Origin of the sequence: Nonomuraea sp. NPDC059007 (assembly GCF_042740555.1) — a bacterium.
In the GTDB taxonomy this organism is placed as follows: domain Bacteria; phylum Actinomycetota; class Actinomycetes; order Streptosporangiales; family Streptosporangiaceae; genus Nonomuraea.
Map to the genome: position 1 here is coordinate 54,782 of NZ_JBHYJD010000002.1, position 53,732 is coordinate 108,513.

Sequence of the window (53,732 nt, forward strand, 5' to 3'; positions counted from 1 at the left end):
TATGAAGTCGCGCCCGCTCACGCTCATCCAGGACGATCTCGTCGGCTACGACCAGGCGATGGACCGCATGACCGACCTGGTCGGTCAACGGCAGAGAGACGAGCGGCGCGACACGCTGTGGTTGCTGAGCCACCCGATGGTCTTCACCGTCGGGCGGCGCACGCCACTGGAGCACCTGCCCGACCCCGCCCGCGGGGTGCCGGTCGTGGAGACCGGCCGTGGCGGCCAGCTGACCTACCACGGCCCCGGCCAGCTCGTCGGGTACCTCATCGTCAAGCTCGGCGAGGACGAGGGCATCGTCGACTACGTCCGCGAGGTGGAGCTCCGCCTCGTCGAGGCGCTGGGCAAGCTCGGCCTGCCCGCCGAGCGCCGCGACACCCCGCCCGGCCACGAGCTCCTGACCGGCGTCTGGACCAGCGAGACCAGCCGCAAGATCGCGTCGATCGGGATGCGGCAGAGCCGCGGCGTCACCAGCCACGGCTTCGCCCTCAACGTCGACGGCGACCTCGAACCCTGGCACTGGGCGGTGGCGTGCGGCATGCCGGACGTCGACATGACCTCGGTCAAGCGCGAACTGGACGCCGCCACCATGACCGAGGTCCGCGAGACCGTCGCGACCGCCTTCGAGGCCTCCGCTTAGGGAGTGGGGATCTTGTCCACGGTACGGCGGGGCCCGGTGAACCAGCGCTTCGCCGACAACGTCCACCACAGGGCGATGCCCGCCAGCACCACGCCCACCGCGATCGGCGCGTAGTTGACCGCCGTCCAGGTGAACTCGGCGTTGCCCGGAACCCCCTTGGGCGAGACCGGCATGATGAAGTAGATCGAGATGACGATGATCTCGATGACGGCGATCCAGTTCAGGACCTTGTACTTCGAGCCCAGCGTCCACGGACCCGGCACGAACGCGGCGCCCTGCTTCAGCCGCAGCCAGATCGGGATCAGGAAGGCCAGGTAGAGGCCGATGACCGCGATCGACACCACCGCGAGGAAAGCCACCGGCGCGGCCGTACCGGGAGGGGCCCACAGGGCCGGGAGCGTGATCAGCAGGGCCACGCCGCAGCCGGCGAGGATGGCGTTGACCGGGGTGCGGTTGGCGTTCACGCGCGACCACAACCGCCAGCCGGGCACCGCGCCGTCCCGCGAGAACGCGTAGGTCATCCGCGACATCGAGGTCACGCAGCTCATCCCGCAGAAGAACTGGCCGAGCGTCGAGATCGCCAGGATCAGCGTCGCCGGAGCCCAGTCGAGCGCGGTCGTGAAGATCGTCGCCACCGCGCCGCCGCTCTCGTTGATCGCGTTCACGTCCGTGGCCGCGAACAGGAACGCCAGCAGCACGATCCAGCCGCCGATCGCCGAGTAGAAGATCGACTTCCACAGCCCCTTGGCCGCCGACATGGCCGCGCCGTGGGTCTCCTCCGAGACGTGCGCGCACGCGTCGAACCCGGTGATCGTGTACTGCGTCAGCAGGAAGCCCAGCGGCAGCACGTAGAACCAGAACGGCAGGCCGCCCGTCCCGTCGCCGAAGCCGGAGTTGTTGATCGTCTCGGTGAACACGAACGAGACCGACTGGTGCTGCTGAGGCAGGAACACCAGAAGCCCGACGACGACCGCGGCCCCCGCCACGTGCCACCAGACGGAGATGTTCTGCAGCACCGAGATCAGGCGGTGGCTGTAGATGTTGATCAGCGCGTGGAGAATGAGGATCACCGCGAAGAAGCCGAACACCCTGGCCAGGCTGGGTTCCCAGCTGGGAAAGAACTGGGTGAGCGTGAGGTCGAGGAAGGTGGCGCAGCCGTAGTCGACCGAGGCGGTGACCGCGATCAGGCCCACCAGGTTGAGCCAGCCGGTGAACCAGCCGTGGACGGGCTTGCCGAGCTTGGCCGCCCACCAGTAGATGCCGCCCGCCGTCGGATAGGCGGAGACGAGCTCGGACATGCAGAAGCCGATGATCAGGATGAAAATCGAGATCAGGGGCCAGCCCCAGGAGATGGCGACCGGGCCGCCGTTGTTCCAGGCTTGGTAGAAGGTGGTGAAGCAGCCGGCGAGGATGGAGATGATCGAGAAGGAGATGGCGAAATTGGAGAAACCGCTCCAGGTTCGTGCGAGTTCCTGCTTGTAACCCAGCTCGGCGAGTCGTTTGGAATCCTCATCCACAGTCATGTGGTCTCCTCGGGGGTTCTTTGGTCTACCTCTAGACCAATTCGTTCCTCCGATCAAGCGGTTACACGAGAGTTTCAAGGTAGTAAGAGATCCTCTTGGTATTTCGCCCCCATACGAGCCCCTCCTACAGGCGAGGTGCTCCGCTTCGCTCCGCGCGTTCTTCCTGGCCCCACCCGTCGCCCAGCTAAGTGGTCAGCCAGTCGGGGCCCGCCCGGCAGGCTTGGTCTTGCTGTGGTGCGCGCTTCGCGCGGTGGGCAAGGCTGTGTTGCCAGTCGAGCCGGGGGCTCGACCCCGTGTCGGGCCTCGCTTCGCTCGGGCTGTCTTCCGGGAGGCCCGCCCGTTGCCCGGTTGGGTGGCTGGGCAGTTGGGGCCCGCCCGACAGGCGGGGTGCTCCGCTTCGCTCCGCGCGTTCTGCCTGGCCCCGCCCGTCGCCCAGTTAAGCAGGTGTCTCTGATCCTCTAATCACTGGCTGTGACGGCTTCATGCGGTCTGCTTGGCGCGGTCTGGTCATGCATATCAGGGCTGACGAGGCGATCACAGTGGAGGTTGGAGCGGGCGGGCGGGTCATCGTCGGCCCGCGGGGAGGGTCGCCTCTGTTGGCTGGACATCGTTCAGCCGTTCAGCATGCCCAGGAGTGCGACGGCGGCCCGTTCGTAGTATTCGGCGCTCATGTCCTCGGCGTGCAGAACGCGGGCCTGGAAGAGGCCGAGCAGGAGTGCGTGTACGGCTGGGGCCAGGTCGGCTCCCTGTTCCGGAGTGGTGCGCTCGTGGCTGCCTCCGGCCAGACGGCGGCCGGTCAACAGCGTGGCGATGGTGAGGACCAGGTCCTGGGGAGGGTCGAGGACGGATTCGCCTGCCTGGGCGAAGGTCTGCTTGTCGGTGAGGGCGAGGGAGGCCAGCTCCAGTTCCAGGTGCATGTAGCGCTGGGCTTGTGGGGTCGAGGCCAGATGCTGGATCCGGCGGGCGCACGAGCGCAGCACGTCCTCGACGGTGAGGTCCTCGCCGGGGCTTATCGCGGGCATCATCTCCCCGTACAGATCGTGGGCGAGATGGGCCATCGCGGCGACGATCAGGTTGAGCTTGCTGCCGAAGATCGAGTAGATCGATCCGGTGGTCACCTCGGCGCGTGAGGCGATGTCCTCAAGCCGGGCCGCGGCATAGCCCCGGTCGCTGATCTCCTCGGCGGCCGCTTCGATCAGCGCCCGTCTGCTGCGCTCGCGTGCCTCGGCTCGGCTCAGCCGCATCGTTGTGATCTCCCTCTCCCGGGGTTGCGCACTCGCTCAGAAGCCACTGTAGTGTCATTACAACCGTAATGAAATTACAGAACTTCCGAAGGTGCCCCCAGCCGCACCCCAACAAGAAAAGGAGACCGGTGTCCATGGCCATCGGCATGCGCTCCACCGTCCTCACCGCCCTGACCACGATCGGCCTCACCTTGGCCGCCGCGCCCACCGCCACCGCCGCCACGGCTGTGTCCCCTGCTACCGCGGAGGCGGCCATCATCGGCGGTCGCGCGGCAACCGAGGCCTATCCCTTCATGGCCTACCTGCGTAAGAAGGGGCTGCCCGGCCACTGCGGCGGCTCCCTGATCGCGGCGAACTGGATCGTCACCGCCGCCCACTGCGCCGACCTGGTGGTCCCCGGCAAGACCAAGGCCAGGATCGGCTCGCCCCACCGTCTCAAAGGCGGAACGCTCGTCGGATACGAGCGCCTGGTGGTGCATCCCGGATTCAAGCTGCCCGACATGAGCAAGGGCCTGAAGCGGCCGCTCAAGCACGACATCGCCCTGGTTCAGCTGGAGCGGAGGGTTGATCTAGCCCCGATCCGCATCGCCGACGACGCCGGCCCGGCCACAACGCCGACCCGCGTCATCGGCTGGGGCATGACCTGCGACGACCCCAACAAGCCCAGCTGCGAGAAGAACATGCCCCGCCAGCTGAGAGAGCTCAACACCGTCCTGGTGCCGGACAAGCGCTGCACGATGATCGACCACGTCAGCGAGCTCTGCACCGGCCAACGCCACGGCCGCCCGGCCATGTCGTGCAGCGGCGACTCCGGCGGCCCGCAGATCCGCAAGATCGCCGGCAGGTGGGAGCTCATCGGCGCGACCTCCCGCGACGGCGACGACCTGACCGAGCGCAAGGACGGCAGCGGCATCTGCGCCACCAACCCCAAGGGCGACCCCGGCCTGGGCATCTGGACCGACGTGACCCATCACAAGCCCTGGATCATCAAGACCATCACCAAGCACGACCCCGAAGCCGCGGCAGAACTGACGGCGATGTAGCCCCTCCGGGGGGCAGCCGTGCGCGCCTGCAGACGCCTCCACACCCGCCAATGCCGAGCCCGACAAGCGCCCGAACAGTAGAGCGCATCTGCCCGCGCACCACGCCGCAACGGCCGCCCGCACGCCACGCACCGTCTCAGTTCGACCCGCTTGGCCATGGCTGCATCATCAGACCACGTCAAGATTCAAAGAAGAGCCTGCGGAGTTCAGAGGCACTTTCTAAGTGGTCAGCCAGTTGGAGCCCACCCCACAGGCGCGGTCTAGCTGTGGTGCGCGCTTCGCGCGGTGGGGCAAGGTTGTGCGTTCGGTTCAGCCGAGCCTCAACCCCAGGGCCTGGATCGTCCAAAGCGCATGCCCGGGGAACGCACCGGGCTACACGCCCCCGCCGCAGCGCCGACGTACCCCGGGTGGCCTTGTCAGAGTTCAGGGGAGATGGACACCGTCCCCTGGGTCACGAGCTCGCCGTTCCGGAGGAAGGCCGGTTCGAGGGCATCGTCCTCATAGAAACGCATGTGCAAGGAGAGATCGAACGCCGACTCGCGCACCCTCCGGTCAAGCCATCGGATGAATTGCGTCGCCAGGTCGAAGTCGTCCGCGTGGATCTCCTGGCGTGAGGTCAACGCCCACCCAGGCCGCCGCTCATCTGGACCGCGACGCTCTAGCGCCGAGAAGAGCACCCCGCGGATTCTGGCGGCCGCCCCACGCTGGGCCAGCGCCGGGAGCCGTACCGCAGCCCAGTACCCTTCCCCGCTCGCCGCGACCCGGGGATCGTCAGGGTCGTCAACGAACTCCGCGGGAAAGTCGGTCACGATGGTGAACTCCTCCGGCTCCGGCCCAAGCCCGAGGTGCCATCGGAGTTCGGCCGCCTCGGTTTCGGAGAGGTCATCGGGGAGGTCGGCTGTTACCAGCAGTTCGTACAAGTCCGCCATGGCTGGAGATTTTTACATATGCGGTTCGGGCGCGAGGTGGTGATCTAGCATCCGGGCATGCCCGTCGTCCTCGTGAACGGCCTGCCCGGCTCGGGCAAGACCACGCTGGCCCAAGCGCTGGCCGGCGCCCTCGCGCTGCCTCTTCTCAGCAAGGACAGGGTGAAGGAGACGCTGGCCGACGTACTCGGCGCCGCCCCGCCCGGCACGTCCCCGGCCGAGTGGAGCCGCAGGCTCGGCATGGCCGCCGCCGAGACCCTCTGGACTCTGCTGGCCGACGCACGCGGCGGTGCCGTACTGGAGAGTCCTTGGTTGCGGGACCTTCGCCCGGTGGTCGTGGACGGGTTGCGGCGGGCGGGGGTGGCGGTTTCGCAGGAGGTGTGGTGTGACGTTCCCGCGGATCTCGCCCTGCGGCGGTATCGGGCGCGTGCGGGGCGGCACCCGATTCATCTTGACTCCCGGGTGGATGACGAGCTCTGGCGTCACTGGGTACGGCAGGCGGAACCGCTCGCGCTTGGGCCTGTGCATCGGGTGGACACTACCGGCCCGGTGGACATTGCGGCTCTGGTCAGGCTGGTGACGGCGGCCCGCGTCAGGTGATCGTGTCTACCAGGGCGTGGCAGAACGCCTTGAGGTCGTCGGGTTTGCGGCTGGTGATCAGGGTGCTCGGGGCGTCGGTGTCCACCACGATCTCCTTGTCGACCCAGGTGGCTCCGGCGTTGCGCAGGTCTGTTCGCAGGCTGGGCCAGGAGGTCAGGGTGCGGTTCTGGACCACGTCGGCTTCGATGAGGGTCCAGGGCGCGTGGCAGATGGCCGCCACCGGCTTGCCGCTGTCGAAGAAGCCGCGGACGAAGTCGACGGCCTGCGGGACCGTGCGCAGGAGGTCGGGGTTGGCCACGCCGCCGGGGAGTACGAGGGCGTCGAAGTCGGCGGCGCTCACCTCGTCCACGGTGGCGTCCACGGCGAAGACGTCGCCCTTGTCGAGGTGGTTGAAGCCCTGGATGGAGCCGGGGGCGGTGGAGATCAGGCGCGGGGTGCCGCCGGCTTGTTTGACGGCCTTCCAGGGGTCGAGCAGTTCGATCTGCTCCACGCCTTCAGGGGCTGCGAGGAATGCGATCATCTTTCCCTGCATGATGATTTCTCCCTTTCTGGGCCCCCTTTCCGGGTGATGTGGAGATATGCGTGAGGGCGATCAGCGCGTACCCGGCGATGAGGAACACGGCGCTGAATCCCAGCCCCGCCAGCACATAGTCGAACAAGCCGATCTCGGGCAGGTGCAGGTGGCGGCGGGCCATTCTGGCCGGTAGGCCCGGGGCGGTGAGCAACACCAGTACCGCGTATCCCAGGGGGAAGGCCAGCCACTTGAACGGGTCGGCCCAGCCGGGGCGGCGGGTGTGGGTGAAGGCGGTCCAGTCGACCAGGACCATCAACGGCGTGACCCAGTGGAGCAGCAGGTTGCGGGCGGACTGGGGCAGGGGGAGGGCGAAGAAGGCGACTACTCCGGTCACGACCAGATACAGGGTGACGGCGCCGCGGACGGAGGGACCGCCTTCGCGGCGGGCGGCCAGGAGCCACAGGTAGTAGGCGGCCAGCACGGTGTTGCTCTGCACCGTGAACGTCACCCAGGGATTGCGTAGTTCGACGAGTGCGAGTGCGACTCCGGTGAGTGCGGCGCCACCAGCAGGATTCGCCATAAGGTACGCATGAACACCGGCCTTAGCGTCGCGTAATGCGGCGGATTGGTACAACCAATGGCCCGGCACTCACGCGTCGGCCCCGCCCCCTGAAGGCGCGCGGCGGAGGATGACGTGGTGGGCCGCCGCGGACAGGGTGGCGCCGGTGGCGTACCAGAAGAGGTCGGGTGGGTTGAAGGTGCTGCCGAGGAGCGGGCGCAGGACGGTGGGGATGCCGGCGAGCTGGGTGAACTCGATGGCCCAGCTCACGCCGCAGGCCAGCAGGGCGGCGGTCCAGGGGCGCACGTGCGGGCGGATGAAGACGATCACCAGGTAGATCAGTACGGTGTAGAGGGCGTCGCCGGAGTACTTGGCGAAGGGGCCGGAGAACAGTGCGCGTACGCCCAGGCCCGCGGCCACGGTGACGGCGGCGGCTACCGCGGTGGGCAGGCGGGACATTCCCCAGAGCCTAAATGGCTTCGACCGGGGCGCGCGCGGCTGGCTAGCATCAATGCACGTGAGCGCGACGATGGTAGTGAAGAATCTGGCGGCCGGGCACGGGGAGCGGGTGTTGTTCTCCGGGCTCGACCTGGTGGCGGGGCCTGGTGACGTGATCGGGCTGGTCGGCGCCAACGGCGCGGGCAAGTCGACGTTGCTGCGGATGCTCGCCGGGATCGACGCGCCGGAGGAGGGCGAGATACGGCTGAGCCCGGCCACGGCCGTCGTCGGTCACCTGCCGCAGGAGCCGGAGCGCCGGCCGGGGGAGACGGTCAGGGCGTTCCTGGCCAGGCGTACGGGCGTGACGAAGGCGCAGAAGGATCTCGACGCGGCCACTCAGGCCATCGTGGAGCAGGCCCCGGGCGCCGACGACGTCTACAGCGTCGCCCTGGAGCGCTGGTTGTCGCTGGGTGGCGCGGACCTGGACGAGCGGGCCGAGGAAGTGGCCGCTGAGCTGGGGCTGAAGATCGACCTGGATCAGCCCATGACGACGCTGTCCGGCGGGCAGGCGGCTCGGGCCGGGCTGGCGTCTCTGCTGCTCAGCCGGTATGACCTGTTCCTGCTCGACGAGCCCACCAACGACCTCGACCTCGACGGGCTCGACCGGCTGGAGACGTTCGTGCGGGGGCTGCGGGCGGGCACCGTGGTGGTCTCGCACGACCGTGAGTTCCTGGCCAGGACCGTGACGAAGGTGCTGGAGCTGGACCTGGCCCAGCAGCAGGTCAACCTGTACGGAGGCGGTTACCAGGCTTATCTGGACGAGCGCGAGGTGGCCCGCAGGCATGCGCGCGAGCAGTACGAGGAATATGCCGACACCCGCGCCGGGCTGGAGGCCCGCGCGCGCACGCAGCGGGCGTGGATGGAGAAGGGCGTCAAGAACGCCCGCCGCAAGATGCCCGACAACGACAAGATCGGACGCAACGCCCGCATCGAGACCACCGAGAAGCAGGCGGCGAAGGCCAAGCAGACCGAGAAGATGATCGAGCGCCTGGACGTCGTGGAGGAGCCGCGCAAGGAGTGGGAGCTGCGGATGGAGATCGCCGTCGCCCCCCGCGCGGGCGCCGTCGTGGCCACGGTACGCCAGGGCGTGGTCCGGCGGGGCGGCTTCACCCTGGGCCCGGTCGACCTGGAGATCGGCTGGGCGGAGCGCGTGGCGATCACCGGGGCCAACGGCTCCGGCAAGACGACGTTGCTGGGCGCGCTGCTCGGCCGCGTTCCCCTGGACGAGGGCCACGCGGCGCTGGGTCCCGGCGTCGTGGTCGGTGAGGTGGACCAGGCCAGAGGGCTGTTCGTGGGCGAGGAGCCGCTGATCGACGCCTTCACCCGCGAAGCTGGGCTGGTTCCGGGTGAGGCGCGTACGCTGCTGGCCAAGTTCGGGCTGCGGGCGGGGCATGTGCCGCGCGCCGCCGCGACGCTCTCACCCGGCGAGCGGACCCGCGCGGCGCTGGCGCTTCTGCAGGCCAGGGGCGTCAACCTGCTGGTGCTCGACGAACCCACGAACCACCTCGACCTGCCGGCGATCGAGCAGCTGGAGTCGGCGCTGGCGAGCTACCCCGGCACGCTGCTGCTGGTGACCCATGACCGGCGCATGCTGGAGGCCGTGCAGGTGGATCGCCATCTCAAGGTCGACGCCGGGCAGGTCTTTGAAAATTAACACCGCTCCAGGAAACGAGAATGAAACAATTTTCCGCCACTCGTTGACACGCGACTACGGGATGGTGTGCCTTTCTCTACACAGGGAACCCCCCGCCTGAAGGTGAGGCACACATGAAGAGATGGCTCGCGCGCCTGTCGGCGCTGAGCGTGGCACTTGTCATAGCAGGTCAGGGTCAAATGGCCCTTGCTCAGGAACCGGCGGCGGGGAAGAAGATCGTCCGCGTTGGCGCGACCCAGGCCGTCGACTCGATGAATCCCTTTCTCGCGGTCCGGCTGATCTCGACCTCGGTTCACCGCTGGATGTTCGGCTTCCTCACGGTCCCCGACTCCAAGACCTTGAAGCCCAGCCCCGACCTGGCCGAATCGTGGACGTCGTCGCCGGACGGCCTCACCTGGACGTTCAAGATCCGGCAGGCGAAGTGGTCGGACGGCACGCCGATCACCGCCGACGACGCCGCCTGGACCTTCAACAAGATCATGACGGACGAGGCGGCCAAGACCGCCAACGGCCCGGCCGTCGAGAACTTCGAGAGCGTCACCGCCTCGGGCCAGGACCTCACCATCAAGCTCAAGGCCCCGCAGGCCTCGATGCTGGAGAACCCGATCCCGATCATGCCGAAGCATAAGTGGGAGAGCGTCGCCGACATCGCCAAGTTCGAGGCCGACCAGTATCCGGCCGTCAGCAGCGGGCCGTACATCGCGACGGAACACAAGAAGGACCAGTACGTCAAGCTGAAGGCCAACCCCGACTACTGGCGGGGCAAGCCCAAGATCGACGAGCTGCAGGTCATCTTCTATGACAACCCGGCCGCCGCGATCGTCGGGCTGAAGAAGGGCGACATCGACCTCATCGGCCGCCTCGCTCCCTCCGACTTCCAGGCGCTCGCCGGTGACGCGAACATCGAGCAGTGGAACAAGCAGGGCAGGCGCTCGGCGTACCTGCAGATCAACCACGGCGCCACCACCACCGACGACAAGCCCGTCGGTGACGGCCACCCGGCGCTGAAGGACCCGAAGGTCCGCACCGCGCTGCACCACGCGATCGACAAGGCCAAGCTCGTCGCGGACGTGCAGAACGGCCTGGCCAAGCCGGCCGACGGCTCGATCGTGCCGCCGATGTACACGGACTTCTTCTGGGAGGCCGCCGGCGAGGAGAAGATCTCCTACGACCCGGCCGCCGCCAACAAGATCCTCGACGACGCCGGTTACAAGAAGGGCGCCGACGGCGTCCGTACGATGCCCGACGGCAAGAAGAAGCTCGAGTTCCGCTTCAGCATCCACACCGACACCCCCGTCGAGGACAAGCTGGCCGAGTACCTGACCGGGTTCTTCAAGGAGGTCGGCATCACGCTGACCACGAACCGGCTGGACTCCAGCAAGTTCACCGAGGAGACCGGCGTCACCGGCCTGTTCGACATCGCGATCAGCGGCTGGTCGGTCAACCCCGACCCCGAAGAGGTCCTCGCCACGCACCTGTGCAGCCGGCGGCCGAACGCGGCCGGCGAGGGCGGCGGCACCGAGTCCTTCTACTGCAACCCCGACTTCGAGAAGCTCTACCAGGATCAGCTGAAGGAGCTCGACCGCCCCAAGCGCGCCGAGATCATCAAGCAGATGCAGAAGAAGCTCTACACCGACGCCCCGGTGATCGCGATCTACTACCCGAACGACCTTGAGGGCTACCGCAAGAGCACGATCACCAGCGTCACCTCGATCCCCGAGGGCGACGGCATCATCTACGGCGGCAGCAGCTTCTGGCCCTTCTACACGCTGGACGCCAAGGCCACCGCGGCCGGCGCCTCCGGTTCTGGCGCGGGCGGCTCCAGCACCGGCCTGATCATCGGCATCGTGGCCGCGGTCATCGTGGTCGGCGGCGCCGGATTCTTCCTGGTCAGGCGGCGCAAGGGCGTCGCGGACGAACGCGAATGACAGCACCGCTCGAAGCCATCGAGCCCGCCGCCGAGCAGGCGGCGGGCCCCGGTGACGAGCGCCCCGCCTACCGGGGAACGCTGCGCTACGCGGCGGTCAAGGCGGGCGGGGCAGTGCTCAGCATCGGCATGGTGATCATCGGCACGTTCTTCCTGTTCCGGATGCTGCCGGGCGACCCGGTGCGGGCCCTGGCCCAAGGCAGGAACATGACACCGGCCCAGCTCGACCTCGAACGCCGCCGGCTCGGGCTCGACAAGCCGCTGTTCGACCAGTTCATCGACTTCCTGACCGGCACGCTCCGGCTGGATCTGGGCACCTCCTACGAGTACAAGCGCCCGGTCCTCGACCTGATCTGGGACCGTCTGCCGGCCACGATCCTCCTGGCGGGCACGGCTCTGGTGGTCGCCGTCGGCCTCGGCGTCTGGCAGGGCACCAAGGCGGGCTGGCGGCGCGGCAGCCGCTTCGACCGCTTCTCCACCAGCACCTCGCTGATCTTCTGGTCGGTGCCGACGTTCTGGCTCGGGCTACTGCTGATGATGGCGCTGGGCAACGGGATCGGCCCGATCCCGGGCATCTTCCCCACCCGCGGCATCGAGAGCGTGGACGCCCCCGACGGCTTCGCCTACGTCCTGGACGTCGGCATGCACATGGTGCTGCCCGTGCTCACGATGGTCGGCGTCGTCTACGCCCAATACCTGCTGGTCATGCGCTCGTCGCTGCTGGACGAGGTCGGTCAGGACTACATCACCACCGCACGGGCCAAGGGCCTGCGCGACGATCAGGTACGGCGCCGCCACGCCGTGCCCAACGCCCTGCTCCCGACCGTGACGCTGGTCTTCATGCGCATCGGCTTCGTCGTGGGCGGCGCGGTCACGGTGGAGGCCATCTTCACCTGGCCGGGACTCGGGCAGCTGTTCTACCGGGCGATCAAGGTGCCGGACTTCACGCTGATGCAGGGCACGTTCATGCTGCTGTGCGTCTCGGTGATCCTGATGAACACGCTGGCCGACGTGGTCTATCACGTCCTCGACCCGAGGGTGAGGTCGGCATGACCACGGTCGCGTGGACGCGCAGGAAGATGGCGTTCGGCCGGTTCTGGACCATGTTCCGCCGGCAGCCGGCCGGTGTCGTGGGGCTGGGCATCCTGGTGGTCGCGGTGGTGCTGGCGCTGATCGCGCCGCTGTTCATCGACGACAGCGTGACCAGCGTGGTCTCGGGCACCGGGACGAGGTGGGGCGCGCCCGGCACGGACAGCGCGCTGGGCAACGACGAGTCCGGGCGCTCCATCCTGGAGCTGATCTGGTGGGGTTCGCGGACCTCGTTGCTCATCGGGTTCCTGGCCGCCGCGCTCGCCATGGTCATCGGCACCGTGATCGGGATCGCCGCCGGGCACTTCCGTGGCTGGATCGGCGCCACGCTGATGCGGGTCACCGACTGGTTCCTGGTGCTGCCGTCGCTGGTGACCGCGCTGGTGCTGGCCGCCATCCTGGGCGGCAGCATGACGACGATCATCGTGGCGATCGGGGTCACGGCGTGGCCGTCCACGGCGCGGCTGATCAGGGCGCAGACGCTGGCGGTGGAGGCGCGGCCGTACATCGAGCGCTCGAAGGCACTCGGCGCGGGGCACTGGCACATCATGACCAAGCACGTGCTGCCGAACGTGGCGCCCCTGCTGCTGGCCAGCACGACGCTGGAGGTGGCCAGCGCGATCGTCACCGAGTCCACGCTGGCCTTCCTCGGCGTGAGCTCCAACAAGACCTCGTGGGGGACCATGCTGCGCGGCTCCTACGACTGGAACGCCGCCTCCAACGGCGCCTGGTGGTACATCGTCATCCCCGGCCTGTGCATCGTCGCCGTCGTGATGGCGTTCACGCTGGTCGGCCGGGCCCTGGAAGCCGTGCTGAACCCGAGGTTGCGATGAGCCTGCTCGAACTGGACGACGTCTCCGTCACCTACCGGATCGCCTCCGGCGAGGTCCCGGCGGTACGCGGGGTCTCGCTGAAGCTGGCGGCGGGCGCGGCGCTGGGCGTCGCGGGCGAGTCGGGATCGGGCAAGTCGACGCTGGCCATGTCGCTGCTGCGGCTGCTGCCCGCCGACGCCCGCGTCACCGGCAAGATCCTGCTCGACGGCGAGGACGTGCTGACCATGAAGTGGGGCCGCCTGCGGGCGGTGCGCTGGGCGGAGGCGTCGATCGTCTTCCAGGGCGCGCAGCACGGCCTCAATCCGGTACGCCGCATCGGCGACCAGATCGCCGAGCCGCTGCTGGTGCACGGCCTGGCCAGGCCGGAGGGCGCGCGCAAGCGGGTCGCCGAACTGCTCGACCAGGTGGGGCTGCCGTCCTGGCGGGCGCGCAGTTACCCGCACGAGCTGTCCGGCGGGCAGCGGCAGCGGGTCATGATCGCGATGGCGCTGGCCTGCGAGCCCCGGTTGATCATCGCCGACGAGCCGACGACCGCGCTCGACGTGATGGTCCAGGCTCAGGTGCTGACGTTGATCAAGGAGCTGGTGGCCTCTCAGGACATCTCCCTGATCATGATTTCTCACGATTTGTCGGTCCTGGCGGATGTGTGCGGGGAGCTGGCCGTCATGTACGCCGGCCGGATCGTCGAGAACGGCCCCTCCCACGAGGTCTTCCACGACGCCAAGCACCCCTACAGCAAGGCGCTGGCCGCCGCCTTCCCGACCGTCGGCGACCCGGTCTCCCGCATGGCGCCCAAGGGCCTCGGCGGCGACCCGCCCGATCCGATGCAGTTGCCCGGCGGCTGCTCGTTCCATCCCCGGTGCCCGGTGGCGGTCGAGGCCTGCCCGACCCTGGACATCGAGCTCTGGTCCGCCGGCGCCCGCCGTTCCGCCGCCTGCGTGCACGTGAAGGAGGCGTCATGACCGAGACCGAGACGCCCGTGGAACAGACGGCCGCCACCCGCACCACGCTGCTGGAGGCGCGGGACCTGCACGTGGACTTCGCCTCGCGCGGGCGGCGCGCCCGCGCCGTCGACGGCGTGAACCTGGCCATCGGCGAGGGCGAGATCGTCGCGCTGGTCGGCGAGTCCGGCTGCGGCAAGACCACGCTCGCGCGCACGCTGCTCGGCCTGGAGCGTCCGAGCTCCGGCACCGTCCGGTACGGCGGCGCCCCCCTGTCCTACGACTCCCGCTCGCTCAAGGCCTACCGGCGCGAGGTGCAGCTCGTCCTGCAGGACCCGACCGGCTCGCTCAACCCCCGCCACACCGTGTACGAGGCGGTCGCGGAAGGCCCACGCATCCACGGCCTGCCCGACGAGGAGAAGGTCGTCGCCGAGGCGCTGTCACGGGCCGGGCTCCGGCCGCCGGAACGCTTCTTCCTGCGCTACCCGCACGAGCTGTCCGGCGGCCAGCGCCAGCGCGTCGTCATCGCCGGGGCGCTCGCGCTCAACCCGCGCGTCCTGGTGGCCGACGAGCCGGTGGCCTCGCTGGACGCCTCCGTACGCGGCGAGATCCTCGCCCTCATGCTCAGGCTCCGCGCCGACCTCGGCCTGTCGGCCCTGGTCGTCACCCACGACCTGGGCCTGGCGTGGAACATCGCCGACCGGGTCGCGGTCATGTACCTGGGCCGCATCGTCGAGTCAGGACCGGTCGAGCAGGTCCTGACCGCGCCGCGGCACCCGTACACGCAGGCGCTGATGTCGGTGCTGCCCGAGTCGCCGGAACGCGTCATCCTGACCGGCGAGCCCCCGGACCCGACCCGCATCCCGGGCGGCTGCCGCTTCCACGCGCGTTGCCAGGTGCTGGCCTCGGGCAAGGCGGAGGAAGCCGGGGTGGCGGCCAGGTGCAGGACCGAGCCGCTGGAGATCCTGCCCGCCGTACCCACCGCTCAGGAGGCCTGCCACTACGCGGCGCTGACCCCCTGATCAGCCGAGGTCCGCGTCGTGGACCAGGATGGCGGCCTGGACCCGGTTGGCGAGGCCGAGCTTGGCCAGGACGCGGCTGACGTGGGCCTTGACCGTGGCTTCCGTCAGGTGGAGTTCGCGGCCGATCTCGGCGTTGGACAGGCCCCTGGCCAGGCAGCGGATGACGTCCTCCTCCCGGCCGGTGAGCAGGGCGAGCTGTTTGCGGGCCCGGTCCGCGCGTGAGGGAGCCCGGTCGACGAAGGCGGAGATCAGGCGTCTGGTCACCGTGGGCGAGAGCATGGCCTGTCCCGCGGCCACGGTGCGGACGGCCGCCGCCAGTTCCCTGGGCGGCGTGTCCTTCAGGAGGAAGCCGACCGCGCCCAGCCGGAGCGCCTCGTGGACGTACTCGTCCAGGTCGAACGTGGTCAGCATGACCACCTTCGGTGCTTGCTCCCCGGCCAGGATGCGGGCGGCGGCGGTCAGGCCGTCGGCGCCGGGCATCCGCACGTCCATGAGCACCACCTCGGGACGCAGCCGGGCCGCCGCGGTGACGGCCTCCTCGCCGTCGCGGGCCTCGCCGACGACCGAGATGCCGCCCGCCGCCTCCAGGATCATCCGCAGGCCGGACCTGACCAGTTCCTCGTCGTCGACGACCAGGACGCGGATCATGCCGGGATCCTGGCGCGTACCCGGAAGCCGCCGTCGGGTGCGGCGCCGGCCGCGAGCGTGCCGCCGATCAGCTCCACCCGCTCCCGCAGCCCGACCAGGCCCCACCCCGACGGCGCGAGCGCCGGGACGGTCGTGGCCGGGCGGGCGTTGCGCACCTCGATCTCCAGGTCTTCGCCGGCGAAGCGGAGGGTCACGGCCGTCGGCGCGCCGCCGCTGTGTTTGTGCACGTTGGTGAGGGCCTCCTGGACGATCCGGTACGCCGTCCGCTCCACCGCGTCACGCAGGGGACGGGGTTCGCCCTCGTCCCGGCGGGTCACCTCGATGCCCAGCTCGCGGGACTGGTCGAGCAGCCGGTCGAGGTCGGCGAGCGTGGGCTGCGGGTCGCGGGAGGTGTCGTGCCGCAGGACGCCGAGCACGTCGCGCAGGTTGGCCAGCGCCTCCCTGCCGATGCCGCCGATCAGCGCGGCGGCCCGCGCCGTACCGTCGTCGGGGGCGCGCATCTCCAGCGCGCCGGCGTGCAGGACCATCAGCGAGACGCGGTGCGCGACCACGTCGTGCATCTCGCGGGCGATGCGCGCGCGTTCGTGCGCGCGGGCCTGCTCGGCGCGCATGACCTGCTCCCGCGCCAGGCGTTCCGCGCGCTCGCGGGCGGCAGCGCGCACCTCGGCCCGCGCCCGTATCCACAGCCCGGCCAGCAGCGGCACGACGATCGTGAGCATGGCCATGAAGAGCGCGTTGACCGGCGTGGCCGTCACCATCTCCCGCTCGCCGCCGATCGCCCGGCCGATCGCGACCGACAGCGCCACGACGAGAACGGCCGCGCCCAGGTAGGCGGCGACGTCACGGCCGCGCCGCAGCGTGGTGCCCGCGTAGTAGGAGGCCAGCATGATCGGCGGCCAGATCCCCAGCCCCGCGTACGCCGCCGCGCCCACGACGGCCAGCGGCCACCACGCGCGCGGGGCGTGCCAGGCGGCGACGGCCGCGACGCCGGCGATCGCGAGCAGCGCCGGCAACGGCAGCCCGGAGGCCACGCCGAGCTGACCGGTGGCGGGCCCGAGCGTGAGCGCGAACGTCGCGACGCCGAGGAGGACACGGGGCATGCTTCGAGGGTATGGCCGGTTGACCTGCGCGTATGACGACGAAAGTAGGGGGTGCCGGTCGACGTTCGCAGCGGGCGCGATCGGGCGGGCCACCGCGAGTCTGGGGCCATGAAACGCACACTGATCCTGGTGACCGCCGCCACGCTGACCCTCGTGAACGGCGCCGCCGCCCAGGCCGCCACCACGCCGGAGCTGCCACGGCCCACCGGCGAGGCCCCCGTGGGCATGTCCACCCTGCATCTCGTGGACTCCTCCAGACCCGATCCGTGGAACCCGGCGGCCAAGAGCCGCGAGCTGCTGGTCTCGGTCTGGTATCCGGTCAGGAAGGCGGGCGGGAAGCCGGTGCGGTACCTGACGCCGCAGGAGTCGGCGCTGATCCTGAAGCCGTTCCCCGAGGTCCCGCCGGAGATCCTCGCGCGGACGAGGACGCATGCCACCACCGATGCCGTGCCCCGCGAGGGACGGCTGCCGCTGGTGCTGATGTCGCCGGGGTTCAGCTGGCCGAGGGCGACGATGACCACGCTGGCCGAGGACTTCGCCAGCCGCGGCTATCTCGTGGCCGCGGTCGAGCACACCTACGAGGCCGTCGCGACCTTCCCCGACGGCCGGACCACGACCTGCCTGGCCTGCGTCAAGGGCCAGGACCAGGCGAAGGTGGCGGCGAGCCGGGTGAAGGACGTCCGGTTCGTGCTGGACGAGGTGAAGAAGCGGTGGCGGGTGGGCGACGTCGCGATGGTGGGCATGTCGATGGGTGGCAACACCACCGCGCACGCGATGCGCGCCGACCGGCGGATCAGGGTGGGCGTCAACCTGGACGGCACGTTCAACCCGGTTCCCGGACGGATCGCGCGGCCGTTCCTGCTGCTGGGCAACCCCGCCTCGCACGAGCCGACCGGCAGGGACGAGACCTGGGGCCGGGCGTTCGCGAACATGAAGGGCTGGAAGCGCTGGCTGACGATCGACGGCAGCGTCCACGCGAGCTTCACCGACTACGGCGTCCTGCAGCCGCAGATCGGCCTGCCCGACTCCGAGATCGGCGGCGCCCGCGGGCTCCTGCTGACCCGGACATACGTAGGAGCCTTCCTGGACAGGCACCTGCGCGGCGAGAAGGCGCCGCTGCTGGACCGGCCGGAAGACTCCGTGGTGAAGCGCTGGAAGTAGGTGAGCGGGGGGCTCTCCGGAGAGAGCCCCCCGATGGCTCAGAAAGCGGCCGCGTTCTCCTGCGCCCACTGGGCGAAGGTACGCGCCGGGCGGCCGGTGACGCGCTCGACCGTGCCGACCACGGTGTAGCCGATCTCGGGGGTGTTGCCGAGGGCGTCGACCAGGAACTCGATCAGCTCGGGGCCCATGCCCTTGGCAGCCCACATCTCGCGCGCCCCGGCCTCGGTCAGCTCCTCGAAGGCGACCTCCTTGCCGATGGCCGCGCCGAGCTGGCGGGCCTTCTCCTCGGTGGTGACCGCCTCGGGGCCGGTCAGCACGAGCTCCTCGCCGTCGTAACCGCCGTCGACGAGGACCTTGGCCGCCACCGCGGCGATGTCGCGCTCGTGCACCATCGCGCTGAGCCGCCCGCCGAACGGCTCCTTGATGACCTCGCCGGCGCGGATCGTCTCGGCCCACCACTGCTTCGTGTTCGACATGAACTCGACCGGGCTGAGCAGCGTCCACTCCAGCTCGCTTCCGGTCAGCGCCTGCTCCAGGGGGCCGTCGGCGCGACCGCCGAGGACGGTGGCCCGCCGTACGCCGTGCTTCTCGGCCAGCTTGACGATCAGGTCGCCGTTCTCCAGCGGCTCGTAGTTGTCGCCGGCGAAGTTGATCAGGTGGACGGCGGTGACGCCGGCGAAGGCGGCGTCGAGGGTCTCGGGCTGCGCGAGGTCGCCGGCGACGACCTCGACGCCCTCGGGCAGACCGGCCTTCTCGGGGTTCCTGGTCAGCGCCCGCACCTGGTGGCCGGTCTCAAGCAGCTCGGCGACGACGTTGCGGCCGACGGTACCGGTGGCGCCGGTGACGAGGAAAGTCATGGGAAGCTCCTTCTGAAGAGTGCGGAACGGAACGTTCTGATATCACTCTAACAGAACGGAACGCTTTATTCCACATAATTCTTGAGTGAGATGGCGTTGGCCGCCCGGCCGATGCCGCCCGCGATGCGGTCGATCATCGCGTCCTTCCAGGGCAGGCGGGGGAGCAGCTTGATCATCTTGAGCTGGAACCAGATCATGCCGGCCGACGCCAGGACGATGCCCTTGATGTTCGTCGGGCCGAGCTTCTGGTTCTCCTCGACGAAGTGCCGCATCTCGCGCTCGTAGCCCTCCAGCGAGCCGCCGGCCAGCTCGCCCGCCAGGACGTACGCGCCGACCAGCGCCAGGCTGGTCCCCTGGCCGGAGGCGGGCGAGGCGCAGTAGCCGGCGTCGCCGACCAGCACCACGCGCCCCTTCGACCAGGAGTCCATGTGGATCTGGGTGAGCGTGTCGCGGTAGAAGTCGTCCGACCGCCGCACCGCCTCCAGCAGCTTGGGCACCTCCCAGCCGACCCCGGCGAAGGCCTCGTGCACGTCCTGCTCGCCCGACCACATGAACAGCGCCTTGGCGTCGCCGTCCTGCTTGGTGCTGTAGACGTTGGCGGTACGGCCCGGCGCCAGGTGCACCGCCTCCTCGCGGTCCAGGCCCAGGTGGTTGGGCACGGTGGCGATCGCGATCTGGTAGCCGAGGTCGCGGGCGAACTGCTTCTCCTCGCCGAACGCGAGCCTGCGGACGTTGGAGTGCACGCCGTCGGCGCCCACCACGTAGTCGAAGCGGCGCGGGGCCGAGCGCTCGAAGGTGACGGTCCCGTCCTCGCCGATGGCGGTGATGGAGTCGTCGAACACGTACTCCACCTCGTCGCGGGTCAGCTCGTAGAGCAAATCGGTGAGGTCGCCGCGCATGATCTCGGCGTCGTCCTTCTGCCGGCCGCCGAACAGGTCGGCGTCCATGGTGGCCATGACCCGGCCGCGGGCGTCGTAGTTGGTCGCGATCGTCATCTCGGTGCTGTGCGCCCGCACGGCCTCCAGTAGTCCCATCCGCTCGATCACGGTGAGCCCGGCGCCCCGGATGTCGACCTTGTAGCCGCCCCTGCGGATCTCGGGGGCCCGCTCGACGACGGTGACGGTGAAGCCGTGGCGGCGCAGCCAGTGGGCGGTCGCGGTGCCGGCGACGCTGGCGCCGGAGATCAGGATGTTCGTCATGCCCTGAACGGTACATGCGTCTAAGACATATGTGCAAGACGTTCGTGCTAATCTTCCGCCATGGGAAATCGCGAGGAACTGCTGGCCGGTGCCAAGAGCTGTCTGCTGGAGAAGGGCTACTCGCGCACGACGGCGCGCGACATCGCCAACGCCTCGGGTGTGAGCCTGGCCGCGATCGGCTACCACTTCGGCTCGAAGGACACGCTCATGAACGAGGCGTTGTTCGAGGCCATGCGCGAATGGGGCGACGAGCTCGGGGCCACGCTCACCGCCGACCTCAAGCCGGACGTCACCCCGCTCGAACGTTTCGAGAGCGCCTGGGACCGGGTCGTGGAATCGTTCGAGCGCATGCGGCCGCTCTGGGTCACACAGTTCGACCTGCTCGGGCAGATCGACCATCTGCCGGAGGTGCGCGCCCAGCTGATCGGCGTCATGGGCGAGGCGCGTACGGGGCTGGCGGAGTTGTTCCAGGGCATCGACCCGGCCGCCGAGCCGGAGCGCGCCCGCCTGGTCGGCACGTTCTACCAGGCCATGCTGACCGGGCTGCTGGGCCAGTGGCTGCTCGACCCCGCGAGCGCGATGAAGGGCCGCGACGTCGTCACGGCCCTTCGCTCGATCGTGTCCTAGAGATGCGCCGTCTCCTGGGCTGCCGTCGGCTTCGACGGGCACAGGACTCCGGCTCAGTCCCGCCAAGTCCGCGGCGTACCGTGCGGCGCGCTGAGATCAGGGTGCGGACCTGCGACGATACCGGTCGTGATTTCCTCGATCATCGCCGTTGGCGCCACACTCGTCGTCTGGTCCCTGATGGCCCGGAAGTTCGAGCAATGGCGGCTCACCGCGCCCGTTGTCGCGGTGGTGGCGGGGGCGCTCGTGGGACTGACGGTTCGCGACAGCATCGGGGAGACGCTCAACACGCACGCGGCGTTGCGGGCGGCGGAGATCATTCTGGCGGTGCTGTTGTTCATCGACGCGGCCGACGTCCGGGACGGGATGTTGGGCCGCAGTCCCGGCGCGGCGCTACGGGTTCTGCTGATCGCGCTGCCCTTGAGTCTGGCGCTCACCGTGGCCGTGGGGTGGTGGTTGCTGCCGGAGGTGGCGTGGCCCGTGCTGCTGGTGATCGCGTGCGTGGTGATGCCCACCGACTACGCGCCCGCGCAGGCGATTCTGCGGGATCCGCGGCTGCCGGCGCGGGTGAAAGACGTGCTCAACGTGGAGGGCGGATACAACGACGGGGTCGTGTCGCCGATCATCCTCTTCGCGTTGGTCCTGGCGGGAGACGGCACGAAGACACAGACGCCGGGGGACGCACTGGGTTCGGCCTGGCCTTCGGCGGCGAAGGCGATCCTGGTGGGCCTCGCGCTGGGGGCGCTGCTGGGCTTCTTGGTGAGCCGCGCCGGACGGGCGGGGTTCATGAGCACCCAGTCGAAGCGGCTGGTCGTGGTCGCGGCGCCGTTGCTGACGTACGGCACCGCGGTGGCCATCGGCGGCAACGGGTTCGTCGCGTCGTTCGTGTGCGGGTTCGTCTTCCATGCCGTACGGCAGAACGAAGAGACGCGCCGGGAGATGGAACTGATCGACGACATCGGCTTTCTGCTCGGAGTCGTCATGTGGTTCGTCTTCGGGACGGCGGCCTTGTTCGCGCTGTGGGAAGGTGTGGACTGGAGGCTGCTGGTGTTCTGCGTGGCAGCGCTGACAGTGCTGCGGATCGCGCCGGTGATGTTGTCGCTCATCGGGTCCGGAGTGCCTGCCAAGGAAGGGCTGCTCATCGGATCGCTCGGGCCGCGTGGGACGACGTCGATCGTGTTCGGGCTCCTGGCCTTCAACGAACTGCACGACGACGTTTCCATTCCCGTGCTGACGGCACTGGTGATCACTGTGCTCGGCAGCGTCGTCCTGCACGGGCTGGGCTCGCCCGTCGCCGCCCGGAGGTATCGGCTCTAGCTCAGCCGGCGTCCGTTCGAGGGCCGTGGATCGGTCCATAGGCGAAAAACCGAAATCCGTCCTAGCATCCTCCGGGACAACGGAACCGCCGCGAACGCGGGCACGGGCGCGGCGGTTCCTCGGCAACCTTCAGGTAACCGCAGGGGAGTCTACGTGACGCTGTTGGTAACAGGTTCGAGCGGAAAAGTCGGCAGGAGGGTGGTCGCCGGGCTGGTCGGCGCCGGTCAGCGCGTACGCGCGATGGCCCGTGACCCGCAGGCCGCCGCGGCTCTGCTTCCGGCAGGGACCGAAGTGGTCCAGGGGGACTTCGAACGGCCGGAGACATGGGCGGCCGTGCTTGACGGGGTGGAGCGGGTGCATCTGTTCCCGTTCGCCGGCAGGAGCTTCGTCGAGGCGGCGGTCGCGGCGGGGACGCGCAGGTTCGTGGTCCACTCGGCGGTGGCCGCCGGCTTCGACCCGGCCCCGGCGCAGGGGCCCGGCCAACCGCATGGGTCCGCGCTGCGGCGCCACCTTGATGAGGAGCGCGACGGGCATCGCATGGTCGAGCTGGCCGTCGAGGCCAGTGGGGCCGAGTGGACGCATGTCCGCCCCGGTCTGCTGGCCAGTGGCGCGCTCGACTGGGCTGAGGAGATCCGCGGCACCGGTGCGGTGCGCGCGCCGTACCCGAAATCGGGCAGCGCGCTCGTGCACGAGGCCGACGTGGCGGAGATCGCGGTCGCCGCGCTGCTCACCGACGAGCACCTCGGGGCCGCGTACACCATCACGGGGCCGGAGAAGGTCACCCAACTGGAGCAGGTACGGCTCGTCGGCGAGGCGATCGGGGAGGAGGTCCGCTTCGTGGAGCTGACGCCTGAGCAGGCGCGAGCGGAGTGGTACGACCCCGAGCAGGGCGTCGACCACGAGCTCCTGGACTGGGTGCTGGAGTTGCGAGCGGCCCTGGCCGACGAGCCGGAGCTGATACCCGCCACCGACACCTATGAACGCCTCACCGGACGGCCGCCCCGCACGTTCGCACAGTGGGCGCGCGACCACAGGGCGGACTTCCAGGTGAGCGGCAGGGAGGGCCGGCGATGACAGTACTGGTGACGGGAGCGACGGGCCGGGTCGGGCGCGGCGTCGTGGCCGAACTGCTGCGGGCGGGCGCACGCGTGCGGGCGCTGACGCGCCGCCCGGAGAGCGCCGGGCTGCCGGAGGGGGCGGAGGTGGTACGCGGCGACCTGGAGAACCCCGAGTCCCTGGCGGAGGCGCTCAAGGGTGTCGAGCGCATGTACCTGTTCCCGGTGGCGGAGACGGCCAGGGAGGTGGTCGCGATGGCCAGGCGGGCCGGGGTGCGGCGCATCGTCGTCCTGTCCGGAGCGCTGGCCGAGGAGGAGGCCGACGACGAGGAGGGCGGATACCGCGCGGTGGAGGTCGCGGTCCAGGAGTCCGGTCTGGAATGGACGCTCGTACGGCCCGGCGAGTTCGCCGCCAACTGGCTCGACTACGCCGCGGACATCCGGGAAAGGCGCGAGGTGCGACGGCCATTCGGCGAGGCGGTCACCAGGCCGACGCATGAGGCCGACATCGCGCTGGTGGCCGCTCGCGCCCTGCTCGAAGAGGGGCATGCCGGGCAGATCTACGTCCTCGCCGGCCCCGAGGCCCTGACAGTGGCCGAGCAGGTGCGGCTCGTCGGCGAGGCGATCGGGGAGGAGGTCCGCTTCGTGGAGCTGACGCCTGAGCAGGCGCGAGCGGAGTGGTACGACCCCGAGCAGGGCGTCGACCACGAGGTGATCGACTGGCTGCTGGACCTTTACGGCACGTCGTCCGGAGGGAGCGGCCGGGTCCCCGGCTCGGACGCCTTCGAACGCCTCACGGGCCGTCCGCCCACCTCGTTCGCCCGATGGGCGGCCGACCACGCCCACGACTTCCGCTGATCCGCACCGGCTCATCAACCAGATGAGCCGGTGACACCTGGCAGGGCTAGAAGGCGCTGATGGTGGCGGGCGCCCGCTCGGCCCTGCTCAGCGTGCGGATGACCGCCGTGGCCCCATGCCGGTGTACGGCCAGCCGCGCCAGCAGGTCGACGACCGGATCGATCACCGAATCCGGCAGCTCCGGCGTCTCGAGCCCCACGCTGGCCGCCAGGTCGTCGGAGTGCACGACGATCTCCATGAGCCGCGTGAGCAGGAAGTCGTCCAGCCGCAGCGACCAGCCGTTCCAGTCGAGGTGCACGACCCGGTCGGCCGGTTCCGCGGGCAGCGCCGCGGTGAGGTGGGCGAGCACCTCGGCCATCCGGCCGGCCAGCACGCCGGGACCGCAGGCGGCGATCGACTCGCCGCCCTGCCGGATGGTCAGGTTGCTCTCGTGGTCGAGCCCGGCCTCGACCCAGGGCGAACTGATGTAGTGCTCGATGAGCGCGATGGGCGGCTGGAGACCCGGTCGTGGCAGGACCTCGTCCACCCTGACCAGTTGGTGACCCAGATGTCCGGCCAGTCCGCGGACGCTGAACTCGGTCAGCGCGCTCGGCTTCTCCCACGCGGCGGCGACCGCGGGGTGGCCGAGTAGCGCGACCGCCGAGCCGGCGGCGATCAGGTAGGACTCCCGAATCTCACCCATGCGCATGCCTTTCGGAGGGGTCAGGTCGTTACTCGCGCCAACACTATCCCGCCGACTATCAGCGCCAGCGCCGCCATCCTGCCCACGGACACCGGGTCGTCGTTGAGCACGATGCCGAGGACGATCGCGCCCACGGCGCCGATGCCGGTGAAGACCGCGTAGGCGGTGCCGACGGGCAGCGTGTTCATGGCCAGCGACAGCAGGAACACCGCCGCCGCCATCAGCAGCAGGCTGACCAGGGTGGGGATGGGCCGGGTGAAGTTCTGGGTGGGCTTGATGCTCTGTGACCAGGCCACTTCGACCAGGCCGGCCAGGGCGAGGATGAGCCAGTTCACTTGGACGCCTCCTTGAGCGCGGCACGGCGCGACTCCTCGTGCTGCTCGCGCAGGTGCGACAGCCGCGGGTCGATCAGGGCGTTGGCCAGTTCGGTGCTGATGAAGGAGACGTCCTCCACGTCGAAATGGCCCTTGAAGAAGTCGCGCAGGTAGCGCTCCTGGTAGTCCATGGGCTCGCGGACGGTCCCCGGTCCGTAGGCGCCGCCGCGGGCGGAGGTCACCACGAAGCGGCGGCCGCGCAGCGACATCATCGGGAAGGTGACCTGGTCGAGCCAGGCCTTCAGCGACGACGGGATCGAGTAGTTGTACATCGGGGTCCCGATCAGCACGACGTCGGCGGCGACCACCTCGTCGAGCAGCGGCTTGAGCACCTGCCAGGCCTCGCGCCGGGCGGGGGTGGAGACGGCCTCGCCGTACCGGGAGATGTCGGTGATCTCGTGCCGGAGCACGTGGTCGCACAGCTCGGTCCAGGCCTCGGTGATGTGCGGGATCGGGTCGGCGGCCAGATCGCGGTAGAGGTATCCGGCACCGGGGTGGGCGGCGCGCCAGGCGTCGGCGTAGGCACGCGACAGCTCACGGGAGAAGGAGGTACGGCGGGCGCTGGCGTCCAGGTGAAGCAGCATGGGACTCTCCGGGTTAAGTGGACGGACTGTCCGCTTAAACGGACGCACTGTCCGGATATATTCCTGGGTATGGAAAGAGCCGATGCCGCCCGCAACCGGGCCAAGATTCTGCGGGCGGCGGCGGAGTTGTTCGCCGGCCGGCCGCCGCAGGACGTCACCATGGACGAGATCGCCAAGGCGGCGGGCGTCGGGCGGGGCACCCTGTACCGCCGCTACCCCGACCGGGCCGCCATCGCCGTCGCGCTGCTGGACGAGCACGAGCGCGCGCTGCAGGAGCGGCTCATGCAGGGCCCGCCGCCGCTGGGCCCCGGCGCGCCGCCGGCCGAGCGGCTGGCCGCCTTCTACGCGGCGATGTGCGACCTGCTGGAGGACCACGCCCACCTGGTGCTGGGGACCGAGGTGGGCAGGCAGCGCTTCGAGACCGGGGCCTACGGCTTCTGGCGCGTGCACGTGCGCTCGCTGCTGACCGCCGCCGGCACGCCGGGACCCGACGCGCTGGTGGACGTGCTGCTCGCGCCGCTGGCCCCGGAGGTGTACACGTACCAGCGGCGCGAGCGCGGCCTGACCAAGAAGCAGATCGCCGACGCCCTGGCCAGGCTGGCCACCGCCCTGTAAGCGCCTCGCTCCAGGCGGTCTTCAGGCCAGCGTGCGGTGGATCGTGGCGCGGATGAACGAGCGGGCCAGCATCGCCCGGCGGGCGCGGCCGAGCTTGGGGCCGGGCGTGCCGTAGCGGCGGGCCCTGATGTCGGCCACCACCCGCTCCGGCGCGCCCAGCTCGGCCAGCACGTCGAACGCCTCCCGCTTGGTGATCAGGCGGTTGTCCCTGAGCGTGACGGTCGCCCTGGCCACCGTGATCAGGCCGAGGTCGACCCAGATGTCCTGCAGCCAGCGCTTGAAGCCATCGGTCTTGAGCAGCCAGAAGTCGGCCAGGTCGGCGCGGATGAACGCGTGCAGTTCGGCGTCGCTGACCTCGGGAAGCAGGTCCGGTACGGCGGTGCCGTACAGCTCGACGGGGCTGGAGTGCAGCTCGCGGCGGGTCACGGCCGTGACGGGGCGGTGGAACAGCTCGCCGTGCGCGGCGGTGAGGTGCTGCGCGGTCAGGTCGGGCAGCGTGTCGCGGACGATGTAGGAGCAGTGGAGCAGCTCGGGGAAGCCGCGGTGGATCTCCTCCAGGCGGGCCGGGTCGGTGACCGGGGATTCGACGACGGCGATCAGGTCGAGGTCGCTGCGGCCCGGCTGGTAGTCGCCGGCGCCGAGCGAGCCGTGCGCCCACAGGGCGAGCAGCGGGACCTCCCGCCTGATCTCGCCGAGGAAGCGCGTGAGCAGTTGGTCCGTCTCGGTGTGCATGTCAGGCGCCGAACAGGGCGCTGACCGACTCGCCCTCGTGGATGCGGCGCATCGCCTCGGCCAATGCGGGCGCGATGGACAGGACGGTCAGCTTGCCGCCGGACTTGTGGCCGGGCACGGTGTTGGTGCAGACGATCTCCTCGACCTCGGGCCGGTCGCCGAGCCGTTCGATCGCCCCGCTGGAGAACAGCCCGTGGGTGCAGGCCACGCGGACGCTGTTGACGCCGCGCTCCTTCAGCCGGTCGAGCAGCTCGATCATCGTGGTGCCCTTGGCGATCTCGTCGTCGAGCACGATCACGTCCTTGCCGGCGACGTCGCCGATCACCGAGCTGATCACCACGCGGTCGTCGCTGAAACGCTGCTTGGCGCCCATCGCGACGTCGGCGCCGAGCCGCCGGGCGAAGGCCGCCGCCTCCTTGGCGTTGCCCAGGTCGGGGGAGACCACGACCGTGTTGGACAGGTCGTTCCGCCGGAAGTGCGCGGCCAGCTCCCGCAGCGCGTGCAGGTGGTCGACCGGCACGCTGAAGAAGCCGTGAACCTGCGGCGAGTGGAGCGTCATCGTCAGCACGCGGCCCGCTCCCGCGGCCACCATGAGGTCGGCCACGAGCCGGGCACCGATGGAGATGCGCGGGGCGTCCTTCTTGTCGGAGCGGGCGTAGGCGTAGTGGGGGAGGACGACCGTGATCCTGGCGGCCGAGGCGCCGCGCGCGGCGTCCAGCATGAGCAGGAGTTCCACCAGGTGTTCCTGCGTGGGCGGAACCAGGGGCTGGATCAGATACACGTCGCGCTCGCGGCAGTTGGCCTGCAGCTGCACTTCCAGGACGTCGTTGGCGAACCGTTTCACGCTGACCGGGTGCAAGGGCGTGCCCAGATGGGCGCAGATCTCCTCGGCCAGTTCGGGGTGGGCACTTCCGCTGAAGACAGTGATGTCGCGCACGCCACGCAGGATAATGGTCGGCGCGTTGACCACGCTTCGCTGTCGTGAGCTGCCATAACGTAGCGGCCATGCAACTGTCCCGTGGCCTGCGCCTGCTGATCGGCACCGCCGCCGCCGTCGTCGCGCTCGCCGGGATCAAGCACATGAGCCAGATCATCGGGCCCGCCTTCCTCGCGCTCACGCTGACCATCGCGGTCAGCCCGCTGCGCAGATGGCTGGCGCGCAAGGGCGCGCCCGGCTGGGTCACCGTGTTCGTGCCGCTGGCCACGGTCATCGTCGTCATGGGCGCCCTGGCGCTCTCCCTGGTGGTGGCGCTCGCCCAGCTCGCCGCGCTGGTTCCCACCTACGCCGCCAAGTACCAGGAGCTGCTGACGTCGCTCACTGCCGCGCTCGGGCGGCTCGGGATCACCTCGGAGCAGGCCAAGGCGATCTTCAGCGGGCTGGACATGGGCCAGCTCGTCAGAGCCGCGCAGGGCATCCTGACCGGGCTGCTCGGCGTGATGTCGGCAGTGGTGCTGATCGTGCTGCTGTTGTTCGGGATGAGCCTGGACGCGAGGTTCATGCACGGGGCGATCCAACGGCTGTCGCCGTCGCCACTGGTCTCGGCGCTGGCCGGGTTCGCCAAGGGCACCTGCAACTACCTGGTCGTCTCGACGTTGTTCGGGCTGATCGTGGCCGTGCTCGACACGGTGGCGCTGGCGATCCTCGGGGTTCCGCTGCCGTTGCTGTGGGGGCTGCTGGCCTTCATCACCAACTACATCCCCAACGTCGGCTTCATCATCGGGCTGGTGCCACCGGCGCTCCTGGCGCTGCTGGCGTCGGGCCCGTCCACCATGCTGTGGGTCATCGCCGTCTACTGCGTGCTCAACTTCGTGATCCAGTCGGTCATCCAGCCCAGGTACGCCGGAGCCTCGGCCGGGCTGTCGACCACGCTGACCATGCTGTCGCTGCTGGTGTGGGCCTACGTGCTGGGCGCGCTGGGCGCGATCCTGGCCGTGCCGCTCAGCGCGTTCGTCCGGGCCGTGCTGCTCGACGCCGATCCGGCGACCCGGTGGGCCACGCCCCTGGTCGCCGGGCGGGAGATCACTCCCCGTCCATGAGGCCGAGCTGCTCCAGCAGGTCGGCCGGGTCCCAGTACTGGCGGAAGTCGGCGATCTTGCCGTCCGTCAGCTCGGCGAAGATCGCGCCGCGCAGCTCCAGGCGGCGGCCGGTGGGCTCGATCTCCAGGTCGTCGTCGAGCTTGAGCGGGCCGGTGTGCAGGGCGGTCATCGTCCACTCCGCCACCACCGGGCCGCCGGGGAACTCGACCGGCACCGCCCGCACCTGGATCTCCGACAGGGCGTCGCTCCTGCCGACGGCCTCGGCGATGAGGTCCTCGATCGAGGCGATGTCCTCGCCCGCGCTCCAGCCGATCACGTTGGGCGAGTAGAACCTCCGGATCGCCGAGGCGTCGCCGGTGGCCGACGCGTTGAGCGCGCCGAGCAGGATGTTCGTAGCTTGTGCCATAAGTGGGTTCTTATCCGGAAACGGGGCAAGGACCGCTCAAGTCCGGGTCATGGCATGACGTAATGGTGCATCACGGCCGGTTGGCCGGCGTTGTTCAGCCAGGTGGCCCGGGTGGTGGCGACGCGCCGCCAGCCGGTGCGCTCGTACAGGGCCATCGCGGCCACGCCCTCGTCGGAGACCTCCAGCGCCAGCGGGCCGTCCGCCTGCTCGCGTACGGTCGCCATCAGCTTCTCCGCCAGCCCCCTGCCCCGCCCGCCGGGCGTCACGAAGAGCCTGGCGACGGTCAGCGCCCGTGCGCTGCCGACGACCTCGGCCACGACGGGGTCCAGGTCATCGGGCACCAGGCCCACGTGGCCGACGACCGCTCCGGGGTCCACGGCGATCCACGCCCGGACCATGGACGGCGGAGCCAGCCAGCCTCGCGGATCCGCCGGCCACGAGACCGGGTAGCCGTCGGCTTTCTGGACCTCGGCCAGCGCCTCGACACACGCGTCCAGGTCCGCCTCAAGTCTGGGCCTGATCATCGGGTCACGGCGGCGGGCGTGAGGGCGTCCAGGTTCGGGAGCACCTTCCAGGCCAGCGCCAGCGCGTCGGTGGCGGGCGGGTAGACCGGGTGCGGGATGGCGAGCACCCGCATGCCGGCGGCGTGCGCCGAGCGCAGGCCGTTGCTGGAGTCCTCCACGGCCACGCACCGCTCGGGCGCCACGCCCAGGTCGCGGGCGGCGGCCAGGTAGCCGTCGGGAGCGGGCTTGCCGCGCTCGACCTCCTCGGTGGAGACGGTCGCCGCGAAGTGCGCGCCGAGCCCGGTCTCCGCCAGCACCGTGTCGATCAGCGCTCGCGGTGAGGAACTGGCCAGGCCCAGCGGCACGGCCGCGGCCATCCGCGCCACCGCCTCGACGGCGCCGGGCAGCAGGGGGACGCCCTTGTCGTGGTAGCGGGCCTTCATGTGCTCGATCACGCCGCGGGCGATCTGGTCAGGCGGGAGTCGTACGCCGAGTTCGTGCAGGTAGGCAGCCCATTCGCCGGTGCTCATGCCCATCAGCCTGGACTGGGTGTCGGGTTGCCAGGCGCCGCCGTGCTCGGCGACGAAGGCGCGCCGTACCTCCTCCCAGACGGGTTCGGAGTCGACGAGCACGCCATCAAGGTCGAATACACAGGCTTCCACCACATCAGGGTACGAGCAGGCCCCAGTAGACCCCCCACGGGATGAAGACGAGGCCGGCGACGGCGGCCAGCCGTACCCGGAAGGAGGAGGCGCGCCACTGCGTGAGGCAGGTGAGCGCGGCGACCGCGGCCACGGCGGCGAGCAACTGGGCGGCGAGCCAGGTCAGGGGGCGGCCCATGAGCAGCGGACCGGCCTGCACGCCGCGCGAGGTCGACGACAGCAACAGCGAGATGAGCGTGTACGCGAACGCCACCAGCGACAGCGACCCGGCGATGGCGACCAGGCGGGCGGACCAGCTGCCGGGACCCAGCCGCCGGACGGTATAGGCGAGGAAGGCGAGCGACATCAGGGCCATGGTGCCAAGCTGCAGTTGCCACGACTCCCACCAGGCCGAGGGCGGTGTGTCGACGCTGCGCGGCTGGGCGGGCAGCGGCTCGGTGACGGCCGCAGGGACCCTGCCCGCGGCGACCTCGCGCACCCAGGAGCCCACGGCGTCGGCGTAGCCGGGGGTGAGCGCGCCCGAGCTCTGGTGCAGGGAGTGGCCGGCCCCGGCGAAGAACCTGACGCTGAGCGCGGCGGGGATGTTCGCCTGGAAACGTTCCGCGCTCTCGGCGGGCGGCACCTGGTTGTCGGCGGTACCCCACAGCGCAAGCACGGGTTGCTTGATCCGGCGCAGCTCGGGGGCCGGGTCGTGATAGGCCGAGGCGAACAGCCCGGCGTCTGCGGCCAGACGGTGGAAGGTCCGGGCGTACGCGCTGCGCAGCGAGCCCTGGATTCCGGCGCGGTCGAGCTTGTTGGCCGCGTTCCACGACTGGGTGCGCAGCGGGCTGAGCCCGGGGCCGCCCACGGTGACCAGGAAGTCCACGGACGTGCTCCGGTTGGCGGCGATCGGCGCGACCCAGCCGCCCTCGCTGATGCCCCACAGCCCGGCCCGGCCGACCGAGGGGTGCTTCTTCAGCACCGCGAAGGCGGCGAGGGCGTCGCCGGCCAGCTCGTGGTAGTCGCGGCGGGTCGAGCTGTAGCCCGCGTCGCGCTTGTCCGGTGCCAGGACCACCAGGCCCTGGCGGGCGAAGGCGTCCGCCTCCGCCTCCAGGTCCCGCCAGCCGTTGCCGCCGCCGGAGCCGTGCACGAGCACCAGCCCCGGCAGCTTGCCCGTGGTTACGGCGGGCTCGAAGACGCGGCCGCCGAGCTTCTGGCCGTCCCGCGTGGTGAAGGTGATGTCAGTGGTCTTCACCTCCGCCGGCGCGGCCGGGGTGTGCAGGAACAGGGCCAGCAGAGCCGTGGCGACGAGTTTCATGAAGTCCAAGTCTCGAAAAATCGGGCTTTGGGGGCATCGCCGGTACGGGCGATCTCCCTCCTCGGTCGCGCGGGGGATTTCGGCGCCCGTCCGCAAGGGGATACTGAGGCCTTGTGTCCGAAATGTTCCGTAGCTGGGAGCGGCGGGGCGCCGCCTGGCTACGCGGGCTGCCGCCCCTCGTCGTCGACTTCGCCATCGCCCTGCTGGTGCTGATCGGGCAGAGCGTGCCCTTCTTCTACGCCACGCGAAAGCTCGGCCCGGAGCCGTGGAGCATGGTCGAGTACTGGCCGGTCCTGCTCGGGGTGGTGCCGCTGCTGGTGCGCCGCCGGTATCCGCTGACCGTGCTGACCCTGTGCGTCGCCTCCGCGGCCATCTACTCGCTGCGCGACCCCGACCTGCCGCCCCAGCCCATCTGGTACGGCTGGCTGGTCGCGCTCTACACCGTCGCCGCGCTCTCACCCCGCTGGAAACGTTCGCTGGCGATCCTGCTCAGCATCGCGCCGGCCATCGGCGTCTCGCCGGTGACCTTCATCCGCGGCGTGCTCACCGCGCTGGGCGCCTACGCTCTGGGCCGGGCCACGGTGCACTACCGCGAGCGCGCGGCGCTGCTGGAGGAGCGGGCCGTGGAACGGGAGCGGGCCAGGATCGCCCGCGACATGCACGACATCCTGGCCCACGGGATCAGCATCATGATCGTGCAGGCGGAGGCGGGACCGCTGGCCGTACGGGCCGCTCCCGAACGCGCGGAGAAGGCCTTCGAGGCGATCGGCGCGGCCGGACGCGACGCGCAGGCGCAGTTGCGGCGGATGCTCAACCTCCTGAAGGAGGAGGAAGGTCCGCGCGCCCCGCAGCCCACGCTCGCCGGCCTGGCCGGCCTGGTCGCGCGGGTCTCGGAAGCCGGCCCCACGGTACGGCTGGCCGTCACGGGCACCCCGTCCCCGCTCCCGGCCGACGCCGAGGTGGCCGTCTACCGGATCGTGCAGGAGGCGCTGACGAACATGGTCAAACACGCGCAGGCCACCATCGGCGTGGTCCGGCTCGACTGGAAGGACGACGAGCTGCTGATCACGGTCGCCGACGACGGCCGCGGCCCGGCGCCGGGGACGGGCGGCGGCCACGGGCTGATGGGCATGCGCGAGCGGGCCGCCGCGTACGGCGGCGCGGTGGCCGTGACACCGGATATTTCGGGATTTGAGGTTGTAGTGAGCTTGCCGATCGGAGACCAGCAGTGACCATCACCGTCGTCGTCGCGGACGACCAGGAGCTCGTCAGGAGCGGGTTCGCGCTCATCGTGGACTCCCAGCCCGACATGTCCGTGGTGGCGGAGGCGGCCAACGGGCGCGAGGCCGTCGAGGCCGTCCGCGCGCACGCCCCCGACGTGGCCCTCCTCGACATCCGCATGCCCGAGCTCGACGGCATCGAGGCCGCCAGGATCATCTGCGCGCAGACGCCGGCGAAGGTCATCATGCTCACCACCTTCGACCAGGACGACTACGTCTACGACGCCCTCCAGGCGGGCGCGAGCGGCTTCCTGCTGAAGGACGTGCGCAGGGACGACCTGGTCCACGCCGTACGCGTGGCCGCCGGCGGCGAGGCCCTGCTCGCGCCCGCCGTCACCCGCCGCCTCATCGACGACATGGTCCGGCGCAACGCCCGCCCCGGCCCGCCGCCGCGCTCGCTCGACCCGCTCACCGACCGCGAACGCGAGACGCTCACCCTGCTCGGCCGCGGCCTGTCCAACGCCGAGATCGCCGCCACGCTCGTGGTCAGCGAGCACACCGTGAAGACGCACGTCAGCAACGTGCTGAGCAAGCTCGGCCTGCGCGACCGGGTCCAGGCCGTCATCGCCGCCTACGAGAGCGGCCTGCTGCGCCCCGGCACGTCAGGGGTGCAGTGACAGGCCCTTGAGCAGCTTGTCCACCAGGTTGCGCGGGCCGTAGACGGCCAGCCCGACCAGCGCCAGGTCGTCGGCCGCGACGGCGCGGACCGCCGCCCGGTTGTCCGCGTCGTGCCCGGTCTTGAACATCTCCTCAATGAACACGGCCGTCCCCACACCCTTGGCCACAGCCTTCTCCCTGACCGGCCCCAGGTCGTCGGCGGCGTAGACGAGCACCGGCTGGCGGAACAGGGCCAGATAGCCGTTGCCCGACGCGTCGGCGTAGGGCTCGCCGATCGTCTCCGGGTACGCGCCCGCGACCGCCCCGGCCAGGAACGCGGTCACGTTGAGCTTCTGCCAGGTGGCCAGGCCGGAGCGGACCACGATGGCTATCTTTGTATCGAAACGCATGCTCGTGAGCATGGCCCCGCCGTACCGGAGACGTCTTGAAGGCTCGTGCGCAGGACTGGTCGAGCTACTGGCGCGCGCCCGATCGCCCGCTGGAGGCGATGCACGCGCACTTCGTCGAGCACGTCTACCACCGCCACAGCCACGACAGCTACTCCTTCGGCGTCACCGAGGACGGCGCGCAGTCCTTCAGCTGCCGCGGCGCCGCCCACACCAGCGCCGCCGGCATGATCATGGCATTCAACCCCGACGAGCCCCACGACGGGCACTCCACCACGGAACTGGGCTTCACCTATCGCATGGTGCACATCGGGCCGAGCCTGGTCGAAGGAGCCCTCGCCGACCTCGCGGGGGACCGTGCGGGCCTGCCGCTGTTCGCGGCGCCGGTGGTCGCCGACCCCGTGCTCGCGGGCGCGCTGCGGCGCCTGCACACCGCGCTGCTCGACGACGGCGCGAGCGCCCTGCGCCGCGACGAACTGCTCGCCGTCACCCTCGCCTCCCTGGTACGGCGGGCCGCCACCACCGCCCCCCGCCTCATCACCGCGGGAGCCGACGACCGGGTCGCCACGCTCGTCCGCGACCGCCTGCACGAGGCGTTCCTCGACGACCTGACCGCCGACGACCTGGCCGGGGCGGCCGGCCGCAGCCGGTTCGCCGTCTACCGCTCCTTCCACGCCAAGTACGGCATGCCGCCCAGCGACTACCAGCGCCAGTTGCGCCTGCGCGAGGCCCGCCGCCTGATCGCCGGCGGCCTGCCCATCAGCGATGCCGCGATCGCGGCCGGCTTCTCCGACCAGAGCCACCTGACCAGGTGGTTCACCCGTGTCTACGGGCTGACCCCGGGCGCGTACCAGCTGTCAAGCACTCTGGCATAACGTGATGCTGGGACCAGATGTTATGGTCCGGCCACCGCCGTTCACCGGATCTTCAATCATGAGCTTCACCTGCGGAAACGCTCATTCTCCCGTGCTGCCATAACGCGCTGTTCCTAACAGGTTGATATGCCCGGAAAGGCGACTTTCCCCTTTACGTTGACGGCGCGCCCCCCAATTCGAGGAGAGAAACCCCATGCTCCGCAGGCACGTCGTGGGGATGAGCGTCGCGCTCGCCCTCACCCTGGCAGTCGTCCCGGTGGTGGCCTTCGCCGCCTCGGCCGGCGAACCCCCCAACCCCTATGCGCAGGCGCGCGAACAGGCCGCCGTCGTCGCCAACCCCGACCCCAAGGTCGTCGCCGCCCTCCAGCGCGACCTCGGCCTGACCGCTGACCAGGCGCTGGCCCGGCTGGTCAACGAAGCCGCCGCCGCCCAGGTCGAAGCGGACTACTCCGCCCGGCTGGGCACGAACTTCGGCGGCCTCTGGGTGGCCGGGCCGACCGCCGAACTGGTCCTGGCCACCACCCAGTCCGCCGGCTTCTCGGAGATCACCGAACTGGGTGCCAAACCGGTGCTGGTGTCCCACTCGGTCAACGATCTGAAGGCCGTGACCGCCCGCTTCGACAAGCTGGCCCGCCGCATGCCCGCCGGCGTGCACGTCTGGTACGCCGACATCACCGCCAACAAGGTCGTCCTCCAGGCCAAGGACCTTGTCGCCGCGCAGAAGTTCGTCGACTCGAGCGGCGTCAACACCGCGCTGGTCCAGCTGCAGAAGTCGGAAGAGCAGCCCAGGCCGTTCTACGACGTACGCGGCGGCGACGCCTACTACATCGGCAGCAGCAGCCGCTGCTCGGTGGGCTTCGCCGTGAACCGGCCGGGCAGCCAGGGTGGCTTCGTCACCGCCGGCCACTGCGGCAACACCGGCGCCACCACGACCGGCTTCAACCGCGTCGCGCAGGGCACCTTCCGCGGCTCCTCCTTCCCGGGCAACGACTACGCCTGGGTCGAGGTCAACAGCCAGTGGACGCCCACCAACCTGGTCAACGGCTACAGCCAGGGCAACATCACCATCACCGGATCGACGCAGGCCGCGGTCGGCGCCTCGATCTGCCGCTCCGGCTCGACCACCCAGTACCACTGCGGGACGATCGGCGCGCACAACACCAGCGTCACCTACCCGCAGGGCACGATCACCGGCGTCACCCGCACCTCGGTCTGCGCCGAGCCCGGCGACTCCGGCGGCTCCTTCTTCTCCGGCAACCAGGCGCAGGGCGTCACCTCCGGTGGCTCCGGCAACTGCTCCAGCGGCGGAACGACCTTCCACCAGCCGGTGAACGAGATCCTGCAGACGTACGGGCTCACGCTGCCCGGCGGCACCGGAACTCCGACCTCCACCCCGACCTCGACCCCCACCGGGACGCCTCCCGGCGGGACGTGGGCACCGTGGACCGCGTACTCGGCGGGCGCAACCGTCACCTATGACGGCGCCTCCTACCGCTGTCTGCAGTCCCACACCTCCCAGCCTGGCTGGACACCGCCGGTCGTCCCTGCCCTCTGGCAGCGGATCTAGTCCGGTAGGCGAGCGCCCCCGGAGCGGCGGCTCCTGGGGGCGCTCGATCATTGTTTGGCCAGGGTGACAGTTGCCATGCTCACCCCGTCAGGGCTGGCAACTTCCCCATCTAGGCCATATCCCACCTGCGAATTAGGCTCCGCATTTGGCATGTCACCCGCGGGGCGGGGCGTCGAGGTGACACACCTCCCGGCGGGTACTCACGCAGCCCTTCAGGGAGGTTTCTCAGTGCCGAGCAATCCCCGTTTATCTGTCGCCGGACGCTTAGCCGTGGGCACCGCTGCCCTCGCACTCGTCCTGACCGCGGCGCCGCCCGCCATCGCGGGCCCGACACCCACACCGGTGGACAAGTGGCGCGTCACGCCGCTCACCGGCGGCCAGCTCGTCGACGGCGACAAATCCGCCACCGGCAAGCTCGCCAAGAACGACGCCGCGCTGCTCAGCGCCACCAGCGCCGGTGAAGTGAACGTGATGGTCAAGCTCGACTACGACGCGCTCGCGGCGTACCGAGGCGGGCTCAAGGGCCTGCCCGGCACCAGCCCGTCGGTCACCGGCAAGTCGCTCGACGTGCGCGGCACCGACGCCAAGAAGTACGAGACGCACATCACGAAGATCGAGAACGACTTCCTCGCCGCTCTCGCCAAGACCGTCCCCGCCGCCAAGGCAGGACAAAAGCTACGGGTCGTGTACGGCGGCATCGCCCTGCGCCTGCCCGCCAACCAGGCCAAGAACCTGGTCAAGCTGCCCGGCGTCGCCGCGGTCCAGTCCGACGCGCCCGAGCGGCTGCTCACCGACTCCAGCCCCGCCTTCATCGGCGCCCCCGCCATCTACAACAAGCTCGGCGGCGCGCCCAGCTCCGGCAAGGGCGTCAACGTCGGCATCCTCGACTCCGGCGCCTGGCCGGAGCACCCGTCCTTCGCCGACCCCGGCACCCTGCCGGCGCCCGGCCCCACCAAGGACGGCACGCCGCGCATCTGCGACTTCGGCGACAACCCGCTCACGCCGGCTCCCGACGTCTTCGCCTGCAACAACAAGCTGATCGGCGGCGGGCCGTTCCTGGACACCTACAACGCCGTCATCGGCGGCGAGGTGTACGGGGACTCCGCGCGTGACTCCAACGGCCACGGCACCCACACCGCCAGCACCTCCGCGGGCGGTCCCGTCGCCGACGCCAACCCGCTCGGCATCAGCCGCGGCCCCATCCACGGCATCGCGCCCGCCGCTCAGGTGTCGGTCTACAAGGTCTGCGGCGCCGAGGGCTGCTTCCCCTCCGACTCCGCGCAGGCCGTCGGCCGGGCCATCCTCGACGGCGTCCGGGTGATCAACTTCTCGATCTCCGGTGGCACCGACCCCTACAGCGACCCGGTCGAGCTGGCCTTCCTCGACGCGTACGCCGCCGGCGTGCTGGTGTCGGCCTCGGCCGGCAACGACGGACCCGGCGCCGCCACCGTCAACCACGTCAGCCCGTGGGTGACCACCGTCGCCGCCTCCACGCAGACCCGGACGTTCCGCTCCACGGTCTCGCTCAAGGGCACCGGCACCAACACCGCCACGGTCTCCGGGTCCACGGTCACCGCGGGTGTCGCCACTCCGGCGCAGGTGGTGCTCGCTTCGGCGCCGCCGTACTCGAACGCGCTGTGCACCACTCCGGCCCCGGCCGGACTGTTCACCGGGAAGATCGTCGCGTGTGAGCGCGGGCCGAACCGCGTGCTCAAGGGCTTCAACGTCAAGCAGGGCGGCGCCGCTGGCATGCTGCTCTACAACTCGACGCCGCTCGACATCATGACCGACAACCACTGGCTGCCGACCGTCCATCTGGACAAGCCCGACGGTGACGCGCTGCTGGCGTTCCTCGCGGCCAACCCCGGCACCACCGCCACGTTCGCGCAGGGCACGAAGACCACGTGGCAGGGCGACGCCATCACCACGTTCTCCTCGCGCGGCCCCGGTGGCGACTTCCTCAAGCCCGACGTCACCGCGCCCGGCCTGCACATCCTCGCCGGAACGACGCCGACGCCGGAGAGCCCGCTCGAAGGCCCGCCCGGCAACCTGTACCAGAGCATCGCCGGCACCTCGATGTCCTCGCCGCACGTGGCCGGCTCCGCCGCGCTCGTCTTCGCCCTCAACCCCGGCTGGACGCCCGGCCAGGTCAAGTCGGCGCTGGAGAGCACCGCGACCACCAAGGTCACCAAGCAGGACCGGACCACCCCGGCCGACCCGTTCGACTTCGGCGGCGGGCGCATCGACCTCACCAAGGCCGGCGACCCCGGCCTGACCATGGACGAGAGCGCCGCCAACTTCGTGGCCGCCGAGACCGACACCCTCAACCGCATCGACCTCAACCTGCCGTCGGTGAACGCGCCCACCATGCCCGGTGTCATCACCGCCAAGCGCACGCTCACCAACGTCACCAACAAGACGCTCACCTTCACCGCCGGCGGCACGACCGTGAACGGCGCGCACATCGCCGTCCTGCCGCCGCTCGTGGTGGTCAAGCCGGGCAAGAGCGCCAAGATCGAAATCGTGATCGCCGCGCCCGAGCTGCCCGACGGCCAGTACTTCGGCCAGGTCAACCTCAAGCAGGTCGGCGGCTCGCGCAACCTGCACCTGCCGGTCGCGTTCTTCCGCAAGGAAGGCGCCGTCCCGATCGACCAGAGCTGCGCCCCGGCCGCCATCCCGCGCAACACCGGCGAGTCGGTCTGCACGGTCTCCGTCCAGAACAACACCCTGCAGGACGCCGAGGTCACCGCGCTCAGCACGCTCGACGGCAAGCTGCGGCTCAACTCGGTCACCGGCGCCACCAAGGTGGGCAGCCAGATCGCCACCACCAAGCAGACCCTGGCCGCCCGTCAGCCCGACCGGCCCGGCATCGCCCCCGGCACCAGCCCGGCGGGCTACCTGCCGTTGTCCGACTTCGGCATCACGCCCGTCCCCATCGGTGACGAGCAGGCGCTCAACTTCACCGTCCCGCCGTACGTCTACGCGGGCAAGACGTACAACCGCATCGGCATCGTGTCCAACGGCTACAGCGTGGCCGGTGGCACGAGCGGCAGCGAGGACATCTCCTTCACACCGCAGACCCTGCCCGATCCGGCCCGTCCGAACAACGTCCTGGCACCGTACTGGACCGACCTCGACGGCACCGGCGCCCCGGGCATCTACGCCGCGACCCTCACCGACGGCGTCAGCACGTGGCTCGTGCTCGAATGGCGGGTCAACCTCTTCGGCACCACGGCGCAGAAGGTCTTCCAGCAGTGGATCGGCGTCAACGGCACCGAGGACATCAGCTTCACCTTCGACCCGGCCAACCTGCCCGGTGACCCGCCGGCCGGCTTCGGCCTGACGGTCGGCGCGGAGAACGACGAGGGTACGGCCGGCGGCCAGATCACCGGCCCGCCCACCACCGACCTCCGCGTCACCAGCACGCCCGGCGCGCCCGGCGGAACCCTCACCTACACCATGAAGGTGAAGGGCGTGGTCAAGGGAGTCGGCTCGGTCACCACGGCCACCTCGACCCCCCAGGTGAAGGGCATCACCGTGGAGGTGGACAAGATAGCCGTCCAGTGATCCTTGGCTAGGAGGGGCCCGGCCGTGCGCCGGGCCCCTCATCCATGTGCCGAGGCTTCTCCTTGCGGACCCACACCACCCCCGGCACCGCGCTCACGACCACCTCGGGCCCGTCTGCCACCACGACCACCTGACCGGGCCGGAGCTCCCTGAGCACCCTCAACCCGGCGACCTCCGCGACGACCGCCCGGAACTCCGCCGGAGAGCAGTCGATCCCCACGACGTACGCGACCTTGGCCATCTCCTCACGCTACTTGCGGAGCGCTCCGCTCCGCTTTAGAGTTCTTATCGGAGCGAATCGCTCCGATAAGAAGGGATGTTGACATGGAAGACGCGATCCGTCAGCTGGTGGCCGACGCCTCCCGCCACCAGAACGACCCCGGGCCGTTCCTGGCCCTGCACGCCGACGACACGAGCCTCGTGAACTTCGGCGGACGCCGCGTGGTGGGCAAGGACACCGTCGAACAGGCCATGAAGGCCGCGTTGGCGACACCGCTGGCCAAGGTGGTGACGAGTGTGGAGGTGGCCGACATCCGGTTCGTACGTCCTGACGTGGCGATCGTCGGCGTTCTCAAGCGGGTCTCCGACGAGCGCGACGGCGACGACGACCCGCTGCACGCGACCGAGGGCTGGCTGACCTACGTGCTCGTGGAGAACGACGGGAGGTGGCAGATCGCCTCCGCCCAGACCACCCCGATCCTCAAGCCTTAGTCTCACGGTCGTTCCGCATGTTGAGCAGGATGAAGGCGGCCGGCGGCGCCGCGGTGACGACGGCCAGGGCGAACACCCCGCACCGCTCGACTCGCCCGTTGACCACTTGTGCGTTACTCTGAGAATCTCTCCGCGAGGAGCTCCGCGAAAGTTGCGGTCGTCGTGGTCCTCGGGAAGGTGATGGGGAAGCCTCTCGCTGGGACTGAATAGTCCGATCGAGGAACAGGCGGCTTGGTGACCCGGGTCAGCAGCATTGCGCGACATCGTCTGCTCGCCACAGAGTTGCGGCGGCTGCGGGTCGAGGCCGGCCTGTCCGGTCCGAGCGTGGCGAAGGCGCTCATGTGGTCGGCCGCCAAGTTCTCGCGGATCGAGTCGGCGCTCGTCAGGCCGTCGCGGGCGGACATGTTGGTGCTGCTGGACCACTATGGCGTGACGGAGCCCGCGCGCGCCGAGCTGCTTCTGCTCGCGAATCAGGCCACACAACGAAACTGGTGGGACGCCCACGCGAAGGCTCTGCCGAGCGCCTACCTCGAATACATCGGTCTCGAGTTCGAGGCCGTGAGCGTGGTCAACTGGGAAAGTTCGGTACTGCCCGGCCTGCTTCAGATCGACGAGCTGGTGGGCGCCATCAACAGCGCGGGCGAGGACTTCTTCGCGGTGCCGCCGGGCGCGGTGAGACTGCGCAACCAGGTGCGGCTGACCCGGCAGAAGCTGCTGACCGACCCCGATCCGCTGGCCTTCACCGCGGTCATCGACGAGGTCGTCCTGCACCGGACCGTGAGCATGCTCATGGACGTGGGGGGTCCTCAGCTTGTCCGAAAGCAGTTCGCGCACCTGATCGAGCTGGCGGAACTCGAGAACGTGACCATTCACGTGATCGATCTCTGGAAGGCGTACCCGCTCGTCGCGACCTCGTCGCTGATCCGGCTGTCGTTCGCGCCGGTGTCCGCCGGGCTCGTCCACCCCGACGTCGCCTACGTCGAGTCGGTCACCGGTGGATCATTGTCTTTCGGCGAAGAAGAGGTCTACCAGTTCGATCGTCTTCTGAAATATCTCACCAAGAAATCGCTCAATCCCCAGGAATCGATTCGCTTGATCCATCGCATCGCCGATGCTGTCGAGGGTTAGGTCCACGGATTGACCGTTCAACCGGAGGTAGTCATGGAATCGCTTGGTCAGGTGCCGCCGCGCTGGTTCAAGAGCAGCTACAGCGCTACCAACGGCGCATGTGTCGAGGTGGCGGCGCTGCCTGGTCAGCGGGTGGGTGTCCGTGACACCAAGAACCGGTCGGGGGGAACGCTCGTGCTGTCGTCGGATCAGTGGATCGCGTTGGTCAGCGCCATCAAGTCAGGCGATCTGGAGTGAGCATCTTCCGGTGTGCGTCCTTCCGGGGGAGGGCGCACACCGGTCACGTCACCCCCGGATCTCCAAGAGCACCAGATGGCTCCATCGCCCGTAGATGCTGATGGCGACGCCCGTGGCGAAGCAGGCCACTTTGATCTCGTCGTGGTAACTCTCGAACAGGGCCTGGCTCATCCCCGACCGGCACCAGACGACCATCGCCACTCCCCTCCCGCTGTGCGCGGTCCGGATGACCAGGGGAAGCCTGCCGCCGGGTGAGCGCAGCGAGGTCCTCAGGCAGAGCCCCTGGAACCGGTGCCGGACCATGAGCGCGCGGAGGCCGCCCGCGACGCGCCGCCGCACGTACGGCACAGCGACGCACACGGCCATCGCGGACGCGGACCACCACCAGGCGACCTGCCCGAGCACCGCCGCCCCCACCGCCACCGACCCGAGCTCGATGCGCCATCGCCAGATCCGGCCCAGCGTCGCGGGCCAATCCCTGCTGACCGGGATGCGGGGATGATTGCGGGGGTGGCCGTCACCCGGTCCGAAAGAATGACGCGCCGGCTCACCTATGCTGAGGGCCGGCCTCTCGGCGGGAACCTGATCGAAACGAGGGTCCCGGTAGATCCTCTTGTGCCACTTCGCCACGCGGACCTGGAGTCCGGCAGACTGGGCGGAGTCGTCGACCGCCTGCCAGAGCAGGCGCTCCCATAAGGCCTGCAGCCGCTGACGGAACCTTTTCATAGAAACATCCCTGGGTTGGAACTGCCGTGGCCGGCCGGGTCCGGCTCCTTTCTCCCCGTCCTCCTTCCTCTGCTGAGATACTCTGAGAATCCCTCTGCGAGGCGATCTCTGCAATTTTCTTCGCAACTACATATGGCATGTTCCAGGGAAGATGTTTGGGACTTTTCAGTGACAACCAGGGAGAAAGCCTGGTTGTGCCGTTGAAACGACAGGAGACAGCAGTGAGCTCAGGGGAACATCTTGCGAACTGGCGCAGGAGCAGTTACAGCGCGGCGAACGGGGCCTGCGTGGAGGTGGCGGGACTGCCCGGTCGGCAGGTGGGCGTCCGCGACTCCAAGAATCCGGCCGGAGATGTGCTGGTCTTCCCGGCGGTCGAGTGGGGCAGGTTCGTGAGCTCCATCCAGGCCCAATCGGGCCGGTAAGCCGCTACGCCAGGGACAAGATCCTGAATGCGTCGGTCACGTCGCCGACCACGTGATCCGCTCCGTGGCCGGCGTCGGGCCGGTTGCCGTGGTCCACCCAGATGGTCCGGAGTCCCGCTCCGCGGCCGCCCTCGATGTCGGCGACGAGGTTGTCGCCCACCATCCACCCGCCGTCGGCCGGCGACGCACCGCATCGATCCGCGGCGATCTCGAACAACCGCCTGTCCGGCTTGCGGATGTTCTCGGCTCCGGACACGGCGTAACCGTCCACCGCGTCGGCCAGGCCGGTCCGGCGGATCTTTCCGAACTGATTGTCGGCCATGCCGTTGGTGACGATGCCGAGCTTCCAGCCGGACTCGCGCAACGCCGCGAGACCGTTGAGCACCTCCGGCCGGCAGGTGACGAGGTACGGCATCCGCCGCCGGTAGCCGGTCCACAACGTCTCGACCGGCTCGGCCAGGCCGAACCGGTCCCGCACGAGACCGAAGAAGACGTCACGGCGCGGCCGACTCTCCCGGTCGAGCCCGACCAGCACCTCGACGCCGTCCGCGCCGAGTCCCCGCGTTCCGGCGAACTCCTCGGCCCAGGCCCGGAAGGCCAGGTCACGATCGATGAGGGTGTTGTCCAGGTCGAAGAGGGCAAGTCGCTGCATGTTCAGAGATTGCGGGAGATGACCAGGCGCTGGATCTGGTTGGTGCCTTCGAAGATCTGCATGATCTTGGCTTCTCGCATGTAGCGTTCGACCGGGAAATCGCGCGTGTAACCGTAGCCGCCGAACACCTGTACGGCGTCCGTGGTCACCTTCATGGCGGCGTCCGTGGCCACCAGTTTGGCCACTGATGCCTGCCGGCTGTACGGGAGGTCGGCGTCGCGGCGGCGGGCGGCGTCGAGGTAGGTGGCGCGGGCGGCGTCCACCGCGGCGGCCATGTCGGCCAGGACGAACGCGAGCCCCTGGTGGTCGATGATTTTGCGGCCGAAAGTGGTGCGTTCCTTCGCGTACGCCACCGCCGCGTCCAATGCCGCCTGGGCGAGGCCCGTGGCGCAGGCGGCGATGCCGAGCCTGCCCGAGTCCAGGGCGCTGAAGGCGATCTGCAGGCCCTGGCCTTCGGTGCCGAGGAGGCGGTCGGGTTCCAGGATGGCGCCGTCCCAGTGGGCCGTGGTGGTGGGGATGGCGTGCAGGCCCATCTTCTCCTCGGGACGGCCGAAGGTGAGGCCGTCCACGGCGCCGGGGGCCAGGAAGCAGGAGATGCCCCGGTTGCCCTCGCCGGTCCGGGCGAACAGGGCGTAGAAGTCGGCGATGCCGCCGTGGGTGATCCAGGCTTTGGTGCCGGTGATGCGGTAGCCGTTCTCCACCTTCTCGGCTTTGCAGGTCAGGGCGCCGGCGTCGGATCCGGCCTGGGGTTCGGACAGGCTGTAGCCGCCGATCTGGCGTCCGGCCAGCATGTCGGGCAGCCATCGGTCGATCTGTTCCGGCGTGCCGTACTGCTTCAGGGGGAAGCAGGCGAGCGTGTGGACGCTGACGGCGACCGCCACGGCGGCCCAGCGGGCCGCCAGCTCCTCCAGAACCTGCAGATAGACCTCGTACGGCTGGCCGCCACCACCCAGCTCCTCGGGGTAAGCCAGGCCCAGCAGCCCGACTTCGCCCAGTTTCGCGAACAGGCCGGTGGGATAGGTCTCGGCCCGTTCGTGTTCCTCCACGCGGGTGGCGAGTTCCTTGTCGGCCAGCGTGCGCGTGAGGTCGAGCAGGTCGTGCGCGTCCTGGTTGGGCAGGAGGCGGGATACGGCCACGTGTCTGTCTCCGATCTCAGAGTCCGGCCAGGGCCTTGCGGGCGCGCTCGCGGAATTCCGCGACCCGGGCGAGCTTGATGTCCTCGTATCCGCGGATCATGTCAGGCAGCGCGGCGATCTCGGCGACCGCCTCTGCGCTCGTACCCGCTGAGAGGGCGTCACGCACCAGGGTGCGGTATTCGTGGATGAGCTCGCGCTCGACTCGGCGCACGTGAGCGTAGCCGAAGGGGTCGAGGGCGGTGCCGCGCAGGAAGCGCGCGGCCCGCAGCGTGCGGAACACCGGCTTCGCGGTACGGCGCAGCTTGATCTTCCGCTTCATGCCCAGTGCGCGCAGGATCGGCGGGTGGAGCATGACCGCGACCTTGTCCTCGGGGGCGAACTCGGTCTCGAGGTGGAGCCGGGCGACCTCGTACTCGTCCTTGTAGGCCATGAGCTTGTACAGGCCCTTGGCGTAGGCGATGGCGACGCCTTCGTCGTCGGCGAGTTCGGCGATCTGGTGGACGTCGTCGGAGTAGGTGCGGGCGTAGTCGGCGTTCTGGTAGCCGGTGAGGTCGTCGGTCCTGATCGCGAGGATCTCGGCGAACGACTGCGTCTTCTCCTCGCTCGGCCGCTGGAGCGCGGCGGCCCGGCCGTGGGCGAAGGCGGCGAGGTTCTTCTCGACGGCGGCGCCGTTCAGGCGGATCGCGCCCTCGATGGCCGTGGCGCTGATCGGCAGGCAGCCGTGCTGGTACGCGGCCCCGACGAGCAGCATGTTCGCCGGCATGTGGTCGCCGAACAGTTCCTCGGCCAGCGCCTGCGCGTCCAGGTAGAGGTTGGCCTCGGAGCGGGTGGCGGAGCCGATGCGCTCGACCGCGGCCTGCGCGCCGGGCACCACGGCGCGGCCGGTGACCATCTCGGCGGTCGGCACCACCGCCGTGTTGATCACCGCGACGGTGTGGTCCTTGGCGAGCACGCCCAGGTTGCCTTCCGCCGCGGCGCCGAGCACGTCGAAGCCGATCAGGACGTCCGCCCTGGTGGCCTTGACCGCGCCGGTGATCGGCTCCGGCGAGACGCGTACGTCGCTGATGACCGGGCCGCCCTTCTGCGCCAGCCCGGTCTGTTCGAGACCGGCGGCGTGCAGGCCGTCGAGGTGCGCGGCCATCTGGAGGATCTGCGAGACGGTCACGACGCCGGTGCCGCCGATGCCGGGCATGCGCAGCGTGACCGCGCCGGTGAAGCGGGGCGTGGGCTCGGGCAGGCCGGCGGGCGGCGGCGGGAGCGGCTTGCTCTTGCGCGGACCTGGCTCGACCAGCAGGAACGACGGGCAGTCGCCCTTCAGGCAGGTGAGGTCGGAGTTACACGAAGGCTGGTGAATGCGGGTCTTGCGCCCGAACTCGGTCTCCACCGGCTGAACCGACAGGCACGTGGACTTCTCCCCGCAGTCGCCGCAGCCTTCGCAGACCCGCTCGTTGATGACGACCAGCTCGGCCGGGGTGGGCAGTTTGCCGCGCTTGCGCAGCCGACGCTCCTCGGCGGCGCACCGGTCGTCGTGGATGAGCACGGTGACGCCGTCCACCTTGGCGAGCTCGCGTTCGGTGTCGGCGAAGTCGTCGCGGTGCCGTACGGTCGCGACCGGGTCGAGCCGCACCCCGCGATAGGAGGAGGGGTCCGCGGTCGTGATCACCACGCGGCGCACGCCCTCGATGGCCAGCCACCGCGTGAGCTCGGGGATGGCGAGCCGGCCCTCTGCGCGCTGGCCGCCGGTCATGGCGACCGCGTCGTTGTAGAGCAGCTTGTACGTCATGGACACCCCGGCGGCCACCGCGGCCCTGATCGCCAGCGAGCCGGAGTGGTGGAAGGTACCGTCTCCGAGGTTCTGCACGAAATGCCGGTCCTCGGTGAACGGCGCCAGCCCGATCCACTGCGCGCCCTCGCCGCCCATCTGGGTCAGTCCGAGCTGGGTGCCGCGGCCGTCGCCGTCCAGCGCGATCATGGCGTGGCAGCCGATGCCGACGCCGACCAGCGTGCTGTCGTCGGTGCGGGTGGAGAGGTTGTGCGGGCAGCCCGAGCAGAAGTACGGCGTGCGGGCGGCGACCACCGGCAGCATCCGCGGCTTCCGGGCGCCCTTACCCGATCCGAGGCCGAGCGCCTTGGCCACGTCGGCCGCGCCGACCGTCCCGCGCAGCGGCAGCAGCCCGCGGACCTTCGGCGCGTGCGCGGTGCCGTAAAGCACCGCCTTGAGGTGGTTCTCCAGGAACGGCACCTTGTCCTCGACGACCAGCACCTCCTCCAGTCCGTCGAGCATGCCGAGCAGGTCGTCGCGGTCCAGCGGGTACGGCATGCCGATCCGGATCAGCCGGATGCCCCGCTCCTCCAGGTCCACCCCGGCGTCGGCCAGGGCGCGCTGGGCGGCGGCGAGAGCCGTACCGGAGGCGACGATGCCCAGTTTGGCCTGGCGCGCGCTGAACAGCACGCGGTTGAGGCCGGCGGCGCGCGCGTAGGCGCGGGCGAGGTCGAGGCGGCGGGTGAGCAGGTCGTACTCGGCGTCCAGCGCGGCCGGTCCCACCAGCGTGGGCGGCTTGGTCTCGGCGCGGTCGGGGGCGGGCAGCTCGGGGCGGAGCGCGTCCAGGTCGACGGTGGCGGAGGCGTCGGCCACGTCCGCGACGATCTTCAGCCCGACCCAGAGGCCGCTCGCCCGCGACATCGCCACCGCGTGCAGCCCGAACTCGACGATCTCCGCGACCGAGCCGGGCACCAGCAGCGGCATGAACATGCTCTGGCACATCGGCTCGCACGAGCTGGGCACCGTCGAGGACTTGCAGCCCGGGTCGTCGCCGATCCACGCGACCGCGCCGCCCTTGGCGGCGGTGCCGGCGATGTTGGCGTGCCGGATGGCGTCGGCGGCGCGGTCGAGGCCGGGGTTCTTGCCGTACCAGAACCCGGTGATGCCGTCGTGCTTGCGCCCGGGCGCCAGGCCGAGGAGTTGGGTGCCGGCGACGGCCGTGGCCGCGAGCTCTTCGTTGAGCCCTGGCCTGAAGACGACGCCGGCAGGATCGAGGTACCTGGAGGCGCGGGCCATCTCCAGGTCGACACCGCCCAAGGGCGAGCCCTGGTAGCCGGAGACGAAGACGCGCGTGTCGAGCCCGCGCTCCTCGTCGATGCGACGCTGTTCCAGCGTGAGCCGTACCAGAGCCTGAATGCCCGAGAGCAGCACGCGCCCGTCGAGAGCCGTGTACTTGTCTTCCAACGCCACCATGCGCCAAGTGGAGCAATCCCGGCGGTCCTTGCACAAGTATCAGGGGACATAATGCGATAAAGACGCAAATTGTTTGCGAGGCCTGGCTCTTCGTGTGGCCTGGTTTGCGTGAGGAGCGCCAGTGAGCGAGATCGACGAAATAGACCACCGGCTGCTACGGCTGCTGCGCGAGGACGGCCGCCGGACCTTCTCCGAGATGGCCACCGAGGTGGGCCTGTCCGTCGCGGCCGTCAAGCGGCGGGTGGACCGGCTACGCGAGGCCGGCGTGATCACCGGCTTCACCGTGCAGGTGGACTACGCCAAGCTCGGCTGGGGCATCGAAGCCTTCACCGAGGTCCGCTACTCCGGCGCGACCCCGGTCAGCGAGATCCTCCGCTCGACCACCGCCGTACCGGAGATCCAGGCCGTCTTCACGATCGCCGGCGACCCCGACGCCCTCATCCACCTGCGGGTACGCGACCTGGACCACCTCCAGCAGATCATCGACGGCCTGCGCAGAACCGGCAACGTCACGGGCACCAAGACCCTGATGGTGCTCGGCTCCTGGACCCGCGACGCGCTGCGCACCCCCCGCCGGGGCGGCTAGAGCAGCCGCCTGATCTCGCCGTAGGCCCGGTAGAAACCGCCGCGGCCGGCCGAACGCACGCCGTCGACCACGTACCGGGCGCCCGCCTCGCGCACCGTCTTGGGGAACTGCACGTTCCACGACTCGTAGCCCGGAGTGACCACGCGCACCCGCAGCCGCTCGCCCTCCTGGACGCACTCCACCACGACGCCGTCGCCCGCCCCGGTCTCCAGCACGGTCTCCAGCACCGCCGACGGCTCGACCACCTCCAGCGACGCCGCCGCCTTCACGTCCACCGGCTGCGGCACGTCGCCCGCGCGGGCCGCCGCGATCGCCGCCTCGCTGGCGTCGATGCAGGCCAGCGAGCCGTCCGTGGTCACGATGTAGAGGCGGTCGTCCAGGAACTGCATCGAGAACGCCGAACCGCACCCGGTCCCGAGCTTCCACAACCGCTCGCCGGAGGCGTCGAAGCAGTAGACGGAGGAGTGGTTGTCGCCGGCGAACACGTGGCGGCCGCCCGGCGAGGTGGCGCAGGAGTAGACCGCGCCGTCGCACTGGTAGACCGCCTCCACCCGGCCGTCGCCCTTGGCCAGGCGGTGGACGGTACGGCGGGCCGTACCGGCGTAGACCGAGTGCTCCTCCTGCCAGCCGAACAGCACGTTGCCGGCCGTCTTGTTCTCCCAGACGAGCGTGCCGTCCGCGGTGTCGTAGCGGGCTACGCCGTTGGAGTGGCCGTGGTAGACGGCGTCCTCGTCACACCTGACCATCCAGGCGGAGTCGCCGCTGCCGGAGCGGGCCCACTGGAACTCGTCCTCGTAGTCGATCGTGGTGATCCGGCCCGCCCGGTCGGAGACGCCGAGCACGCCGTCGTTGATGTCCAGCCAGTAGATGTCGACGTCCGCGGCGATCTCGTAGGCCGACCTGGGCACCTTGCCGCTCAGGTCGTACACGCGGCCGTCGTCGCAGCCGGCGTAGATCCAGAAGTCGTCGGCCACGATGCACTTGACGCCGTCGGGCAGCCGGAAGCGGCCGGTCACGGTGCCGGAGTGGGTGACGGTGTAGACGTCGCCGCGCTGGTTGCCGACCCAGCAGCGCTCGCCGTCCACGAAGATCCCGAACGCGGCCGCGCCGCTGTCGAAACGCCACAGCACCGGGGCCTGCTGGGCGGTCGAGCGGGTGCTGGCCATGGCCCTGCGCGTGATGGCCCGGCGCTGGCGCACGCCGCGTACGGCGGGGGCGTACCCCTTGCGGGTCTTCTCCCCGATCTTCTTGGCCGCCGCCGCCTGGGCCTTGGCTTCGCTGGGGAAGGCGGTGACCTTGGTCTGACCTGACTCGCCGATGCGCCCGTAGGTGATGGTGACCTGCGTGCCCGCGACGGTCACCTCGTAGTACTTGTGCGCTCCGCCGCCGTCTTCAGACAGCTCCAGATAGGTCATGTGCGCTTCTCCAGGTTTGCCAGGACTTGATCCATTTGTCGGGAGACTAGAGCAAGCAGACGACAGATTCCGCTAGATCAAGTAGGCGAGGCCGGTGTAGAGGACGATGCTGAAAGCGACCAGGCCGAGAACGAAGGCGAACACCCAATCGGTGAAACGCCAGCTCGCACCGGACAGTCTGGCGTAGACCTCAAGCCCGATCGGAATGACGACCACCTGCACCAGCGACACCACCAACCCCAGGTGAAGCAGGGTTACTTCCCAGGAGGGCACGGACTTTCCCTGGGCGGCGGCCAGGGCCACGATTTCGGCGCGCCCCAGCCAAATCATGCAGGTGCCATTGATAATGATGAAACCCAGCGCGTCCACGGGCCCCAGGCCGGTCTTTTCCCTGCTGCCCGTCTTGCGGGCGGGGCGGGACCATCTGACGACGGCCGTGGACCTGTTCGTCCAGGTGCGACGCTTCCGTCGGGGAATATAGGTGCGCGGGCTGAGCACGGCCCGGAACAAGTCGAGGAGCCGGAACTTCTCCGGAATTCCAAACCTGACCCACTCTTCGCGGGCGACGGTCAGAATGGCCCGCGTCTCCAGGAGAAGCGCAAGAAGAAGGACAGGTACGACCTGGGCGACTAACGAGGCGTACTCCTTGGTCATCGCCCAAAGGTAGCGTGGCCCACATGGGCTTCCGCGCCGGCCGGGCGGATCATCCACCGGTCGATGGGGTCCTGGGCGTAGGCGGTGAAGCCGTGGCGTTCGTACAGGCGCTGGGCCGGGCTGTCGCGCAGCACGATCAGCCGGAACACCTGCGTCTCCGTCAGCACCGTGCGGAGGATGGCGCCGCCCACGCCGCGTCCCTGCGTGGACGGAGACAGGTAGAAGTGTTCCAGCCAGACTCCGTCGTCGGCCGGTCGCAGGGCGATGCTGCCGGCGAAGGCGCCGTTCACCTCGACGATCGACGTGTGCTCGGGGAGGAAGGCGTCCTTGAAGCGCTGTCTCACCCGGTTCGGGTCGAAGCGGCCGAGGCGTTCCAGGTCCGGGCGGAGCACGACGGCGCGGAGCTCGGCGATCGGGTCACTGTCAGCGGGTACGGCGGGGCGCAGCGACCAGCCGTGCTCAGAGGTCAACGGAGAACTCCACCTGGATCAGCGGCCTGCCGTCGCCGAAGTCGTGGTCGCGCGTCGCGCCCGTCTCCGCGAAGCCGCTCTTGGTGTAGAAACGGCGGGACTGCGGGGTGTCGCGCAGGGTCCACAGGTGGGCGCGGGTGAAGCCGTCCTCCTTCAGCTGGGCGAGGGTGGCGGCCATCAGGGCGGGGGCGACGCCGGTGCCCCAGCCGTCGGGGTGGGCGTAGAAGCCGTGGACCTCGGCGATGCCGTTCACGGTCTGGGAGGGGCCGAACCAGGACAGCGCCAGCGGGCGTCCGTCGCCCTCGGCGAGGTAGATCGTGTCCTTGAGCGGGGAGAGCCGGGCGTGCCAGCGGGTACGGCGGCTGCTCACCTGGCCGGCGGCGAAGGCCGGGTCAAAGAACGGCGCGTAGGCGACAGCCCAGGAGTCGGCATGGATCTCGCCGAGGACGTCCCCGTCTTCGATCGTCGCGTGTCTGATGGTGATGACCACTGTGCAACTCTAGCCAAATGCGGACAATTCTCATCATCGGCACCGTGGGTGCGGGAAAGACGTCGGCGGCCGAGGAGGTCGGCGAACTGCTGACGGCCGCCGGCACGCCGCACGGCGTCATCGATCTGGACGCGCTGTCGCGCGGGTGGCCGCCGCCCGCGGGGGACCGGTTCAACCTCGGGCTGACGGTGCGGAACCTGCGGAGCCTGGCGGCGAACTTCCGTGACACCGGCGCCGAGTGGCTGGTGCTCGCGGGGGTGGCCGAGAACGGTGAGCACCGCGAGAAGATCGCGGAGGCGGTGGGCGGCGAGCTCACGGTCTGCAGGTTGCGGGTCGACCTGGCCACCGTCAGGCAACGGCTGGCCGGACGGCACGTGGACGACCCGGAAGGGCTCGGCTGGCACCTCAAGCGCTCCGGCGAACTCGACCGGATCCTGCGCGAAGCCCAGGTCGAGGATGTCGTCGTGGACGGCTCCGGCCCGGTGACCCTGGTGGCGGAAGAGATCCTGAAAGCGGTCGGCTAGTCCCATAGCGGCAGGCGGGTGCCCGCGGCCCTCGCGACCGCGACGCGGTACAGGGCCTGCGCGGCGGCCACGTCCTGGCATTCAGGCTCCCACTGTGCCGTCGACCGCTTCGCGCAGGAAATCGGCGTGCCCGTTGTGCCGGGCGTACTCGTGGATCAGGTGGAGCATCACCATGCGCAGCGACACCTCGGCCTCCCAGCGGGCGTTGTAGGAGGTCAGGTCCAGGGAGGCGGCCGCGCGTTCGATCCGGCGGGCGTGCCCGACCTCGGTCTCCCAGGCGCCGAAGGCCGCCTCGCGGGTGGCGCCGGTGTCGTCGTAGGCGCTCTGGAAGTCCCACAACGTCGCCGACCACACCATCGGCAGGTCCTCGCCGTTGACCACCCGGCGGAACCAGTGCCGCTCCACCTCGGCCATGTGCCGCACCAGCGCCATCAGCGACAGCGTGGACGGCGGCATGGACCTGCTGCGCAACTGCTCGTCGGACAGGTCGGCGCACTTCATGGCCAGGGTGGCGCGGTGGAAGTCCAGATAGGACCGGAGCATCTCGCGCTCGTCGGCGATCAGCGGAGGTCCCACACGCTCGGTCGTCATCCCGAGAGGCTACCGAGGCCTTGACGCTGCGTGCCAAGCCGAGGAGACTCCATCACATGTCGCTATAGTATTTTATTTCGAGGAGCACCCCCATTCCATGAGCGCCATCCTCGCGCTGGCCGCGTTCATCGCCGTCATCGTCATCTGGAACCTCGCCTTCAAGCGCAACATCGCCGAGTCCATGTTCGTCGGCTTCCTGGCCTGCACCGCCTTCGCCGGCCTGGGCGCACCCGCGCTCGCCTGGGAGAGCCTGATCGAAGGCATGAAGTCCGAGGTCACGTACGCCGCGCTGACCTTCGTCTTCGTCAGCGAACTGCTGACCAGGATCGGCCTCATCGGCCGGCTGATCGACATCCTCAGCTCGCTGCTCGGCCGGCGCCGCGGCGGCGCGCTCTACGCGGCCACGGTCGGCTCGGGCGCGTTCGGCGCCGTGGCGCACAACGGCGCGGCCATCGCCGCCACCATCGGCTCCATCGCGATCCCGTGGATGAAGCGCTCGAAGACCAGCGGCGACACCGCCGCCCTGGTCATCTCCGGCAACGCGGGCGTCGGCGCCGTCTTCCCCTTCAGCGGCGCGTTCTTCCTGCTGCTCGCCGCCCCGACGGTCGCGCCGGTGCTGAACGCCGACCAGATGATCGTGCCGATGTTCGTGGTCGCCGCGTGGACCGTCGTGATGCGGCTGGGCATCGCGTACGTGATCGTCCGGCGGCGCGGCGTCGACCGTATGGACCCGGACGA

58 protein-coding genes (1 of these 58 cut by a window edge) are annotated in these 53,732 nt (G+C 69.9%); 28 read left to right on the forward strand and 30 right to left on the reverse strand.

Going from position 1 to position 53,732, the window contains the following annotated elements; genetic code table 11:
* Nucleotide 1: 1 nt before the first annotated feature.
* The gene (gene lipB, locus ACFWY5_RS02870) at nt 2-640 is read left to right on the forward strand and encodes a lipoyl(octanoyl) transferase LipB (RefSeq protein ID WP_379615229.1); all 639 of its coding nucleotides are present in this window, start codon (nt 2-4) and stop codon (nt 638-640) included.
* On the opposite strand, the gene ACFWY5_RS02875 is transcribed toward lipB, so the two are convergent.
* Together ACFWY5_RS02875 and ACFWY5_RS02880 are read right to left on the reverse strand one after the other, a co-directional pair.
* Nucleotides 637-2,163 (reverse strand): amino acid permease, encoded by a 1,527-nt coding sequence (locus ACFWY5_RS02875; RefSeq protein ID WP_379630379.1) that lies wholly within the window; start codon nt 2,161-2,163, stop codon nt 637-639. The genes lipB and ACFWY5_RS02875 overlap by 4 nt on opposite strands.
* Before the next feature lie 611 nt (nt 2,164-2,774).
* Nucleotides 2,775-3,407: a TetR family transcriptional regulator gene (locus ACFWY5_RS02880; RefSeq protein ID WP_379630380.1), complete on the reverse strand. Its 633-nt coding sequence runs from the start codon at nt 3,405-3,407 to the stop codon at nt 2,775-2,777.
* A 134-nt stretch (nt 3,408-3,541) separates the two neighbouring features.
* Between ACFWY5_RS02880 and ACFWY5_RS02885 the strand changes: the two genes are divergently transcribed.
* Nucleotides 3,542-4,450, forward strand: a complete 909-nt coding sequence (locus ACFWY5_RS02885) for a S1 family peptidase (RefSeq protein WP_379630593.1) — start codon at nt 3,542-3,544, stop codon at nt 4,448-4,450.
* A gap of 416 nt (nt 4,451-4,866) precedes the next feature.
* Here the strand turns inward: ACFWY5_RS02885 and ACFWY5_RS02890 are convergent, their stop codons facing one another.
* Complete coding sequence (locus ACFWY5_RS02890) at nt 4,867-5,379, reverse strand: hypothetical protein (protein ID WP_379630381.1); 513 nt, start codon at nt 5,377-5,379, stop codon at nt 4,867-4,869.
* A 57-nt stretch (nt 5,380-5,436) separates the two neighbouring features.
* Here ACFWY5_RS02890 and ACFWY5_RS02895 point away from each other — a divergent pair, with 57 nt between their 5' ends.
* Nucleotides 5,437-5,976 carry an AAA family ATPase gene (locus ACFWY5_RS02895; RefSeq protein ID WP_379630382.1) on the forward strand — a complete coding sequence of 180 codons (540 nt, stop codon included), beginning with the start codon at nt 5,437-5,439 and terminating at the stop codon, nt 5,974-5,976.
* Here the strand turns inward: ACFWY5_RS02895 and ACFWY5_RS02900 are convergent.
* From ACFWY5_RS02900 to ACFWY5_RS02910, 3 genes are all read right to left on the reverse strand, one after another.
* Complete coding sequence (locus ACFWY5_RS02900) at nt 5,969-6,496, reverse strand: type 1 glutamine amidotransferase domain-containing protein (RefSeq protein ID WP_379615221.1); 528 nt, start codon at nt 6,494-6,496, stop codon at nt 5,969-5,971. The two genes, ACFWY5_RS02895 and ACFWY5_RS02900, sit on opposite strands and share 8 nt — an antisense overlap.
* Nucleotides 6,471-6,998 (reverse strand): Pr6Pr family membrane protein, encoded by a 528-nt coding sequence (locus tag ACFWY5_RS02905; RefSeq protein WP_379630383.1) that lies wholly within the window; start codon nt 6,996-6,998, stop codon nt 6,471-6,473. The genes ACFWY5_RS02900 and ACFWY5_RS02905 overlap by 26 nt, the downstream gene beginning before the upstream one ends.
* A gap of 141 nt (nt 6,999-7,139) precedes the next feature.
* Complete coding sequence (locus tag ACFWY5_RS02910) at nt 7,140-7,508, reverse strand: DUF2809 domain-containing protein (RefSeq protein WP_379630384.1); 369 nt, start codon at nt 7,506-7,508, stop codon at nt 7,140-7,142.
* Nucleotides 7,509-7,566: 58 nt separating this feature from the next.
* Here ACFWY5_RS02910 and ACFWY5_RS02915 point away from each other — a divergent pair, with 58 nt between their 5' ends.
* The 6 genes from ACFWY5_RS02915 to ACFWY5_RS02940 all read left to right on the forward strand — a co-directional run bounded on the left by ACFWY5_RS02915 (nt 7,567) and on the right by ACFWY5_RS02940 (nt 15,013).
* Nucleotides 7,567-9,201: an ABC-F family ATP-binding cassette domain-containing protein gene (locus ACFWY5_RS02915; RefSeq protein WP_379615215.1), complete on the forward strand. Its 1,635-nt coding sequence runs from the start codon at nt 7,567-7,569 to the stop codon at nt 9,199-9,201.
* Nucleotides 9,202-9,314: 113 nt separating this feature from the next.
* Complete coding sequence (locus ACFWY5_RS02920) at nt 9,315-11,129, forward strand: ABC transporter substrate-binding protein (RefSeq protein ID WP_379630385.1); 1,815 nt, start codon at nt 9,315-9,317, stop codon at nt 11,127-11,129.
* The gene (locus ACFWY5_RS02925; protein WP_379630386.1) at nt 11,126-12,181 is read left to right on the forward strand and encodes an ABC transporter permease; all 1,056 of its coding nucleotides are present in this window, start codon (nt 11,126-11,128) and stop codon (nt 12,179-12,181) included. Before ACFWY5_RS02920 ends, ACFWY5_RS02925 begins: the two co-directional genes overlap by 4 nt.
* Entirely contained in the window at nt 12,178-13,050 is an 873-nt protein-coding gene (locus ACFWY5_RS02930) for an ABC transporter permease (RefSeq protein WP_379615209.1), read from the forward strand. Before ACFWY5_RS02925 ends, ACFWY5_RS02930 begins: the two co-directional genes overlap by 4 nt.
* Nucleotides 13,047-14,012, forward strand: coding sequence for an ABC transporter ATP-binding protein (locus ACFWY5_RS02935; RefSeq protein ID WP_379630387.1), 966 nt, complete (start codon nt 13,047-13,049; stop codon nt 14,010-14,012). Before ACFWY5_RS02930 ends, ACFWY5_RS02935 begins: the two co-directional genes overlap by 4 nt.
* Complete coding sequence (locus ACFWY5_RS02940; protein ID WP_379615204.1) at nt 14,009-15,013, forward strand: ABC transporter ATP-binding protein; 1,005 nt, start codon at nt 14,009-14,011, stop codon at nt 15,011-15,013. Before ACFWY5_RS02935 ends, ACFWY5_RS02940 begins: the two co-directional genes overlap by 4 nt.
* Here the strand turns inward: ACFWY5_RS02940 and ACFWY5_RS02945 are convergent, their stop codons facing one another.
* Nucleotides 15,014-15,661, reverse strand: coding sequence for a response regulator (locus ACFWY5_RS02945; protein ID WP_379630388.1), 648 nt, complete (start codon nt 15,659-15,661; stop codon nt 15,014-15,016).
* On the reverse strand, nt 15,658-16,761 hold the full coding sequence (locus ACFWY5_RS02950; RefSeq protein WP_379630389.1) for a sensor histidine kinase: 1,104 nt from the start codon (nt 16,759-16,761) through the stop codon (nt 15,658-15,660). Before ACFWY5_RS02950 ends, ACFWY5_RS02945 begins: the two co-directional genes overlap by 4 nt.
* Nucleotides 16,762-16,869: 108 nt before the next feature.
* Here ACFWY5_RS02950 and ACFWY5_RS02955 point away from each other — a divergent pair, with 108 nt between their 5' ends.
* Nucleotides 16,870-17,922: an alpha/beta hydrolase family protein gene (locus tag ACFWY5_RS02955; protein WP_379630390.1), complete on the forward strand. Its 1,053-nt coding sequence runs from the start codon at nt 16,870-16,872 to the stop codon at nt 17,920-17,922.
* A gap of 38 nt (nt 17,923-17,960) precedes the next feature.
* Here ACFWY5_RS02955 and ACFWY5_RS02960 read toward each other — a convergent pair whose 3' ends face one another.
* Nucleotides 17,961-18,779 carry an NAD(P)H-binding protein gene (locus tag ACFWY5_RS02960; protein ID WP_379630391.1) on the reverse strand — a complete coding sequence of 273 codons (819 nt, stop codon included), beginning with the start codon at nt 18,777-18,779 and terminating at the stop codon, nt 17,961-17,963.
* Between the two features lie 65 nt (nt 18,780-18,844).
* On the reverse strand, nt 18,845-19,978 hold the full coding sequence (locus ACFWY5_RS02965; protein ID WP_379630392.1) for an FAD-dependent monooxygenase: 1,134 nt from the start codon (nt 19,976-19,978) through the stop codon (nt 18,845-18,847).
* A 60-nt stretch (nt 19,979-20,038) separates the two neighbouring features.
* Between ACFWY5_RS02965 and ACFWY5_RS02970 the strand changes: the two genes are divergently transcribed.
* The 4 genes from ACFWY5_RS02970 (at nt 20,039) to ACFWY5_RS02985 (ending at nt 23,832) form a co-directional block, all read left to right on the forward strand.
* Nucleotides 20,039-20,605: a TetR/AcrR family transcriptional regulator gene (locus ACFWY5_RS02970; protein ID WP_379615192.1), complete on the forward strand. Its 567-nt coding sequence runs from the start codon at nt 20,039-20,041 to the stop codon at nt 20,603-20,605.
* Between the two features lie 126 nt (nt 20,606-20,731).
* The gene (locus ACFWY5_RS02975; protein WP_379630393.1) at nt 20,732-21,919 is read left to right on the forward strand and encodes a cation:proton antiporter; all 1,188 of its coding nucleotides are present in this window, start codon (nt 20,732-20,734) and stop codon (nt 21,917-21,919) included.
* A 153-nt stretch (nt 21,920-22,072) separates the two neighbouring features.
* Nucleotides 22,073-22,993: an NAD(P)H-binding protein gene (locus ACFWY5_RS02980; protein ID WP_379630394.1), complete on the forward strand. Its 921-nt coding sequence runs from the start codon at nt 22,073-22,075 to the stop codon at nt 22,991-22,993.
* Nucleotides 22,990-23,832 carry an NAD(P)H-binding protein gene (locus ACFWY5_RS02985; protein WP_379630395.1) on the forward strand — a complete coding sequence of 281 codons (843 nt, stop codon included), beginning with the start codon at nt 22,990-22,992 and terminating at the stop codon, nt 23,830-23,832. Before ACFWY5_RS02980 ends, ACFWY5_RS02985 begins: the two co-directional genes overlap by 4 nt.
* A 46-nt stretch (nt 23,833-23,878) precedes the next feature.
* Here the strand turns inward: ACFWY5_RS02985 and ACFWY5_RS02990 are convergent, their stop codons facing one another.
* The 3 genes from ACFWY5_RS02990 to ACFWY5_RS03000 are packed head-to-tail and all read right to left on the reverse strand — an operon-like array spanning nt 23,879 to nt 25,472.
* Entirely contained in the window at nt 23,879-24,514 is a 636-nt protein-coding gene (locus ACFWY5_RS02990; RefSeq protein WP_379615188.1) for a maleylpyruvate isomerase N-terminal domain-containing protein, read from the reverse strand.
* Nucleotides 24,515-24,534: 20 nt separating this feature from the next.
* A complete protein-coding gene (locus ACFWY5_RS02995; RefSeq protein WP_184958408.1) occupies nt 24,535-24,849 on the reverse strand; it encodes a multidrug efflux SMR transporter in 315 nt (104 codons plus the stop codon).
* A complete protein-coding gene (locus ACFWY5_RS03000; protein ID WP_379630396.1) occupies nt 24,846-25,472 on the reverse strand; it encodes an FMN-dependent NADH-azoreductase in 627 nt (208 codons plus the stop codon). The genes ACFWY5_RS02995 and ACFWY5_RS03000 overlap by 4 nt, the downstream gene beginning before the upstream one ends.
* A gap of 69 nt (nt 25,473-25,541) precedes the next feature.
* Between ACFWY5_RS03000 and ACFWY5_RS03005 the strand changes: the two genes are divergently transcribed.
* Entirely contained in the window at nt 25,542-26,087 is a 546-nt protein-coding gene (locus ACFWY5_RS03005; protein WP_379615182.1) for a TetR/AcrR family transcriptional regulator, read from the forward strand.
* A gap of 21 nt (nt 26,088-26,108) precedes the next feature.
* On the opposite strand, the gene ACFWY5_RS03010 is transcribed toward ACFWY5_RS03005, so the two are convergent.
* The gene (locus tag ACFWY5_RS03010) at nt 26,109-26,819 is read right to left on the reverse strand and encodes a nucleotidyltransferase domain-containing protein (protein ID WP_379615180.1); all 711 of its coding nucleotides are present in this window, start codon (nt 26,817-26,819) and stop codon (nt 26,109-26,111) included.
* Nucleotide 26,820: 1 nt separating this feature from the next.
* Complete coding sequence (locus ACFWY5_RS03015) at nt 26,821-27,756, reverse strand: ribose-phosphate diphosphokinase (protein ID WP_379615178.1); 936 nt, start codon at nt 27,754-27,756, stop codon at nt 26,821-26,823.
* A 68-nt stretch (nt 27,757-27,824) separates the two neighbouring features.
* Between ACFWY5_RS03015 and ACFWY5_RS03020 the strand changes: the two genes are divergently transcribed.
* Nucleotides 27,825-28,856, forward strand: coding sequence for an AI-2E family transporter (locus ACFWY5_RS03020; protein ID WP_379615176.1), 1,032 nt, complete (start codon nt 27,825-27,827; stop codon nt 28,854-28,856).
* Here the strand turns inward: ACFWY5_RS03020 and ACFWY5_RS03025 are convergent.
* Genes ACFWY5_RS03025 through ACFWY5_RS03040 form a run of 4 tightly spaced genes read right to left on the reverse strand, consistent with a single transcriptional unit; the run spans nt 28,840 to nt 31,724 of the window.
* The gene (locus ACFWY5_RS03025) at nt 28,840-29,262 is read right to left on the reverse strand and encodes an ester cyclase (RefSeq protein WP_379615174.1); all 423 of its coding nucleotides are present in this window, start codon (nt 29,260-29,262) and stop codon (nt 28,840-28,842) included. The genes ACFWY5_RS03020 and ACFWY5_RS03025 overlap by 17 nt on opposite strands.
* A 47-nt stretch (nt 29,263-29,309) precedes the next feature.
* Nucleotides 29,310-29,786 (reverse strand): GNAT family N-acetyltransferase, encoded by a 477-nt coding sequence (locus ACFWY5_RS03030; RefSeq protein ID WP_379630397.1) that lies wholly within the window; start codon nt 29,784-29,786, stop codon nt 29,310-29,312.
* Nucleotides 29,783-30,427, reverse strand: a complete 645-nt coding sequence (locus ACFWY5_RS03035) for an HAD family hydrolase (protein WP_379630398.1) — start codon at nt 30,425-30,427, stop codon at nt 29,783-29,785. Before ACFWY5_RS03035 ends, ACFWY5_RS03030 begins: the two co-directional genes overlap by 4 nt.
* Nucleotides 30,428-30,431: 4 nt before the next feature.
* A complete protein-coding gene (locus tag ACFWY5_RS03040; RefSeq protein WP_379630399.1) occupies nt 30,432-31,724 on the reverse strand; it encodes an alpha/beta hydrolase family protein in 1,293 nt (430 codons plus the stop codon).
* A gap of 122 nt (nt 31,725-31,846) precedes the next feature.
* Between ACFWY5_RS03040 and ACFWY5_RS03045 the strand changes: the two genes are divergently transcribed.
* On the forward strand, nt 31,847-32,956 hold the full coding sequence (locus tag ACFWY5_RS03045) for a sensor histidine kinase (RefSeq protein WP_379615449.1): 1,110 nt from the start codon (nt 31,847-31,849) through the stop codon (nt 32,954-32,956).
* Complete coding sequence (locus ACFWY5_RS03050; protein WP_379615166.1) at nt 32,953-33,621, forward strand: response regulator; 669 nt, start codon at nt 32,953-32,955, stop codon at nt 33,619-33,621. Before ACFWY5_RS03045 ends, ACFWY5_RS03050 begins: the two co-directional genes overlap by 4 nt.
* Here ACFWY5_RS03050 and ACFWY5_RS03055 read toward each other — a convergent pair.
* Nucleotides 33,607-34,011 (reverse strand): DUF2000 family protein, encoded by a 405-nt coding sequence (locus ACFWY5_RS03055; RefSeq protein WP_379615164.1) that lies wholly within the window; start codon nt 34,009-34,011, stop codon nt 33,607-33,609. The genes ACFWY5_RS03050 and ACFWY5_RS03055 overlap by 15 nt on opposite strands.
* A 35-nt stretch (nt 34,012-34,046) precedes the next feature.
* On the opposite strand from ACFWY5_RS03055, the gene ACFWY5_RS03060 reads away from it, so the two are divergent.
* The 3 genes from ACFWY5_RS03060 (at nt 34,047) to ACFWY5_RS03070 (ending at nt 40,017) form a co-directional block, all read left to right on the forward strand.
* Nucleotides 34,047-34,883, forward strand: a complete 837-nt coding sequence (locus ACFWY5_RS03060) for an AraC family transcriptional regulator (RefSeq protein ID WP_379630400.1) — start codon at nt 34,047-34,049, stop codon at nt 34,881-34,883.
* 193 nt (nt 34,884-35,076) lie between these two features.
* On the forward strand, nt 35,077-36,450 hold the full coding sequence (locus ACFWY5_RS03065; protein ID WP_379630401.1) for a carbohydrate-binding protein: 1,374 nt from the start codon (nt 35,077-35,079) through the stop codon (nt 36,448-36,450).
* Nucleotides 36,451-36,720: 270 nt separating this feature from the next.
* Nucleotides 36,721-40,017, forward strand: a complete 3,297-nt coding sequence (locus tag ACFWY5_RS03070; protein ID WP_379630402.1) for a S8 family serine peptidase — start codon at nt 36,721-36,723, stop codon at nt 40,015-40,017.
* A gap of 7 nt (nt 40,018-40,024) precedes the next feature.
* Here ACFWY5_RS03070 and ACFWY5_RS03075 read toward each other — a convergent pair whose 3' ends face one another.
* Complete coding sequence (locus tag ACFWY5_RS03075; protein ID WP_379630403.1) at nt 40,025-40,258, reverse strand: hypothetical protein; 234 nt, start codon at nt 40,256-40,258, stop codon at nt 40,025-40,027.
* A gap of 83 nt (nt 40,259-40,341) precedes the next feature.
* Between ACFWY5_RS03075 and ACFWY5_RS03080 the strand changes: the two genes are divergently transcribed.
* From ACFWY5_RS03080 to ACFWY5_RS03090, 3 genes are all read left to right on the forward strand, one after another.
* Nucleotides 40,342-40,728 carry an SgcJ/EcaC family oxidoreductase gene (locus ACFWY5_RS03080; protein WP_379630404.1) on the forward strand — a complete coding sequence of 129 codons (387 nt, stop codon included), beginning with the start codon at nt 40,342-40,344 and terminating at the stop codon, nt 40,726-40,728.
* 234 nt (nt 40,729-40,962) lie between these two features.
* A complete protein-coding gene (locus ACFWY5_RS03085; protein ID WP_379630594.1) occupies nt 40,963-41,856 on the forward strand; it encodes a helix-turn-helix domain-containing protein in 894 nt (297 codons plus the stop codon).
* Nucleotides 41,857-41,889: 33 nt separating this feature from the next.
* A complete protein-coding gene (locus tag ACFWY5_RS03090) occupies nt 41,890-42,093 on the forward strand; it encodes a DUF397 domain-containing protein (RefSeq protein WP_379615152.1) in 204 nt (67 codons plus the stop codon).
* Between the two features lie 48 nt (nt 42,094-42,141).
* On the opposite strand, the gene ACFWY5_RS03095 is transcribed toward ACFWY5_RS03090, so the two are convergent.
* Nucleotides 42,142-42,819, reverse strand: a complete 678-nt coding sequence (locus ACFWY5_RS03095) for a hypothetical protein (RefSeq protein WP_379630405.1) — start codon at nt 42,817-42,819, stop codon at nt 42,142-42,144.
* Between the two features lie 221 nt (nt 42,820-43,040).
* On the opposite strand from ACFWY5_RS03095, the gene ACFWY5_RS03100 reads away from it, so the two are divergent.
* Nucleotides 43,041-43,241: a DUF397 domain-containing protein gene (locus ACFWY5_RS03100; protein WP_379615148.1), complete on the forward strand. Its 201-nt coding sequence runs from the start codon at nt 43,041-43,043 to the stop codon at nt 43,239-43,241.
* Nucleotides 43,242-43,245: 4 nt separating this feature from the next.
* On the opposite strand, the gene ACFWY5_RS03105 is transcribed toward ACFWY5_RS03100, so the two are convergent.
* Genes ACFWY5_RS03105 through ACFWY5_RS03115 form a run of 3 tightly spaced genes read right to left on the reverse strand, consistent with a single transcriptional unit; the run spans nt 43,246 to nt 48,264 of the window.
* Nucleotides 43,246-43,893 carry an HAD family hydrolase gene (locus tag ACFWY5_RS03105; protein WP_379630406.1) on the reverse strand — a complete coding sequence of 216 codons (648 nt, stop codon included), beginning with the start codon at nt 43,891-43,893 and terminating at the stop codon, nt 43,246-43,248.
* A gap of 2 nt (nt 43,894-43,895) precedes the next feature.
* On the reverse strand, nt 43,896-45,029 hold the full coding sequence (locus ACFWY5_RS03110) for an acyl-CoA dehydrogenase family protein (RefSeq protein WP_379615144.1): 1,134 nt from the start codon (nt 45,027-45,029) through the stop codon (nt 43,896-43,898).
* Between the two features lie 16 nt (nt 45,030-45,045).
* Nucleotides 45,046-48,264 (reverse strand): indolepyruvate ferredoxin oxidoreductase family protein, encoded by a 3,219-nt coding sequence (locus tag ACFWY5_RS03115; protein WP_379630407.1) that lies wholly within the window; start codon nt 48,262-48,264, stop codon nt 45,046-45,048.
* A 121-nt stretch (nt 48,265-48,385) separates the two neighbouring features.
* On the opposite strand from ACFWY5_RS03115, the gene ACFWY5_RS03120 reads away from it, so the two are divergent.
* Complete coding sequence (locus ACFWY5_RS03120) at nt 48,386-48,850, forward strand: Lrp/AsnC family transcriptional regulator (protein ID WP_379615140.1); 465 nt, start codon at nt 48,386-48,388, stop codon at nt 48,848-48,850.
* Here the strand turns inward: ACFWY5_RS03120 and ACFWY5_RS03125 are convergent.
* From ACFWY5_RS03125 to ACFWY5_RS03140, 4 genes are all read right to left on the reverse strand, one after another.
* Complete coding sequence (locus ACFWY5_RS03125) at nt 48,847-50,265, reverse strand: WGR domain-containing protein (RefSeq protein ID WP_379630408.1); 1,419 nt, start codon at nt 50,263-50,265, stop codon at nt 48,847-48,849. The genes ACFWY5_RS03120 and ACFWY5_RS03125 overlap by 4 nt on opposite strands.
* A gap of 72 nt (nt 50,266-50,337) precedes the next feature.
* Complete coding sequence (locus ACFWY5_RS03130; protein WP_379615136.1) at nt 50,338-50,919, reverse strand: hypothetical protein; 582 nt, start codon at nt 50,917-50,919, stop codon at nt 50,338-50,340.
* Complete coding sequence (locus tag ACFWY5_RS03135; RefSeq protein WP_379630409.1) at nt 50,916-51,389, reverse strand: GNAT family N-acetyltransferase; 474 nt, start codon at nt 51,387-51,389, stop codon at nt 50,916-50,918. Before ACFWY5_RS03135 ends, ACFWY5_RS03130 begins: the two co-directional genes overlap by 4 nt.
* Nucleotides 51,379-51,879: a GNAT family N-acetyltransferase gene (locus ACFWY5_RS03140; protein ID WP_379630410.1), complete on the reverse strand. Its 501-nt coding sequence runs from the start codon at nt 51,877-51,879 to the stop codon at nt 51,379-51,381. The genes ACFWY5_RS03135 and ACFWY5_RS03140 overlap by 11 nt, the downstream gene beginning before the upstream one ends.
* A gap of 17 nt (nt 51,880-51,896) precedes the next feature.
* On the opposite strand from ACFWY5_RS03140, the gene ACFWY5_RS03145 reads away from it, so the two are divergent.
* Nucleotides 51,897-52,403 carry a hypothetical protein gene (locus ACFWY5_RS03145; RefSeq protein ID WP_379630411.1) on the forward strand — a complete coding sequence of 169 codons (507 nt, stop codon included), beginning with the start codon at nt 51,897-51,899 and terminating at the stop codon, nt 52,401-52,403.
* A gap of 81 nt (nt 52,404-52,484) precedes the next feature.
* On the opposite strand, the gene ACFWY5_RS03150 is transcribed toward ACFWY5_RS03145, so the two are convergent.
* Nucleotides 52,485-52,994, reverse strand: a complete 510-nt coding sequence (locus tag ACFWY5_RS03150) for a DinB family protein (protein ID WP_379630412.1) — start codon at nt 52,992-52,994, stop codon at nt 52,485-52,487.
* A 97-nt stretch (nt 52,995-53,091) separates the two neighbouring features.
* On the opposite strand from ACFWY5_RS03150, the gene ACFWY5_RS03155 reads away from it, so the two are divergent.
* Nucleotides 53,092-53,732, forward strand: the beginning of a protein-coding gene (locus ACFWY5_RS03155) for a TRAP transporter large permease subunit (protein ID WP_379615126.1). Its footprint extends 706 nt past the window's final position; 641 of the gene's 1,347 nt are visible here — the first part of the coding sequence; it begins with the start codon at nt 53,092-53,094; its stop codon lies beyond the right edge, outside the window.

What these genes read in the sequence shown, in the direction of transcription:
- ACFWY5_RS03080 (WP_379630404.1), top strand. Translation starts at nt 40,342, where the DNA reads ATGGAAGACGCGATCCGTCAGCTGGTGGCCGACGCCTCCCGCCACCAG.
- ACFWY5_RS03095 (WP_379630405.1), bottom strand. Translation starts at nt 42,819, where the DNA reads ATGAAAAGGTTCCGTCAGCGGCTGCAGGCCTTATGGGAGCGCCTGCTC.
- ACFWY5_RS02910 (WP_379630384.1), bottom strand. Translation starts at nt 7,508, where the DNA reads ATGTCCCGCCTGCCCACCGCGGTAGCCGCCGCCGTCACCGTGGCCGCG.
- ACFWY5_RS02900 (WP_379615221.1), bottom strand. Translation starts at nt 6,496, where the DNA reads ATGATCGCATTCCTCGCAGCCCCTGAAGGCGTGGAGCAGATCGAACTG.
- ACFWY5_RS02970 (WP_379615192.1), top strand. Translation starts at nt 20,039, where the DNA reads ATGGGAAATCGCGAGGAACTGCTGGCCGGTGCCAAGAGCTGTCTGCTG.
- ACFWY5_RS02920 (WP_379630385.1), top strand. Translation starts at nt 9,315, where the DNA reads ATGAAGAGATGGCTCGCGCGCCTGTCGGCGCTGAGCGTGGCACTTGTC.
- ACFWY5_RS03055 (WP_379615164.1), bottom strand. Translation starts at nt 34,011, where the DNA reads ATGCGTTTCGATACAAAGATAGCCATCGTGGTCCGCTCCGGCCTGGCC.
- ACFWY5_RS03025 (WP_379615174.1), bottom strand. Translation starts at nt 29,262, where the DNA reads ATGGCACAAGCTACGAACATCCTGCTCGGCGCGCTCAACGCGTCGGCC.
- ACFWY5_RS03005 (WP_379615182.1), top strand. Translation starts at nt 25,542, where the DNA reads ATGGAAAGAGCCGATGCCGCCCGCAACCGGGCCAAGATTCTGCGGGCG.
- ACFWY5_RS02965 (WP_379630392.1), bottom strand. Translation starts at nt 19,978, where the DNA reads ATGACGAACATCCTGATCTCCGGCGCCAGCGTCGCCGGCACCGCGACC.
- ACFWY5_RS03065 (WP_379630401.1), top strand. Translation starts at nt 35,077, where the DNA reads ATGCTCCGCAGGCACGTCGTGGGGATGAGCGTCGCGCTCGCCCTCACC.
- ACFWY5_RS03010 (WP_379615180.1), bottom strand. Translation starts at nt 26,819, where the DNA reads ATGCACACCGAGACGGACCAACTGCTCACGCGCTTCCTCGGCGAGATC.
- lipB (WP_379615229.1), top strand. Translation starts at nt 2, where the DNA reads ATGAAGTCGCGCCCGCTCACGCTCATCCAGGACGATCTCGTCGGCTAC.
- ACFWY5_RS03090 (WP_379615152.1), top strand. Translation starts at nt 41,890, where the DNA reads ATGGAATCGCTTGGTCAGGTGCCGCCGCGCTGGTTCAAGAGCAGCTAC.
- ACFWY5_RS02875 (WP_379630379.1), bottom strand. Translation starts at nt 2,163, where the DNA reads ATGACTGTGGATGAGGATTCCAAACGACTCGCCGAGCTGGGTTACAAG.
- ACFWY5_RS02890 (WP_379630381.1), bottom strand. Translation starts at nt 5,379, where the DNA reads ATGGCGGACTTGTACGAACTGCTGGTAACAGCCGACCTCCCCGATGAC.
- ACFWY5_RS02955 (WP_379630390.1), top strand. Translation starts at nt 16,870, where the DNA reads ATGAAACGCACACTGATCCTGGTGACCGCCGCCACGCTGACCCTCGTG.
- ACFWY5_RS03000 (WP_379630396.1), bottom strand. Translation starts at nt 25,472, where the DNA reads ATGCTGCTTCACCTGGACGCCAGCGCCCGCCGTACCTCCTTCTCCCGT.
- ACFWY5_RS02950 (WP_379630389.1), bottom strand. Translation starts at nt 16,761, where the DNA reads ATGCCCCGTGTCCTCCTCGGCGTCGCGACGTTCGCGCTCACGCTCGGG.
- ACFWY5_RS03020 (WP_379615176.1), top strand. Translation starts at nt 27,825, where the DNA reads ATGCAACTGTCCCGTGGCCTGCGCCTGCTGATCGGCACCGCCGCCGCC.
- ACFWY5_RS03040 (WP_379630399.1), bottom strand. Translation starts at nt 31,724, where the DNA reads ATGAAACTCGTCGCCACGGCTCTGCTGGCCCTGTTCCTGCACACCCCG.
- ACFWY5_RS02880 (WP_379630380.1), bottom strand. Translation starts at nt 3,407, where the DNA reads ATGCGGCTGAGCCGAGCCGAGGCACGCGAGCGCAGCAGACGGGCGCTG.
- ACFWY5_RS03150 (WP_379630412.1), bottom strand. Translation starts at nt 52,994, where the DNA reads ATGACGACCGAGCGTGTGGGACCTCCGCTGATCGCCGACGAGCGCGAG.
- ACFWY5_RS02985 (WP_379630395.1), top strand. Translation starts at nt 22,990, where the DNA reads ATGACAGTACTGGTGACGGGAGCGACGGGCCGGGTCGGGCGCGGCGTC.
- ACFWY5_RS02935 (WP_379630387.1), top strand. Translation starts at nt 13,047, where the DNA reads ATGAGCCTGCTCGAACTGGACGACGTCTCCGTCACCTACCGGATCGCC.
- ACFWY5_RS03105 (WP_379630406.1), bottom strand. Translation starts at nt 43,893, where the DNA reads ATGCAGCGACTTGCCCTCTTCGACCTGGACAACACCCTCATCGATCGT.
- ACFWY5_RS02930 (WP_379615209.1), top strand. Translation starts at nt 12,178, where the DNA reads ATGACCACGGTCGCGTGGACGCGCAGGAAGATGGCGTTCGGCCGGTTC.
- ACFWY5_RS02945 (WP_379630388.1), bottom strand. Translation starts at nt 15,661, where the DNA reads ATGATCCGCGTCCTGGTCGTCGACGACGAGGAACTGGTCAGGTCCGGC.
- ACFWY5_RS03115 (WP_379630407.1), bottom strand. Translation starts at nt 48,264, where the DNA reads ATGGTGGCGTTGGAAGACAAGTACACGGCTCTCGACGGGCGCGTGCTG.
- ACFWY5_RS02925 (WP_379630386.1), top strand. Translation starts at nt 11,126, where the DNA reads ATGACAGCACCGCTCGAAGCCATCGAGCCCGCCGCCGAGCAGGCGGCG.
- ACFWY5_RS02990 (WP_379615188.1), bottom strand. Translation starts at nt 24,514, where the DNA reads ATGGGTGAGATTCGGGAGTCCTACCTGATCGCCGCCGGCTCGGCGGTC.
- ACFWY5_RS03030 (WP_379630397.1), bottom strand. Translation starts at nt 29,786, where the DNA reads ATGATCAGGCCCAGACTTGAGGCGGACCTGGACGCGTGTGTCGAGGCG.
- ACFWY5_RS03075 (WP_379630403.1), bottom strand. Translation starts at nt 40,258, where the DNA reads ATGGCCAAGGTCGCGTACGTCGTGGGGATCGACTGCTCTCCGGCGGAG.
- ACFWY5_RS02895 (WP_379630382.1), top strand. Translation starts at nt 5,437, where the DNA reads ATGCCCGTCGTCCTCGTGAACGGCCTGCCCGGCTCGGGCAAGACCACG.
- ACFWY5_RS03045 (WP_379615449.1), top strand. Translation starts at nt 31,847, where the DNA reads ATGTTCCGTAGCTGGGAGCGGCGGGGCGCCGCCTGGCTACGCGGGCTG.
- ACFWY5_RS02940 (WP_379615204.1), top strand. Translation starts at nt 14,009, where the DNA reads ATGACCGAGACCGAGACGCCCGTGGAACAGACGGCCGCCACCCGCACC.
- ACFWY5_RS02885 (WP_379630593.1), top strand. Translation starts at nt 3,542, where the DNA reads ATGGCCATCGGCATGCGCTCCACCGTCCTCACCGCCCTGACCACGATC.
- ACFWY5_RS03130 (WP_379615136.1), bottom strand. Translation starts at nt 50,919, where the DNA reads ATGACCAAGGAGTACGCCTCGTTAGTCGCCCAGGTCGTACCTGTCCTT.
- ACFWY5_RS02960 (WP_379630391.1), bottom strand. Translation starts at nt 18,779, where the DNA reads ATGACTTTCCTCGTCACCGGCGCCACCGGTACCGTCGGCCGCAACGTC.
- ACFWY5_RS03145 (WP_379630411.1), top strand. Translation starts at nt 51,897, where the DNA reads ATGCGGACAATTCTCATCATCGGCACCGTGGGTGCGGGAAAGACGTCG.
- ACFWY5_RS03125 (WP_379630408.1), bottom strand. Translation starts at nt 50,265, where the DNA reads ATGACCTATCTGGAGCTGTCTGAAGACGGCGGCGGAGCGCACAAGTAC.